The 57,671-nt window shown below is 38.7% G+C and carries 54 protein-coding genes and 1 pseudogene (2 of these 55 only partly in view); 25 read left to right on the top strand and 30 right to left on the bottom strand.

Annotated features, from left to right (window positions below; genetic code table 11):
* The 7 genes from B3H30_RS23860 to B3H30_RS23830 all read right to left on the bottom strand — a co-directional run.
* Positions 1-260, bottom strand: the 5' portion of a protein-coding gene (locus B3H30_RS23860; protein WP_070568793.1) for a nuclear transport factor 2 family protein. Its footprint begins 109 nt before the window's first position; 260 of the gene's 369 nt are visible here — the first part of the coding sequence; it begins with the start codon at positions 258-260; its stop codon lies beyond the left edge, outside the window.
* A gap of 210 nt (positions 261-470) precedes the next feature.
* Entirely contained in the window at positions 471-3,314 is a 2,844-nt protein-coding gene (locus B3H30_RS23855; protein ID WP_286834905.1) for a response regulator, read from the bottom strand.
* 271 nt (positions 3,315-3,585) lie between these two features.
* Positions 3,586-4,203, bottom strand: a complete 618-nt coding sequence (locus B3H30_RS23850) for an alpha-ketoglutarate-dependent dioxygenase AlkB family protein (protein WP_070568455.1) — start codon at positions 4,201-4,203, stop codon at positions 3,586-3,588.
* A 241-nt stretch (positions 4,204-4,444) separates the two neighbouring features.
* Positions 4,445-4,834, bottom strand: a complete 390-nt coding sequence (locus B3H30_RS23845) for a RidA family protein (RefSeq protein WP_070568460.1) — start codon at positions 4,832-4,834, stop codon at positions 4,445-4,447.
* 78 nt (positions 4,835-4,912) lie between these two features.
* Positions 4,913-5,485, bottom strand: a complete 573-nt coding sequence (locus tag B3H30_RS23840; RefSeq protein ID WP_070568463.1) for a Crp/Fnr family transcriptional regulator — start codon at positions 5,483-5,485, stop codon at positions 4,913-4,915.
* Positions 5,486-5,627: 142 nt separating this feature from the next.
* On the bottom strand, positions 5,628-6,578 hold the full coding sequence (locus B3H30_RS23835; RefSeq protein ID WP_070568466.1) for a helix-turn-helix domain-containing protein: 951 nt from the start codon (positions 6,576-6,578) through the stop codon (positions 5,628-5,630).
* 99 nt (positions 6,579-6,677) lie between these two features.
* Complete coding sequence (locus B3H30_RS23830; protein WP_070568468.1) at positions 6,678-7,514, bottom strand: SDR family NAD(P)-dependent oxidoreductase; 837 nt, start codon at positions 7,512-7,514, stop codon at positions 6,678-6,680.
* 639 nt (positions 7,515-8,153) lie between these two features.
* Here B3H30_RS23830 and B3H30_RS23825 point away from each other — a divergent pair.
* Positions 8,154-8,333, top strand: a pseudogene (locus B3H30_RS23825) (zinc-binding dehydrogenase); the annotation flags it as partial.
* A 73-nt stretch (positions 8,334-8,406) separates the two neighbouring features.
* On the opposite strand, the gene B3H30_RS23820 reads toward B3H30_RS23825, so the two are convergent.
* Both B3H30_RS23820 and ligD read right to left on the bottom strand, forming a co-directional pair.
* Positions 8,407-8,592 (bottom strand): hypothetical protein, encoded by a 186-nt coding sequence (locus B3H30_RS23820; RefSeq protein WP_046675983.1) that lies wholly within the window; start codon positions 8,590-8,592, stop codon positions 8,407-8,409.
* 39 nt (positions 8,593-8,631) lie between these two features.
* A complete protein-coding gene (gene ligD, locus B3H30_RS23815; protein ID WP_070568470.1) occupies positions 8,632-11,331 on the bottom strand; it encodes a DNA ligase D in 2,700 nt (899 codons plus the stop codon).
* Positions 11,332-11,659: 328 nt separating this feature from the next.
* On the opposite strand from ligD, the gene B3H30_RS23810 reads away from it, so the two are divergent.
* Both B3H30_RS23810 and B3H30_RS23805 read left to right on the top strand, forming a co-directional pair.
* Positions 11,660-12,448 carry a PhzF family phenazine biosynthesis protein gene (locus B3H30_RS23810; protein WP_070568473.1) on the top strand — a complete coding sequence of 263 codons (789 nt, stop codon included), beginning with the start codon at positions 11,660-11,662 and terminating at the stop codon, positions 12,446-12,448.
* 137 nt (positions 12,449-12,585) lie between these two features.
* On the top strand, positions 12,586-12,990 hold the full coding sequence (locus B3H30_RS23805; RefSeq protein WP_286834904.1) for an NUDIX hydrolase: 405 nt from the start codon (positions 12,586-12,588) through the stop codon (positions 12,988-12,990).
* Positions 12,991-13,298: 308 nt separating this feature from the next.
* Here the strand turns inward: B3H30_RS23805 and B3H30_RS23800 are convergent, their stop codons facing one another.
* A complete protein-coding gene (locus tag B3H30_RS23800) occupies positions 13,299-14,942 on the bottom strand; it encodes a hypothetical protein (RefSeq protein ID WP_286834903.1) in 1,644 nt (547 codons plus the stop codon).
* Between the two features lie 372 nt (positions 14,943-15,314).
* On the opposite strand from B3H30_RS23800, the gene B3H30_RS23795 reads away from it, so the two are divergent.
* The 5 genes from B3H30_RS23795 to B3H30_RS23775 all read left to right on the top strand — a co-directional run bounded on the left by B3H30_RS23795 (position 15,315) and on the right by B3H30_RS23775 (position 18,400).
* Positions 15,315-15,419: a chromate resistance protein ChrB domain-containing protein gene (locus B3H30_RS23795; protein WP_254667751.1), complete on the top strand. Its 105-nt coding sequence runs from the start codon at positions 15,315-15,317 to the stop codon at positions 15,417-15,419.
* On the top strand, positions 15,407-16,156 hold the full coding sequence (locus B3H30_RS23790) for a chromate resistance protein ChrB domain-containing protein (RefSeq protein WP_286834966.1): 750 nt from the start codon (positions 15,407-15,409) through the stop codon (positions 16,154-16,156). Before B3H30_RS23795 ends, B3H30_RS23790 begins: the two co-directional genes overlap by 13 nt.
* A 79-nt stretch (positions 16,157-16,235) precedes the next feature.
* The gene (locus tag B3H30_RS23785; protein WP_070568796.1) at positions 16,236-16,760 is read left to right on the top strand and encodes a hypothetical protein; all 525 of its coding nucleotides are present in this window, start codon (positions 16,236-16,238) and stop codon (positions 16,758-16,760) included.
* 115 nt (positions 16,761-16,875) lie between these two features.
* Positions 16,876-17,862, top strand: coding sequence for a DUF1259 domain-containing protein (locus B3H30_RS23780; protein WP_070568479.1), 987 nt, complete (start codon positions 16,876-16,878; stop codon positions 17,860-17,862).
* Positions 17,863-17,929: 67 nt separating this feature from the next.
* On the top strand, positions 17,930-18,400 hold the full coding sequence (locus B3H30_RS23775) for a DinB family protein (protein WP_070568482.1): 471 nt from the start codon (positions 17,930-17,932) through the stop codon (positions 18,398-18,400).
* 208 nt (positions 18,401-18,608) lie between these two features.
* Here the strand turns inward: B3H30_RS23775 and B3H30_RS23770 are convergent, their stop codons facing one another.
* The 4 genes from B3H30_RS23770 to B3H30_RS23755 are packed head-to-tail and all read right to left on the bottom strand — an operon-like array spanning position 18,609 to position 21,646.
* On the bottom strand, positions 18,609-19,298 hold the full coding sequence (locus B3H30_RS23770) for an MBL fold metallo-hydrolase (protein ID WP_070568485.1): 690 nt from the start codon (positions 19,296-19,298) through the stop codon (positions 18,609-18,611).
* A gap of 54 nt (positions 19,299-19,352) precedes the next feature.
* Complete coding sequence (locus B3H30_RS23765) at positions 19,353-20,063, bottom strand: biotin/lipoyl-binding protein (protein WP_286774918.1); 711 nt, start codon at positions 20,061-20,063, stop codon at positions 19,353-19,355.
* A gap of 10 nt (positions 20,064-20,073) precedes the next feature.
* Positions 20,074-21,408, bottom strand: a complete 1,335-nt coding sequence (locus B3H30_RS23760; RefSeq protein ID WP_286774919.1) for a TolC family protein — start codon at positions 21,406-21,408, stop codon at positions 20,074-20,076.
* The gene (locus tag B3H30_RS23755) at positions 21,395-21,646 is read right to left on the bottom strand and encodes a hypothetical protein (protein ID WP_070568493.1); all 252 of its coding nucleotides are present in this window, start codon (positions 21,644-21,646) and stop codon (positions 21,395-21,397) included. The genes B3H30_RS23760 and B3H30_RS23755 overlap by 14 nt, the downstream gene beginning before the upstream one ends.
* Before the next feature lie 91 nt (positions 21,647-21,737).
* Here B3H30_RS23755 and B3H30_RS23750 point away from each other — a divergent pair, with 91 nt between their 5' ends.
* Positions 21,738-22,517 (top strand): AraC family transcriptional regulator, encoded by a 780-nt coding sequence (locus B3H30_RS23750; protein ID WP_070568799.1) that lies wholly within the window; start codon positions 21,738-21,740, stop codon positions 22,515-22,517.
* Positions 22,518-22,763: 246 nt separating this feature from the next.
* The gene (locus B3H30_RS23745) at positions 22,764-23,747 is read left to right on the top strand and encodes a type I glyceraldehyde-3-phosphate dehydrogenase (RefSeq protein WP_070568495.1); all 984 of its coding nucleotides are present in this window, start codon (positions 22,764-22,766) and stop codon (positions 23,745-23,747) included.
* Between the two features lie 125 nt (positions 23,748-23,872).
* Here B3H30_RS23745 and B3H30_RS23740 read toward each other — a convergent pair whose 3' ends face one another.
* The 7 genes from B3H30_RS23740 to B3H30_RS23710 form a co-directional block, all read right to left on the bottom strand.
* Positions 23,873-24,247 carry a hypothetical protein gene (locus tag B3H30_RS23740; RefSeq protein WP_070568498.1) on the bottom strand — a complete coding sequence of 125 codons (375 nt, stop codon included), beginning with the start codon at positions 24,245-24,247 and terminating at the stop codon, positions 23,873-23,875.
* Positions 24,248-24,280: 33 nt separating this feature from the next.
* Positions 24,281-25,030 carry a LytR/AlgR family response regulator transcription factor gene (locus B3H30_RS23735; protein ID WP_070568500.1) on the bottom strand — a complete coding sequence of 250 codons (750 nt, stop codon included), beginning with the start codon at positions 25,028-25,030 and terminating at the stop codon, positions 24,281-24,283.
* On the bottom strand, positions 25,027-26,634 hold the full coding sequence (locus B3H30_RS23730; protein WP_286831428.1) for a sensor histidine kinase: 1,608 nt from the start codon (positions 26,632-26,634) through the stop codon (positions 25,027-25,029). Before B3H30_RS23730 ends, B3H30_RS23735 begins: the two co-directional genes overlap by 4 nt.
* Before the next feature lie 579 nt (positions 26,635-27,213).
* Positions 27,214-27,654 carry a hypothetical protein gene (locus B3H30_RS23725; protein WP_070568506.1) on the bottom strand — a complete coding sequence of 147 codons (441 nt, stop codon included), beginning with the start codon at positions 27,652-27,654 and terminating at the stop codon, positions 27,214-27,216.
* 195 nt (positions 27,655-27,849) lie between these two features.
* Entirely contained in the window at positions 27,850-29,400 is a 1,551-nt protein-coding gene (locus B3H30_RS23720) for a serine hydrolase (RefSeq protein ID WP_070568512.1), read from the bottom strand.
* A 153-nt stretch (positions 29,401-29,553) separates the two neighbouring features.
* Positions 29,554-30,213 (bottom strand): SanA/YdcF family protein, encoded by a 660-nt coding sequence (locus B3H30_RS23715; protein ID WP_201303515.1) that lies wholly within the window; start codon positions 30,211-30,213, stop codon positions 29,554-29,556.
* A gap of 154 nt (positions 30,214-30,367) precedes the next feature.
* A complete protein-coding gene (locus tag B3H30_RS23710; protein ID WP_070568522.1) occupies positions 30,368-31,408 on the bottom strand; it encodes an endonuclease/exonuclease/phosphatase family protein in 1,041 nt (346 codons plus the stop codon).
* 364 nt (positions 31,409-31,772) lie between these two features.
* On the opposite strand from B3H30_RS23710, the gene B3H30_RS23705 reads away from it, so the two are divergent.
* The 3 genes from B3H30_RS23705 (at position 31,773) to B3H30_RS23695 (ending at position 34,828) form a co-directional block, all read left to right on the top strand.
* Positions 31,773-32,699 carry a hypothetical protein gene (locus B3H30_RS23705; protein WP_070568525.1) on the top strand — a complete coding sequence of 309 codons (927 nt, stop codon included), beginning with the start codon at positions 31,773-31,775 and terminating at the stop codon, positions 32,697-32,699.
* Positions 32,700-32,702: 3 nt separating this feature from the next.
* Complete coding sequence (locus B3H30_RS23700; RefSeq protein ID WP_070568527.1) at positions 32,703-33,116, top strand: luciferase family protein; 414 nt, start codon at positions 32,703-32,705, stop codon at positions 33,114-33,116.
* Positions 33,117-33,286: 170 nt separating this feature from the next.
* Positions 33,287-34,828 carry a protein adenylyltransferase SelO gene (locus tag B3H30_RS23695; RefSeq protein WP_070568529.1) on the top strand — a complete coding sequence of 514 codons (1,542 nt, stop codon included), beginning with the start codon at positions 33,287-33,289 and terminating at the stop codon, positions 34,826-34,828.
* Positions 34,829-35,380: 552 nt separating this feature from the next.
* On the opposite strand, the gene B3H30_RS23690 is transcribed toward B3H30_RS23695, so the two are convergent.
* Positions 35,381-35,749: a MerR family DNA-binding protein gene (locus B3H30_RS23690; protein ID WP_070568534.1), complete on the bottom strand. Its 369-nt coding sequence runs from the start codon at positions 35,747-35,749 to the stop codon at positions 35,381-35,383.
* 123 nt (positions 35,750-35,872) lie between these two features.
* Between B3H30_RS23690 and B3H30_RS23685 the strand changes: the two genes are divergently transcribed.
* A complete protein-coding gene (locus B3H30_RS23685; protein WP_070568803.1) occupies positions 35,873-36,760 on the top strand; it encodes an alpha/beta fold hydrolase in 888 nt (295 codons plus the stop codon).
* 105 nt (positions 36,761-36,865) lie between these two features.
* Here B3H30_RS23685 and B3H30_RS23680 read toward each other — a convergent pair whose 3' ends face one another.
* From B3H30_RS23680 to B3H30_RS23670, 3 genes are all read right to left on the bottom strand, one after another.
* Positions 36,866-39,556, bottom strand: a complete 2,691-nt coding sequence (locus tag B3H30_RS23680; RefSeq protein ID WP_139145065.1) for a carboxypeptidase-like regulatory domain-containing protein — start codon at positions 39,554-39,556, stop codon at positions 36,866-36,868.
* A complete protein-coding gene (locus B3H30_RS23675) occupies positions 39,537-40,316 on the bottom strand; it encodes a GLPGLI family protein (RefSeq protein WP_070568541.1) in 780 nt (259 codons plus the stop codon). The genes B3H30_RS23680 and B3H30_RS23675 overlap by 20 nt, the downstream gene beginning before the upstream one ends.
* A gap of 66 nt (positions 40,317-40,382) precedes the next feature.
* Positions 40,383-40,697, bottom strand: coding sequence for a hypothetical protein (locus B3H30_RS23670; protein ID WP_139145066.1), 315 nt, complete (start codon positions 40,695-40,697; stop codon positions 40,383-40,385).
* A gap of 476 nt (positions 40,698-41,173) precedes the next feature.
* Between B3H30_RS23670 and B3H30_RS23665 the strand changes: the two genes are divergently transcribed.
* The 4 genes from B3H30_RS23665 to B3H30_RS23650 all read left to right on the top strand — a co-directional run bounded on the left by B3H30_RS23665 (position 41,174) and on the right by B3H30_RS23650 (position 48,000).
* Positions 41,174-41,686, top strand: coding sequence for a sigma-70 family RNA polymerase sigma factor (locus tag B3H30_RS23665; RefSeq protein WP_070568551.1), 513 nt, complete (start codon positions 41,174-41,176; stop codon positions 41,684-41,686).
* An 86-nt stretch (positions 41,687-41,772) separates the two neighbouring features.
* Positions 41,773-42,954, top strand: coding sequence for a FecR family protein (locus tag B3H30_RS23660; protein WP_070568559.1), 1,182 nt, complete (start codon positions 41,773-41,775; stop codon positions 42,952-42,954).
* A gap of 230 nt (positions 42,955-43,184) precedes the next feature.
* The gene (locus B3H30_RS23655) at positions 43,185-46,394 is read left to right on the top strand and encodes a SusC/RagA family TonB-linked outer membrane protein (RefSeq protein WP_115049525.1); all 3,210 of its coding nucleotides are present in this window, start codon (positions 43,185-43,187) and stop codon (positions 46,392-46,394) included.
* Positions 46,395-46,404: 10 nt separating this feature from the next.
* Positions 46,405-48,000, top strand: coding sequence for a RagB/SusD family nutrient uptake outer membrane protein (locus tag B3H30_RS23650; protein WP_286768023.1), 1,596 nt, complete (start codon positions 46,405-46,407; stop codon positions 47,998-48,000).
* 46 nt (positions 48,001-48,046) lie between these two features.
* On the opposite strand, the gene B3H30_RS23645 is transcribed toward B3H30_RS23650, so the two are convergent.
* The 3 genes from B3H30_RS23645 to B3H30_RS23635 form a co-directional block, all read right to left on the bottom strand.
* Positions 48,047-48,985 (bottom strand): SPFH domain-containing protein, encoded by a 939-nt coding sequence (locus B3H30_RS23645; RefSeq protein WP_070568567.1) that lies wholly within the window; start codon positions 48,983-48,985, stop codon positions 48,047-48,049.
* 262 nt (positions 48,986-49,247) lie between these two features.
* Positions 49,248-49,733: a cation transporter gene (locus B3H30_RS23640; RefSeq protein WP_254667752.1), complete on the bottom strand. Its 486-nt coding sequence runs from the start codon at positions 49,731-49,733 to the stop codon at positions 49,248-49,250.
* Positions 49,681-50,052, bottom strand: a complete 372-nt coding sequence (locus tag B3H30_RS23635) for a cation diffusion facilitator family transporter (protein ID WP_286834902.1) — start codon at positions 50,050-50,052, stop codon at positions 49,681-49,683. The genes B3H30_RS23640 and B3H30_RS23635 overlap by 53 nt, the downstream gene beginning before the upstream one ends.
* Before the next feature lie 229 nt (positions 50,053-50,281).
* Here B3H30_RS23635 and B3H30_RS23630 point away from each other — a divergent pair, with 229 nt between their 5' ends.
* Positions 50,282-52,144: a PAS domain S-box protein gene (locus tag B3H30_RS23630; RefSeq protein ID WP_286834901.1), complete on the top strand. Its 1,863-nt coding sequence runs from the start codon at positions 50,282-50,284 to the stop codon at positions 52,142-52,144.
* A gap of 59 nt (positions 52,145-52,203) precedes the next feature.
* On the opposite strand, the gene B3H30_RS23625 is transcribed toward B3H30_RS23630, so the two are convergent.
* Positions 52,204-53,004, bottom strand: a complete 801-nt coding sequence (locus tag B3H30_RS23625) for an inorganic diphosphatase (protein ID WP_172462366.1) — start codon at positions 53,002-53,004, stop codon at positions 52,204-52,206.
* A gap of 114 nt (positions 53,005-53,118) precedes the next feature.
* Entirely contained in the window at positions 53,119-53,490 is a 372-nt protein-coding gene (locus B3H30_RS23620) for a hypothetical protein (RefSeq protein ID WP_070568576.1), read from the bottom strand.
* A gap of 353 nt (positions 53,491-53,843) precedes the next feature.
* On the opposite strand from B3H30_RS23620, the gene B3H30_RS23615 reads away from it, so the two are divergent.
* The 6 genes from B3H30_RS23615 to B3H30_RS23590 all read left to right on the top strand — a co-directional run.
* The gene (locus B3H30_RS23615; protein WP_070568579.1) at positions 53,844-54,341 is read left to right on the top strand and encodes a DinB family protein; all 498 of its coding nucleotides are present in this window, start codon (positions 53,844-53,846) and stop codon (positions 54,339-54,341) included.
* Between the two features lie 88 nt (positions 54,342-54,429).
* Complete coding sequence (locus B3H30_RS23610) at positions 54,430-55,026, top strand: DUF4142 domain-containing protein (protein WP_070568583.1); 597 nt, start codon at positions 54,430-54,432, stop codon at positions 55,024-55,026.
* Between the two features lie 233 nt (positions 55,027-55,259).
* Positions 55,260-56,129 carry an alpha/beta fold hydrolase gene (locus B3H30_RS23605; RefSeq protein ID WP_070568807.1) on the top strand — a complete coding sequence of 290 codons (870 nt, stop codon included), beginning with the start codon at positions 55,260-55,262 and terminating at the stop codon, positions 56,127-56,129.
* A gap of 225 nt (positions 56,130-56,354) precedes the next feature.
* Entirely contained in the window at positions 56,355-56,954 is a 600-nt protein-coding gene (locus B3H30_RS23600; RefSeq protein ID WP_070568586.1) for a DNA-3-methyladenine glycosylase, read from the top strand.
* Positions 56,955-57,126: 172 nt separating this feature from the next.
* Entirely contained in the window at positions 57,127-57,417 is a 291-nt protein-coding gene (locus B3H30_RS23595) for an STAS/SEC14 domain-containing protein (RefSeq protein ID WP_070568589.1), read from the top strand.
* Positions 57,418-57,568: 151 nt separating this feature from the next.
* On the top strand, positions 57,569-57,671 hold the beginning of the coding sequence (locus B3H30_RS23590; RefSeq protein ID WP_070568592.1) for a hypothetical protein. 200 nt of this gene lie beyond the right edge of the window; only the first 103 of its 303 coding nucleotides appear in the window; its start codon is at positions 57,569-57,571; its stop codon lies beyond the right edge, outside the window.

Below are 57,671 nucleotides of genomic sequence, written 5' to 3'. Positions count from 1 at the left end.
TATTTTCCGGCCTTATTTCTCAACCGGATTTCTCCGGTCACCATAACAGAATCGCCTTCCTCAATAGATTTTTCCACATTAAAAACTGGTGGTTCCTGATAGAACTCTTTCATATAAGTACGGATTTCTTCTTTCCCATGGAGGATACGATCCCCTACAAAGACCCATTTCGTGTCTGCAGTACAATAAGCTAAGAAGCTTTCATAATCTCCCTTTGCTATAAATTCATTGGCCATCTGTAATATTCTTATATTTTTCATTTTCATCAATTTGTTTTGAATCATTAATTTTTGTCGGTCTACAAGCATTAGATCTTGTGATGGATCAGTATGATACCCCGTTAGTTTATAAAACCACACAGAGGAACATGTTGTTTTAAACGATGAAATAAGATATATTCAATGCTACGACGAACTGTAGAGATTAGGATTTAAGTAGGACATTCGATAATTGTGAAGTAGATTTATTCTTTACTCATTGTCGTCGTTTATCAACCATTTTCTCAAAAGCTCCAGCACCGTTTTCTTAACAAAAGGCTTCACTGCAAAATCGTCCATTCCACACGAAATGCATCGTTCTTTTTCTTCCTTAATATTGCTTGCAGTCAATGCTATAATTGGTGTATGCATCCTACCGTCCTCATTTTTCCTAATCAATTCAGTTAACTCATATCCATTCATTTCAGGCATCTGTATATCCATGAATACCAAATCAGGCCTATTGTCCTTAAACAATTCAAATCCCGCGAAACCATCGACAGCCTCTATGATTTCAGCATTGGGAAGAACATTCTGTACAATGGTTCTGGTGAGCAACATACTAAATTTATTATCTTCAATAATTAAAATCTTGTATTTGCCTTCCAAAAAGAGCGTTTCTTTTTCAGCATATTTGATAGATCCTTCATTCAGCTGTAGCGCAGCAACTAATGTTGAATACAGTTGATCTACTTTAACTGGTTTGTTAATACAATGAATAATATTGCTGCTTTCAGCAATAAGGGCTGGGTTGGTTTCAAGCACTGATAACATTAAAACTACGGGCTGTCCAACTCCTCTGTAAAGTAACTTTTCCCTGATTTTTTTTACAGTATCGATACCGTTCATAATAGGTAGATCATGGTCGATAATAATCGCATCATACCGTTCTCCTTTAGTCAACAATTGAAGAACTTCAAATCCGTTATCGGCCAACGAGACATTAACTTTCTTCATCTGCAACATCAATGCAATATTTGCTCGTTCGGCATCTCGCCGGGCGACTATCATAATATGTAAAGATTCTAAAAGTTTCCATTCATATACATCCCCTTTTAGAGATCTCAATGTTATTTCAAAATAAAATTTGCTACCTTTTCCGTGTTCACTTTCCAATTGTAATTTACTGTCCATCATTTTTAGCAATTGGTTGGAAATGCTAAGTCCTAGCCCTGTTCCTCCAAATCTTTTACTTATTGACGCGTCTTCTTGAGAAAATGCTTCAAATATCTTTTGCTGTTTATCCGGTTTAATACCGATTCCGCTGTCCGTAACACAGAAGCGAAGCGTCGTGGAATTTTCGTCCGAAGATAGTACATTAACATGTAGCGCAACACTTCCCTTTTCCGTAAATTTTATTGCATTACTTAAAAGATTCATGAGCACCTGTTTGAGACGAAGTGAGTCAACCCAAACATAATGTGGTAGTGATTCTGATAAATTTACCCGAAAATCTAATTTTTTGGCTTTCCACTGAAAATCAATCAAACTTGCCACCTGAGCAAACATCTCATACAGATCATTTTTTTCAATAGAAAGCTCCAATTTGCCAGCTTCAATTTTAGAGAAATCAAGTATATCGTTTATGATACTCAAAAGAAGATTAGCAGACTGATCAACAATGGAAAGATACTCTTTTTGTGTATCGTCTAGTTTTGTTCGACTCATCAAATCCGTAAACCCTATAATCCCATTAAGAGGTGTACGAATTTCATGACTCATATTGGCGAGAAACTCTGACTTCGCCACGCTACCTTGGTCAGCAAGCTTTTTAGCTTTCTCTAACTCTTCTCTTTGAAGTACAATCTTCGTGATGTCTGTGGCAATGCCAAGATAACCTATAATCTGACCAGAAATATCACGCATTGCAGTAACGGCAAGAGATACATAAAGTTGCGTAAAATCCTTTTTTATATAAATCCACTCTCTTTGCTCGTATCCGTAGCGCTCAGCTATTTCGACGAACACTCTAAATTCACTAATCGGATAGCCAAATTCAATTTCAAGTTCCTTCGCGCGATCTCTAACTTCTCTACTGCTATGAAATAATGTCGGCGTAATTTTACCGATCACTTCTTCACTTTTATACCCCAATAAATTTTCTGCGCCCCGGTTGAAAAGGGTTATCACCCCTTCTGCGTCAGTTGCTATGATAGCAACGGCAGTAGTGGCATTCAAAACATCTTCAAGCATTTTCTTAGAACGTATCGATTCCGCTTCAGAGCGTTTACGCTTATCGATATCCTGAAAAGTGCCATATAGTCGAACACATTTACCCTTTTTAAAAGCTGCTTTGCCTAATGCTCTAACCCACAACCTTGTACCCTGATAGGTATCAATCTCCAATTCAAGATCCCATGATGCTCCCGTAGATATTGCGCAATTTATAGCCTGAACAATTTTCATTTTATGTTGAGGATCCTTGTAAAACTCTATTGCTGTTTCAATAGATGGACGATAGTCCTTTGGGACCCCATGAATAATCTTGGTCATTTCAGACCAATCGATATAATCGTCAACTAAGTCATACTCCCAGCTCCCTACTCTGGCAACCTGACTGGTCATGTCTAGTGTAGACTTCACATATTCCAACTTACTAGTTAACTGGAGATGCTGGTTTTTATCTTGAAGTAAATTAAGAACTTCTATACACAATAATGAAAGAAGAGTCCGTTGACTATCCGTAAGCTTGTTGGGGCGTCTATCCATAACGCTTAAAAAACCAATTATTTTTCCGTCGTAACCGATTAACGGTGCCTCATAATAATACAGTATGCCAAAATTTTGGAAAATAACTGAATTGCGCTGCGATTGAGGCTCAGTGCTAACGTCTGGAATTTCTAGCGTGCCGTTGACATCAAACACATAGTCGAAAAATACCTTATCGATACTTACATTGCCATCGACATCATGAAAATAAGTCTGTACAAAATTTTGACTGTTATCAAATAAAGTCAACACTGCAATTTCCGTATTACATATTAATTTAGCTTTAAGGAGCACTCCAAAAAGATCTTTTTTAATCATATCAGCGACCAGCTTATAATTATTATCCATGATAAGAGGATGGCTGTTATCGTTTTTGGGGTATCTTTGATTGTGCATAAAGTTATAATATGCTATAGAAATTTAGTTTATAACAAAACAACAATTTTATTTGAATAGTTTTTTAATAAAAAAAGAATTAATTCAAATTAAAATATGTTAGATAAACAACCTTGAATCGAGAACTTAAGGTTGTTACTATCTGTTATTAACCTTATTTATGAAAAAGTATTGTTATAACAAGGGACGTTTCTCTTTCTTTTGATCTTTATACAAAAATTGTTTATTCATTCTCTAGTTCGTTGATCAGGCGAAATGTCAAGTTGATCCTTGCGCTCATCTTTTGCGTAGATTTTGCGATTCGATGTTCCCATGTCTCCTGCAGATTGCCTTTCATCAACAACAGAGCACCATGGTTCAGTAGCAACGAATACTTCTTATTATGATCGTCCACTTTCCTGAAATCAAAATAGCGTGCTTGTCCCAGACTCACCGACCCGATCACGGGTCTATTGCCCAATTCACTCTCGCGATCGCGGTGCCAAGCGACTGAATCGTTGTTGTCGCGATATAGATTGAGCAAGACGGAATTGAATGTACAATGAAACCGCTGTTCAATCCGCTCCTTCAACGCCTTTAATGGGATAAGCCATTCATTCACGGCTATCCTTTTTCCGGCCATTTGATAAGTCGCATTTTCGTCGCCATACCAGGCGGTCAAGCGAGGAGTCAATATCGTTCGGTCGTACATTTTTTTGGATGTCTGCTGCCAGGGTACTTCTTTCAGCAGGAAATCAAACAACTGATCAGCTTCCTCCTGCATAAGAAAGTCCGGCTCAAAGTTCAGGAGATCTTCCGGAAAAATATATCCTTCATGTTGAAATAAGCTAAGCTGATCCATGGAATAATGAGCTAAAATTTATACGATTTTCCGAAGCATCAAAAACCTATGCCTGCAAAGAAAGAACAATCCTCGCTGCAGAGCGTTTGCTATTTTTTAAGGGAAAGTCTTGCTGACTGTTTCCTTTTGTCGCTATTAGAATTGTCCTTTATGAGTTTCCAACCAAATGCGGTTTATGGACGTTATTCAACAATAAAAAAATGGCAAATAGTGAGCTATCGCCATTTTTTTAATCCTGACGTTATTTAACCAGTGTTGCTTCCAGTTCTACCTTCAAAGTTTCAAACAATGTCTTGACTTCCAAAACTGTACTTGTTTGCTTCACTTTATTTTTAGTAATCCAATCCTGAATTACATCAAAGTTTTCAAATAGCGCTGTAGAATCGGTCGTGTAGATATTGAGGCGAACGAGATGTCGAGCTTCATATCCACTTGATTGAATAACTTTTTCAAGATTTTCAATAGTATGAAAAATCTGGGTTCTCATATCAGCAGTGCTCGATACGCCATCATCACTAATAGCACATTGTCCCGACACATATAAGGTTGAATGGGCATGTTTAATTTCAACAGCCTGCACATAATTTCTGGCTTCCTGCCAGTTCCAAGGATTGATTATTTTCTTTTCCATTTCTGTAAAATTATTATGGAGCAAAGCTCAAAATATTTTTACATTCACCTGTGTGACAAACCTCACAATTAAATAAAATCAAGAAAATAGACGGCTTAATGTCTCCCTGGATACGCCTAGGTAAGAAGCAAGCAACAATTTTGGAATCCGTTGCAGCAAAGCGGGATTTCTTTTGATCAGCTGCTCATATCTTTCCTTTGCTCCCGAGGTTAAAAATGATAAGATCCGTTGCTGGGAACCGATATGCCCGGCAATTGATTTACGAAGGAAAAAGCGTTCCATCTTTTGAAGCCTATTGCACAACCTTTCAAAATTTTCCAGCGACAGACAAAGTAATTCTGTTCTCTCAAGACATTCCAAAGTAAATGAAGCATTTCCGCCCGTGTAAAAGGCTGAAACATCGGTTTCCCACCAGTCTTCCATTGCAAATGAAACAATATGTTGCTTAGCGTCATCGTCTGTATAATAAAATTTAAGAAGACCAGACAATACAAAGTAAATATAGTTTACGGTATCGCCCTCCCTAAAAATACATTCCGACTTTCTATACTGCCGTTGAATAAAACATGCTTTTACCAAGTCAAATTCATCTTCAGTAAGTACAACGACTTTCTCAATATGTTCTTTTAACAGATTATATTTATCTTCCATTAGATTGTAAGTACCATTTACTGCTGATTACAAGTGTTAAAACTTCCATTGTAAAATTGACTAAATGAAGTGTTTTCTCAAAAACGCTGATACAAATCCGCCGCGGAAAAAATAGTGCGGAGAGTTTAAGTATCCGTAAAAATTAATTGAATTGGGCTCTATATTGTTGTGGACTTTGTTTGGTTTTTAATTTAAACAATCTGCTAAAAGATTGCGGTTGTTCAAAACCTAATTCAAATGCAATTTCAGAAACACGGAGAGCTGTGGTAGATAACTTATTCTTTGCCCGATAAATCATTTTATCATGAATGATTTGCTGGGTGTTTTGACCGGTAAGGTTTCGCAACAGATCGCTTAAATAACTCGCTGACATATGCAGCTGATCAGCCAAATAATTCACGGTGGGAACTCCTCCACTCAGGACCTTATCGCTATTGAAATAATCCTCCAACAATTGATCAATACGCTCGGCAATACTTGGATAGTTTTGTTTTCGGGTCAGAAACTGCCTGTTATAAAATCGTTGGGCATAATTAAGCAACAGTTCAATCTGGGCGATGATCACATTGTGGCTCATCTCGTCTATACGGTTCTCAAGTTCTTCTTCTATATTTCTGAAAAGTGATAGAATGGTTTCTTTTTCTTTGTTCGAAAGGTGCAACGCTTCATTGGTAGCGTAGGAGAAAAAGTGATACTGATGGATCTTTTGGGCTAACGGATAGTGCAATAAAAAATCAGGATCTATGAGCAGCGTGATCTGTGGGCGAAGTATGCTTTGTTCTCCAGTTTCCTTCTGCTTATCCGTTTCTATAGCAGAGAGAATCTGCTGAGGAGCAACAAAAAACAGACCGCCCTGTTTAAAATCAAATTTGGTATGGCCATAGATTAGTTCCCCTCCGGCATCTGGTTTAAAAGCTATTTTATAATAGTTCAACACATGTGATTTAGGAGGAGCATGACCTTCAAGTGGCTTGTCTACCCCATTCAACAAAACAATTAAGGGATGCTGCGGCGGCGGAAAACCTGATGCCTGCATGACATCGGCCAGCGTATTAAATCTTTTTACGGAATGATTCGATTTTTTGGAAACCATATCATAAAAATTCTAGGTTACAAGTTAAACAATATTCGCTTTTCCTCACAAAAAAGAAAAGCGAATAGATCGCAAGATTGTTAACGACAACATAGATCACTAGCCTTGGGCTGCTTGAGAAATCGCTTTCCAGGTTTCCCATTCCTGGAGACGCTCTGAATAAATTTGACGGATATATGGCAGATCATTTTTACCCAAAAGGAATCGCAACGGTGGGTTTTCAGCATCTACAACAGCAAATAGCGCATCGGCAGTGGCACTAGGATTTCCCCGCTTCATCGTTTGTAAATTTTTCATCACCTGACTTTTCAAATCGTCATAATCCGGTAGCTTTTTGCTGGCTATTTTCAGTGATTCGGTGCTGCCAAATTCGGTATTGTAAGCCCCAGGTTCAATCAGCGTTACTTTGATGCCAAATGCCGCAACTTCTTTAGACAAACTATCGTAAATAGCTTCAAACGCAAATTTCGAAGAACAATAGTAGCCGATTAGGGGATTACTATAAATGCCGACAGCGCTGGATGTACCTAAAATATGGCCATGCCCTTGGGCTCGCAGTATGGGTAATGCTGCCTGAATCACATGGATAGGTCCGATAATATTTGTTTCATACATGGCTTTTACCTCATCAGTGCTACTCTCTTCAATGGTCCCCACTAAAGAATACCCTGCATTATTGAGCACAATATCCAATCTGCCAAAATACTGCTTGGCTTGGTGGATCGCATTTTGCACTTGGGAGCGATTGGTTACATCCATTTCAAGAACCAAAACCTGATCTCCATACGTTTCTTTTAACGCGGCAATACTATTTATATTACGTGCTGTAGCTGCCACCTTGTCGCCACGTTTCAAAGCGGCTTCTGTCCATATTTTTCCAAATCCTCTTGAAGATCCTGTAATGAACCAAACTTTTTCCTTTTGCCTATTTTCCATTTTTAACTAATATTAATATGAATGCAAAGTTGCCTCTAAAATTGATTTACTTACGTTGCCATAATGAGGATTATCCTAACCAAAATAAAGAACAACGGGCTACTGGAATTTAGTATCATGGTATTAGAAAATTTCTCAACATGTTTTCAAGGCTGTGAAACAGCCTTGGGATGATCTAGAAAAAACATTAGTCGTACAGCAAGATGAAGTAGCTAAGGCAATATCTGCAAAAGGCAACCCGACATATACAATAAATATCCCAGGTTCAAGATTTGCTACCATATAGTAAAAAAGGCCGGAATAGTCCGGCCCTGATATATAGTTATGATCCCAATAATGGGATAGTCGGTTTCAAAAAATGCTGGCTTGACAAAGTGTAAATCAAGCCAGCAAAAGCAATCGTCTCATTTTTCGTATTAGGAACAACCAGAATGCAGTATTCGTTTGATCTTTTATAAAAAAGCCGAGCATCTGACTTAAGCCTCTTCCCTGTTACCCAAGAGCGCACTGGTACGAAACCCTTTTAAAATCATACCCTTATGTCTTTTGAAGAACTTGTTGATATGGCTTTCGTCTGTAAATCCAAATTCATAAGCCAGCAAAGCGGATGAGCTTCAGGCTCAAAAAAAACAGTTACATGCCTGTTATTTCATGTCAGTCTATTCAAGTGGTCGCGATATGCAGAAAATAGCATCCTTATTGGAAAATGGTATTTTAAAACCGCACATTTCGCATGTTTTCGGTTTCGACGAGATGGCAAAAGCTCATCTACAAATCGAAACCGGCCGTACCGTCGGAAAGGTAGTGGTTACCTTATAAAACGGTCAGCGATGCAAAAAATCGAGATCACCATATACTATAATCCCTGCTGGTCTTTAACTGGTGGCTAATGCTAAGACTCGTCTTTGGTATTTTTCACCAGACCGATACCGGCAAAAAAGAAAATCAAAGCTAATACGCCCACTACCCCTAAATTGGTGTACGCAGTGCTTTTATTGATGAGTTCATAGCCTGTATAAATTAAACCGACAATACCAAGAATAGTCAGTATTGTTCCGAAAAAGCGTTTTACGTTCATAAATACTCGTTTAAAGTTATTGATTTTTAAAAATGAAATTTATTTATAATATTTATCCACTATACTTTTTAGGTTAATCCCTTTTCCCAATACAGGTTTAAAAATATCTCCTTCGCTCTGCATTCTTTCAATCGCGTTTAAAATATGAAAATCGCTTATTTTTAACCCTTTTTTCACTTCGTCCCAATGGAGTGGCATAGACACTGTCGCTCCTGGCTTGGGGCGGACAGAATATGCGGCTGCAATGGTCGCATGTGGCCTGTTCTGCAAAAAATCAAGATACATTTTACCTTTGCGGTCTTTTATGGACCGCTCTAGACTGGTGAATTTAGGAAGCTCATGATGGACTAGCGTGACAATTACCCGGGCAAACTCTTTAGATTGTTCGTAGGTATATTTGCCACCGAGTGGTATATAGATATGAAGCCCTGTAGAGCCACTGGTTTTGCAATAGCTAGTCGCCCCCATATCATCCAATATGCTCTTTGTGACCTGAGCAGCTTCAACAACCTGATCAAACGAATTTTTGTCCGGATCAAGGTCAATTATACAAAACGACGGATTTTCAGGCTTTTTAACCGTACTGCTCCAGGGGTTCATTTCAATGCAGCCGAGATTCGCCATATAGAGCAATGTGGCTTCGTCCTTGCCCACAAGATAATGACGGTCCTTTTCATCTGTTTCACTGTGGTAGAGATAGGTCTCTGCCCATTCCGGCGCCGTATCAGTCACGTTCTTAAAATAAAAACCTTCGCCTTCAATGCCATTTGGAAAACGGTTCATGCTCTGCGGCCTATCCTTAAGATAAGGCAATATAAATGGAGCAGCCTGATAGTAATAATTAATGAGGTCTCTTTTGGTTATTCCCTCTTTCGGCCAAAACACCTTATCTAAATTGGTAAACTTTAGTTCATGTCCATTTATCTTTTTGACCTGGGTTTTATCCGTCGGATTTAATAGCGTTTTCCGCGGCCCTTTTACTCTGGGTGTAACAATTTTATCTTCCATATCGTCTACCATTTTTTCTGTAGGAGTTTCCTCCTCAAGAATTACTTTCTTGGCACTTTTATCTTCGCGCATTCCGTCAAACGAAGGATGCCGCATAATACCGTCGCTGGTTAATTCCGCAAAGCTCACCTCACAGACAAGCTCCGGTTTAAGCCATGTCACGGTAGCATGTGGCGGATTTGGTCTGAAACGCGAGGGCTTATTGACATCAGGTTCTTCAGAAAAAGGTGCTTTGTTGATAACAAGCGGTTTAAATAGCTTCATCATTTCTTTTTGAAGCTTATCATTAAAGCCAGTACCGACTTTTCCGGTGTAGATCAATTTTTTTCCTTCATAGACGCCTACAAGAAGGCTACTAAACTGCTTACTTGAATCATCATTCAGTGTATACCCGCCTATGACCACTTCCTGTCTTTTGTTTGCTTTAATTTTAAGCCAGTCCTTAGAACGATTATGGATATGATAGGTGCTATCTTTACGCTTCGCCATAATCCCTTCCAAGCCAAGCCTTTTAGCCTCCTCCAGAAAATGTATTCCGGAAGTTTCAAAATGTTCACTGACCAGGATACTGTTGCCTTTGGGAATGATTTCTTTTAAAATTGCCTTACGCTCGAGCAATGTCAGGTCTTTCAGGTCCTGTCCCTGATACCAAAGGATATCGAAAACGTAATAAACCAGATCGCCATCCGCTTCACTCCGCCAATTTTGGAGCGAGCCAAAATTGGCCGTGCCGTTTCCACCTAAAACGACAACTTCCCCATCCAAGATGGCATCTAATTTCAGCTCCTTCAATTGATCATAGATGGGATAGAATTTTTCATTAAAGCTCTTGTCATTACGGGATTTTAGTTCCAACTCACCTTTATTCATAAAAGCTACTGCGCGATATCCATCCCACTTGACTTCATAGATCCAGCCCTCATCATCAAAGGGTTTATCGACCAAGGTAGCGAGCATAGGCTCGATATGGGAATAGAATCTTTGTTTTGGCGCATTTTTTAAAAGTGCCTGAATATTCGTTTTCTTTTTGGAAGTCGCCGTAGGAACAGCTTCAAGCTGATCATTGATTAGCTCAGATGCTTTGTTTTTTGTTGAACGCTTATCTTTTACCGTACTGTCTTTTTTGATAATATGTTTACCATAAACCTGATCGGGTGATTTTTCCATCTGTGGAATTGTCTTGCCTGAGATCACTGATTTATCTTTTGTTGTAATATCTTTCTCACTGGCATATTTATCGTCTAGTTTCATGAGCAGCCACCCGTTATCTCCACGTCCGTGGGCTTTAACAAGAGCGAACTCTCCTTTTAGCTTTTGACCATTGAGCTTAAATTTAAGCTTGCCGGAATAGAGCTGATGCAACAGGTCTTTTTCTTGTTTAGCTACTTCCTTAAGGCCACTTTCAGCTGGCTCATACGTCCCTTCATCCCAGACGATCACGGTACCGCCACCGTATTGACCTTTGGGGATCACCCCTTCAAAGTCTCGGTAATCATAGGGATGATCTTCTACCATCATAGCGAGGCGCTTAATACTAGGATCCATAGAAGGCCCTTTTGGTACTGCCCAACTTTTCAGAACACCATCCATCTCAAGACGAAAGTCGTAATGTAAATGAGAGGCATCATGTTTCTGCACAACAAAGCGTAGTTCAGTCCCACTTGGCTGTCCCCCAAACGGTTCCGGGGTTTTCTCTTCAGAACGCTTTTCACGATATTTCGATAGTCCCATAGCTATTTATTTACTTTACCCCATTTTCTCTATAACACAATAGTAGCATGAAAAAGGTTTAAAATATTTCCCTCAAAATGTTGTTCAACTGTTTATTACTATTCATCATTTTGCTTCACAATAACATCTGCTGTATTTCTACCTAATTACAGTTAGGAAAAATTTGAGCGAAAAAGAACATAATAATCTTTGGATTTGACAGCCCGGGACCTGTTCAAAGGGATTGTACAGCATCGGTTAATATAGCGTTTACTGTCAAATTCTGTAAACAATGAAGCTAATCTTCATGAATTGAATTAACTTTACAAACGACAGCAATTTATCCATCATGAAGTTAGAACTATATCAAATAGATTCCTTTACAGAAGAAATTTTCCGGGGAAACCCAGCCTGCGTGGTACCGTTAAAAGAGTGGTTACCCGATGAGACACTGTTTAAAATTACACGTGAAAATGCTGTGGCGGAAACGGCCTTTTTCATAGATAACGGTGATACAATCCATTTAAGATGGTTTACACCTGAAATTGAAATGGACCTATGTGGCCATGCAACCTTAGCGACCGTCCATTGCCTGGTTAAGCACCTAGACTATCAAAAAAGCAAAATTGTTTTTGAAACGCAAGTAGGTGAATTAACTGTTGATATAAAAGACGAAGTTTATTATATGAATTTTCCATCCAGAATGCCACAGCCTTCCGCACTGCCCGACGTTATTAAAAACTCGCTTAACATCCAACCCAAAGAGACTTATAAATCAAGAGATTATGTTTTACTATACGAATCTGAGGAAGAGGTCAGAAACATCCACATTAACAGATCCATTTTTGATCTGATTAATCTTGATCCCGGAGGTGTGGTCGTTACAGCAACAGGAAACGACAGTGATTTTGTATCTAGATACTTTACACCGCAATCAACGATCCTCGAAGATCCCGTTACTGGGTCTGCCTATTGTTCCCTTATTCCGTTTTGGGCATCAAGATTGGGCAAGGATACTCTTTTTTCCCGTCAGCTGTCTGAAAGAGAGGGGCAACTTTATTGCGAAAACAAAAACGATAGAGTGATCGTGGCCGGTAAGGCCCGTACCTATTCTCAGGGTTTCATTTGGATCGATTAACGATCATTGCTTTAGAAGTACATCGTTAAAATGCTGTAATAAGAATAAAAAAAAACAACTTTAATCCAAACAGGAAAAAGCGAAGTGATCATAGCTTGTTAACCGATTACATCATTTTAATTCACTAAATTTGTAATATGGACAATAAGGTTATAGATAAGGTCGCATTGATCAGCATTTCGGATAAAAAAGTGTTGACGGCACTTTCCAAATCAAAGTCAAAGCTCTATTTGCCAGGAGGCAAAAGAGAACCTAATGAATCTGACATAGAATGTCTGAAGCGAGAAATTAAGGAAGAACTCAACGTTGAGGTCCAAGAAGATTCGATCCGTTATTTTGAGACCTTCCAAGCCCCAGCCGATGGCAAAGAGGCTGATGTAATCGTGAAGATGACCTGCTATTTTGCGGATTATTCGGGCACACTACAGGCAGCAAGTGAAATCGATTCATTTGAATGGATAACCCTCAGTGATGTTGGCAGAACCTCTGCCGTCGTCCGACTTATATTGGGAAAATTTAAAGAACTAGACCTGATCAACTAGTGCCTACCGGAGCTGCTGCGACTTTAATGGGCTTAGGATAAATACCAAGTTGTTTGAAAGTTTGTGCATAGCTCAGTAAAACAGTGAGATAAAGACAAAAAACCTTGAGGGGGGATCTCAAGGTTTTTACTACCTGTTATTAACCTAATTTATGAAAAGTATTCTTATAACAACGGTTGATTTGCTTTCGTTTTATTTTTTGTAAAAAAAGGCGTAGTTAGCTTCTCGAACATGGTTTTACCTTCACCCCCCATGTCCCTTTAACAACGAAAAATAACATAAGCGAAAATTATATCCTGCGCGATGTTTTAATCATTCTCCGCAATAGTTTCTTGATGAATTATAGCCCCATAATGATCTCGCTTGACATATCTATATACTCCTTTCGGAAGGTCTACCTGTAGCGAATCCTTTTTAGAAAGTGACAAGTAAACTGGAATAGCTGTTTTATCCAATTGATATTCCTTTTCATGATAAATGTAAATGGCCGATGTGCCTGATTTGGTCGAATCAGTATTCGGTATACTATAGCTGCGGTTTAAATCTTTTGCTCCAATTACTATTTTATCGCTATTCAGATTATTTGATAAATACAAGTCATAACCATTCAATATCTTGCTCTCGATAACATATACCAAATCATTAACATCGTTAATAGATAAAAACTTAACTTGATTAATTGTGTAAGGGTCAATTTTGCTTAGTTTCTTAAAATATTGAGCCATACTTTTGATTTCTCCGATATCTCCTTCTTCAATATGTCCTCCGCCAGCTAATACGATAAGTTTAACTTGATTTTTTGTAACGATTTCACTTTTTCTAATCAGATTTTTAGCTTGCTGTAGATCTCTATTGATTGTGTTTTCAAAATCTTCATAGCCTATTACTTTTAAGCCGTAAATTCTTGCTGTTCTGATGAGATTCGCCATATTAGGATCCCTGGTGTAAAATCCGCTCTCAACGTTTGGAAATCCCAGCTTATTAATTCGGTCATCATCCTCGGATAGACCTTCTAAAGCAAGGACATTAAAGCCTTCTTTGTAAAGTTTTGGCAGTAAAAGATTGATTAACAAACGACAACGTGTTTGTAAATGATTCTCATTAAACATAACCACTCGATGTTCCTTAATTTTCTCTACCAGTTGGTCAATGGTAATAGCAGTTTTTTCGACTGACTGTTGTTCTTGTTTAGTTTCGTTATCATATTGAACACTTTCACCAAGAAACGAACGATATGATTTTAATAGCTCGTTGGCAAATTGGCTATCTTCATTTTGCAGAACAAGTTTTTCCAGCGTATCTCTTGTAGACAAATAATTCGCATATCCATTATCTTTAAAAATTGATTCAGCTATATTATAATAATCTGGTTCTTGAACGGGCTTCTGCTCGACAAATTTCTCTCCGTAAGCCAAGGAATTGTAGGACGTTTTTATGCCATTTAAAACATCTTTAACACTTTCTTGCATATCGGTGATTTCCGTCCTAACTTCACTGACCAAAAGAAATGAATCTCTGTGGTATGGGATCGCTACACGACTTATTATATTATCTCTATTTTTCTGGATACTACGATAATAAACACATTTATACATAGACGTATCTGCAGTGAACTTTGAGACATCTAAAGAAGTTTCCAAACTGCCGACAAAATACATTGGATTTCTTGTCACATCATATGTACCCCAAAAAACAATATTTTTTGATGGAAATTTTATCTTTCTTTTTCGAAAAATAGACCTGACATCTTTTAAATCTAGATACTTAGATCCAAAGTTTGCGTTCCCATAGAAGTCAATCTTTAGTCCTAAAGAATCATTTGTCAATTGATTCATTGCCCCTGGAGAAACCTTATTTAAGTTAGCTATTGGTATATTTACTGTTGTGCAGCTCGAAAGAAAAAAAAAGAATACCAAAATCTTACAGTGTATACTAAGCTTGGTATGGATCATAATGATAAGATTTTGGTTTAAATATCTATTAGCTATGTTTTGAATGAAGCATTACCTCCCTCTTAATCTTTCAAAGCGTTTCACTCTAATATAATAAAACACACTAATAAAGAAAGTATTTTTTTAAAACAGAATAAAAAGACAATGTATTGCTATTATAATAAATGTATTAAAAAAATCTATAAAAATCTGGACGATCGTTTAACCTCTATTTTGTTAAGCGATCGCCATACCATACTTTTTTTTGGAAAGCTATCGAACGATTGAAATTAAATTTTAAACAAGTAATTCAAAATTTAAATTAAATACTTCCCTTTGTTTTTACACAATAATTATTGATCTTAATCATAATATTTTGACGGAAAAAAAGATATGGATTGGATTACACGTGAAAGACCAAAGATCGATAGGATTGCTTGTCCATGGCTGATAAAGCGTTTTATAAATCCGGACGCAAAAATAATATATGCCCCCTAGATACGGTCTTTGAAATTGCTAAACAAACGAACGCCATTCCGTTTGATATTCCTGGTGTAGAATACAGTCATTATGCAGACGAGTGTACATTTGACTATTTCCTTAAAAAACATGAATTAAACGATCCGGCATTAAAACGAATTGCTGCAATTGTTCGTAGTGCGGACACGGATAGACATGATTTAATGCCACAATCTTCAGGTCTCGAGGCGATTTTTTCAGGTCTAGCTTACAATATCAAGGACGACAATCAGCTTTTGGAGATCGGAATGGTCATTTATGACGGCCTTTATAGCTGGGCTCAACACCTCTACCGACTGAAACATAGCAATGAAGGGCCAACTGAGGTTTTGCTCCTTAAAATCTATCATGAACATTTAAATGATAAGCAAAAAGAAAAATCTCCGGAATGGACTGCATTATTGCGGGAAATGATACAGGATCAAATCGATACAAATACAACATTAAGCTTAAATCAACTTTCCGAAGAACTGGATATTAGTTCAAGCTATTTGTCACGCGAATTCTCAAAATATTTTGAAAACTTAAATTATGGTGAGTACATCCGTAAAAAAAGAATAGAAAAAGCCATTGAACTTATGTCTGACCGCTCAATTTCCCTTACTGACATTGCCTATCTCACAGGTTTTTCTGATCAAAGTCATTTCACGCGCATTTTTAAAAAATTTACAGGAAGTAATCCTTCAGAATATAGGAGGAAATCTTTTAAAAAGTAAGGAATATACAAAATAGTAAAATTTATTCTATTTTGAGATGTTACGTATTAGTTATACTTGCTTTTATAAAGCAGATATTATGAAACTAAACCGATACCACTCCTCTTACCATAAAACTTTTTGTGCAGCGATCATTATTATACTCTTATCATCATTACATTTAAGAGCCCAACAACCGAGCAAACTAGTTGCTTATGTTGGTATAGTAAACCCCATTGTTTCCCTATCATCTGGTACGATAACGCCAAATTTTAAAGATAGCTATCAGGTAGGTATGCCGACAGGTATTAATATACTTAGAGAAGGACACTTGGGATTTTCACTGGAAATGGTTCCCTACATTAAAATAGCATCCGGGAACAGCAAAATGAGCAATTTCTTGTTCCATCCGGGCGTATTATTTCCCATCGGAAAGGAATTCACATTTATCGCTAGGGCTGCATTTGAAACTTCCGGACGATATGGGCTTACACCGGTATTAAGCAAGGTCATAACACATGGTCAGGCTGGAAAACTTTTTCTAGCAACTCCCTTCCCAGTCCGATTTGGCAATGAACAAAAAATTTCTATTGCTGCTGCTTTTCAATTCGGATATATATTCTAAATCGAATCGTGATCGATTAAAATTCCCAAATGAACAACAATAGTGGTGTTCATTTGTTGCAAGGGATAGTTTATTGTTTATACGTAGTAATATTTTCAAAATATAATAGATCAGGATGAAAAATTTTAGAAACTTAACGTCACGCAGAACGCTATTGAAAATGGGATTGCTCCTAACAGGCAGCGGACTAGTTGGTCTTAAAACAGTTCGTGCGTTTTCTACGACCACGTCGAATACGCCTGATCTCACCGAGGCTGAAATCCAAGGAATTGAAAAAGCTTTAGGAAAGAAAGGAAAATATAACGCAAAAGAAGTTACACATAATACCAGTTTTCCCCGTAATGATCTAGCTGTGACCGTCAAAGGTAAGGATGTTTCTATATCTTTTGGCTTTGGAGGATGGGCTGCGATAAAGAGGACCATGGATGGAAAGAGTGCTGTGCTTATGAGTGATTGTGTTCTACTTCAGGAAGAAGTAAATCCCCTTATTACTGCTGCCCTTGAATCAGGTCTGGAAGTTGGGGCAATCCATAATCATTTCTTTTATGAAGAACCCCGAATCTTTTATATGCACATCCACGGTATGGGGGAACCAGTCGAATTGGCTCAGAAATACGCAACAGCTATCTCAAACACTAAAATAGCTGTTGGAAATCAACCAGCACCACTGAATCAAAAACAAGATCCAGGGGATAAGATATTTAATGTTACCGAATTAAATAACATTATCGGTCATGAGGCCGCGATAAACGGCTCAACAATCAAATATACCGTAGGACGATCCGATTTAAAAATTATGGCAATGGGAGCCGAAATGACATCATCGATCGGTTTAAACAGTTGGGCGTCATTTACCGGATCCGAAAACGAAGCCTATATTGCTGGTGACATCGCAATGTTAGACCATGAGGTCAATCAAGTTATCAGTACTTTAAGGAAACACCATATCGAAATTGTAGCAATCCACAACCATATGCTTGGAGATGATCCACACATGATCTTTCTTCATTACTTTGGAGTCGGTCCTTCTAGGGAGCTGGCACTAGCTTTCAGAGATGCACTTCTTGTACTCGGCAAAAAATCGCATTGGCATAATCATTAATCGAATTAATTGATCTATTCGCTCCAATAAGACTTTATTAAACTGATCTAGAATCTTAACCAATACGATGACAACTGAATTATTTGAATTTGAAATTTTAAAGGCTAGCAGAATCAGGTTATTACAAGTAATGGAAACAGTTGATAATACCATATTATTTAAAATTCCAGAGACCTTTAACAATAATATCGTCTGGCAAATTGGCCACTGTATCACTTCTCAGCAGCGGCATATGTACATGCGTAGTGGACTACCAATGCATATATCGCAGGAATTTATGGAAGCATTCAAAATTGGAACGGCACCACATACGTGGAAAAATACGCCAGACATTGATGAAATAAAACATCTATTGCTTTATACAGTAAACCAACTTAGTAAAGATTTAACATCAGGTATATTTGTTGAATACCAATCGTTCAGCTTACCAATTGGCTTCTCCATCAATAATCATATCCAAGCGCTTCAAGCCGCTAACTTTCACGAAGCCGAGCACAGCGGAATAATATTAAGTTACTTAAAACTTCTAAGGCAATAAGATTTTTCCAGTCTTTCTTTGGGACAGTTATGACAGTGGATACGATATCTTGATATGGCTTCAAGGCCAATCGATATTGAATCTACGAAGATATCCATTTTCAGGATGTTAATCTTTAGATAATCATCGCAAAAACTGGATTTCAAAAAAGAGTTTTATACTGTCTATTCATTTGTAATTCCCTACTTGACGAGTCTGTACTGGAAGTTTACGAATTAAACCACGATACACATTTGGCCGCAAATTGCTCAAACTTTCGATCCGTATTTCGCATGACCGGGCCATGACCAAAGCATATCATAGAAGGATTTAATCCTGCTAACTTTTGGAGCGATCTGATGTTTTGCTGTTGATCCGACGTGAATATTTTTGGAGGGAGCCCTAGGCCAGGCACTGTAGTGAGCAGGTTCATATTTGTAGCAGCATCCCCGATTATCAATACACCATCCCGCTCACGGAATAAAGAAATATGACCGGCTGAATGGCCTGGAGTTTCTATGACCCGAAAGTTTCCAATGCTATCATTTTCAACGAGTGTACCATCGACTTTGTGGCCCTGCCCCGCCCAGTATTTTTGTTGAAGTTTTGCTAACCAATGTTTGGGATTTGGATAGTCATTAGTTACCATACCTGTTTCAGTCCTAAAAATTTCATTTTCATGGCAAAGTAAAGGTATTTCAAATTCATCACATAGTTGATCACTACAGCCCTGATGGTCTGCATGGGCATGCGTAAGCACATGTTGATGGACGGGTATTTTCTGAAGGGCTCCCTTCACCGTATTATATGAACTGCGTATCCCACAATCAACCAACACACCCTCTACTATATAGCAGTTGATACTATTTCGTGGCATCAATGGTACATGAAAAACTTCTTGGGCAATTTGATGTAACATAGCTTTTTTTTGCAAAACTATGGCACTCTATAGAAATAAATAAGGACATTTGTCCTATAATACTTTGGCGCGATGTATTTGTCCCTTCGCTCTTGTAAGAGATCGCTGCGTGATGCCCAGATATGAGGCGAGGTCTTGTGTCGCTATGCGCTGAATGAGCTTTGGTTCATTCGAAAGGACATGATGATATTTATCGAGCGCTGACTTATTATTGTAATTCAGGAGGTATTGTTCCTTTTGGATATATTCCCGTTCCATCACAGCTTGTATAACCTTGTTCCAAGAAGTCACTCGACCAAGCAGATATTGATAGTCAGCATAGTTTATCCGATGAATTATACTATCTTCTACAGCCCTGATACTCCTTCTGGATTTTTCCTGAGCGACAAACTCTGGGTTAATGACGGCAATGCTTTTAACCTGCGTTTCCTCGCTTGCTGCCAAGACCGGTAATTTGGCCTGCGCGCTCATGAGTTCTGCTGACGCAGCATCTCTCTTTAACCCGTACTCGTCCTGTTCGATCACTACAAGGGTATCGCCTTTTTTTACCTGCTGATTGTCCTTATAATATATTTTACGGATATAACCCCCTACTTTTACGTTTATCGGGGAAAGATAGGCATCAATCTGAGCGTCGTTGGTCTGTTCATAGCGATATCCTTCGAAGAAATAAACAGCTGCCCAAATAATAATTCCCACGAATAATGTGATACCGAGCCATTTGGTTAGGTCTACAACAATTTTATCTGTTTTATTTTTGTTCATGATATTTGTATTAAAGAATTCCGATAATTGCCAATAGCCTGATATGCTTAAGTTTAACGTTTGTTTGTGCTGTTGTCAGATTAAATTTAGCTTCCAACAAAGCATTTTCGGCTTCCAGAAGATCGGTCAGAAGGGATTCCTGGTTTAAGTAGCTACTTCTGATAACACGAGCAGTTTCGGCGGTTTTAATGATATTTTGCTCTGCTGTTTCCATGCTTTCCAAGGCCTGTTTTTGCTGTAAATAAGCCTCTTTTACCTCAAGGTAGATCTCCTCTTTTTTAATATTTGCTTTTTCTCTTGCCTCATTACTGATCACTTGAGCATGAGCGATGGAATGCTTGCTTTTGTATAGATTATCAATAGGAAACTGGACTTTGATCCCGGTCTGACCAAATCCCCATAAATCATTCGAATATGGATAAAATGAAATCTGCGGATAGGTGTAATTGTAAGTTGAATACAAGGAGATTTTGGGTAACAGCGTCGCTTTTACCTGCTTGATGATCATTTCACTCAATTTGACAGCGCCATAGGCTATCTTGTATTCCGGCGATTTGTTAAATGCGATGTCTAGATAATCCTCATAACCACCTTGAGTGATAACCTTTAACTCGATTGTATCTTGGTATTTTATTGCAAGCTCAGCATCATTTTCTTTCCCCATCAGGATATTGAGCCGTTGTTTAGCGATTTCAATCTTCTTCGCGATATCAGAAAGGCTGAGTTCCAGTTGCGCTAATTTCACGGAGGTTCTTAATACATCGCTCTTTAGCACGGTGCCATTTTTATGCAAGCTTGCTACCAGTGTCAATTGTTTTTTTTCGGCTTCAATTTCTGCCGCAAGAAAATCCTGAAAATGCAGAAACTTATACAGATCAAAGTAAACAGCTGCAACATTGTATTTTATGTTGTGTTTTTGCAGATCGACTTCATATTGTGTACGTATCGCTTCTTCCTTTTTCATGGCGATGTTTCTTTTGTCCTTACCACCATTGTAAAGATTGACGTTCAGGTTGTAACCCACGCTGTAACCATAACCTTTTACCGGCACATCCTGTGGAGAAGAGAATAATCCATTGTCATAAATCAGGAATTTGGAATTGAGTTTTGCATCTCCGCCAACAAAAAGCTCAGGCAACAAACGATCTTTCGCTTCCAATATTTCCAAATTGCTCTGCTGAAGATGTAGATCGGATAGTTTCAGTTGACGGTTATTTGTTTCGGCTACTTTCCAAATTTCTTCCAAGCTTAATACCAGCTCATTAGCTATATTTTGGGCATAGAGTGATTGTACAAATAGGGTTAACAATAAGCTCAAAATCGGGACTATTTTATATTGTTTCATCGGTTTTGTTTATATATTTCTTTCTTTTTACTAGCCATGGTTTTACAATCTTTTTCAATTCATCAAAAGCAAAAGTTAAATCTACCATTGCCATAAAAGCATGGTTATACCCATAAGCAAACCAGAAAATATGTGCACTGTCAATTCCTTCATCTGAATGATGTAATTTATTAGCAGACTTTTGGTCTTGTGTTTCAAGTTGAAGATCTTTGCGCGATGTTATGATTTTATGTTTCATAATGACTTTACTATTATTACATAGCAAAAGTATCCAGCATGGCGAAGTATCATTTTATATAATTAGCCTAATATTTGTTAAATTTGGCCATATGGAAATTCTGAGCCAAATCATACATATTGTTGATCAAAATCCTGATTCTATCCTGGTGATGCGACAGCAGACGGAACAACGTTTGCCTGCCCACCAGCACAAGAAAGCTCAGTTGTTATTGGTTTATGGCGGGATTGCTTACCTGCAGACTGACGAAAAGGATTTCTATATTCCCTCAAATCATTATATCTGGATACCAAAAAATTATCGGCACAACCTGATGTTCAACACCCAGGACCTGTCTATTATCAATATTTATTTTCCGGAGGAAAGTGTTGGTAATTTTTATGAGGAGTTGGGGATTTATCCGGTGAGTAAGCTGCTGGCAGAGATGCTTTCTTTTAGTGAGAAGTGGCAAGGTAATTATTACAAAGGTTCGTGGGAGTTTGAATTTTTAATCACGCTTAAAGGTGTATTATCAAAAGAAAATCTCAAAAAATTCTCCATACAACTTCCTACAACTGACGATCAAAGGCTAAATACCATAATTGAGAGTTTTAGAAATCGACTAAATGAAAATCTAAGCTTAGCTTTTATTGCTCAGCAATCGGGAATGAGTGTTCGTAGTTTGACCAGATTATTCCAAACCAAACTGCACATTACATTTGTTCAGTATTTAAAAATGCTACGGATTATTAAGGCAATGGAATTAATCAACGATACAGATTTGAATATGACCGAGATTGCGTATGATATTGGCTATTCAAATATAGCGGCTTTTAGCAATAACTTTTATCTGCTTACAAACATGAGACCTACGGAGTTTAAAATGAAGTAAGGAATAAAACTTTACAGTCCGCCTGTACTCGCTTTGATCTGCGCATTATGGTCAGAACTCTGTCATAGTTCAATACCGATAGGCCCATATCAACTGCATTCGCCCCCTAATCCCTGAAAACTAATGGAGTAACTTTAGTTAAGCGAAATTCTTGATCCATGTCAATCTTTTTTTTCGAAAAATAAAAGAACTTAGTCTATATATAAAAACAAAAGAAATAATATAAACAGATTTAAAAGGAATAGGATGAAAAAGATAGCAATTAATGGATTTGGTCGCATCGGACGCGCTGCCTTAAAAATAATAACAGAAACTGCCGATCTTGAGGTCGTTGGAATTAATGATCTGATGAGTATTGAAAACGCCGCATATCTGCTTAAATACGATAGTAACTATGGGAAATATGAAAAAGATGTGCGTATCGAAGGAGATACAATTGTGGTCGATGGAAAGGTGGTTAAATATACAAGTATCAGGGAGATTGAAAAGTTACCTTGGAAAGATATCCAAGCGGATATCGTTATAGAGAGTACGGGTATTTTCACAAACAAACCGGACGCTGAAAAACACTTGACTTCTGGAGCAAAATTTGTCGTCATTTCTGGTCCTACTAAAGATACGCCGACAGTGGTCCATGGAGTAAATACCGAAGATGGCAGGGTGTCTGTTTTTTCATGCGCAAGTTGTACCACCAACAATATAAGTCCAGTAATCGAAATATTAGGCAGGAGACTGGGAATAAAAAAGGCCATACTAAATACCACACACGGTTATACAGCTTCACAGGCATTGGTCGACGCTCCATCAAAAAAAGAACCGCGTATGGGACGGGCTGCAGGCATTAACCTTGCCCCCGCGGCCACGGGGGCTGCAATAGCGACGACAAAAGCACTTCCGCAATACGCCGGAAAGTTTGACGGTATAGCTGTTAGGGTACCTGTTCCAGTAGGATCCATCTCCGATATTACGTTTATTGCAGAAAGGTCCACCACAATCGAAGAGATCAACCAAATTTTGATCGAAGAGTCAAAAACTGATCGCTATAAAAAGGTGCTAACGGTAACCGACGAGCCCTTGGTATCTACCGATATTATCAAAAGTCCATTTGCAGCGACAGTAGATCTAGAAATGACTCGAGTTGTCGATGGCGACCTGGTGAAAGTGATGGCTTGGTATGACAATGAATGGGGATTTACCAACCAAATGATCAGACAAATTCAATCGATTTAGTGCGGTAGCAACGAAGAACTTAACGTGCGAGGGGTTATCTAAAGGTTAGATAGCCCCTTCTTAATACAATTTTATACTTCTTGCAGCCCAGTCAAATAAAGTAAGCAGCATGAGTATTCAAATATTCAACTTTTAAACAAATCTTTCATTTTGTTAAAGTCCTGCTTAGGTTTTTTACAGCGATAGATCGTTTGCAGCACCCAATCTTCGCTACTTGCATAGGGACTATATAATTTTCGCACAGGAACAACTTTTTCGAAAAAAGGACAGAAGAAATTGTCACCGGTATCGTTATAACAAATGGCAATCACCGTTTGGGGCATCCGGCCTGTCGGTGCCCAGTTATAGAAGCTACCGTGATAACAAAAGGCGTTCGGAAGCCCATATGTACTCTTCATCAGTTCGACTGCACCCTCCTGCGAGTAATGTTTGCCCCAAATAAGACAACTTGCTTTTTCATTCGGGGGTAAACTGTCGTATACTGAGCGTAATTCATGCATACCCGTTTCCCATTTTTGCAGGTCCAAGTTGTTTTACAATTGTGCCAAAGCGTTTTTTACGCGCTCACGGTTTGGTTTAGATACTGGTATTTTCTCACGGTTTGCCAATAGTAAAGTCCCGCCGTCTTCCTTAAGCCAACTTTGGATATAAAAAGGGTTTATAAGGTGACTTTGGTGTGTTCGAATAAAGTTGTGTGGAATTAGTATTTCGCTGTATTCTCTTAACGGTTTTGAAGAAATTATTTTCTCTTCATTTAGTAAGTGAAAAACGGTATATGTATCGTCTGCTTCGCAACGTATTATATCGCTAATGAGTAAGTATCGAGTTTCGTTTTGAAAAGCAAGAGCTATCTTCTGAGGCACCCTCTGTTTCGATGTCAACTGCTGAATCAGAAATTCTACCCCGGGATTCTGCACTATTGTACTTACTTTTTTGCAAGCCTTTTCAACGGCCAATTTGAGCTCGTCTATATCAATGGGTTTTAGAAGATAATCTAATGCCGCATGTTTTATGGCTTGTATACCATATTGGTTGTATGCTGTAACAAAAATGACCTGAAAGTCTATTGTTTCAAAATCCTTAAGCAGGTCAAAACCTGTCTGACTCCCCATTTCTATATCAAGAAATACCAAATTGGGTCTATTATTTTTAATTAAGCTCGCTGCTTCAGTAATCGTATTTGCGATTGCCACAACTTCAACATGTGGACAATACTTAGCCAATAGCGCCTTTAAATTTTTGGTATTTGAAATTTCATCGTCCACTAAAATAGCACGTATCATAATAACCAGTTTTTAAAAATTAAAGATACGCATGTCCCCGTACTTTTAGATTCTGTATCTATGAAAATATTTGTCTCTGGATGCAATTCATTCCAAAGCTGTATACGCTCATTGGTTAACCTGATTCCTAATCCGAATGGTGTATGTGCTATATCATACCCTCGACCATTATCAAATATAGTTATTACCATATCACTCTCCTTCCTCTCAAAATATAAGCTAACCTTTCCACGTTCCTTCAATTCTGATATCCCATGTTTTATGGCATTTTCAACCAATGGTTGTAGGAGCATTGTTGGTATTTCGATGTTATTAGGATCAAGATCGCTAACATCAATCGCATATTCAAAACCAAATCGTAGCTGTTCCATCTGAAGATAATCGGTTAAAAGATTTCGCTCATCCGTGAGTGTATTTACCGATTCACTATCCAGCACATTTCGGGTGAGACGGGCAAATTTGCTTAAATACCTATTTGCATTGTCCACATCATTGTTATTTATAAAACTCTGAATGCTAGCGAGCGAATTGAAAAGAAAATGAGGATTGAGTTGCGCCTGAATCGAGATCAGTTTAGTTTCCGATATTTTTTTATTTAAACTCTCTTCTCGGATTTTTTTTCTATTTCTTCTACGCAGTACATAAATTAGAAGAAAGCTTATAATGCTAAAGATAATAATTAATGATAGAGACCACATGATCATATCTTGCATAGAGAAAGTTCTATCAATTTGTATTTTGACATTTTGTCTAAAACTAGACGATTCCATCTCTTGCTCCGTCATATTCTCTAATTGTGGTCGAATAATGATTTCATATTCTCCAGAATTTTTGAAATTCTCCCGACCTATTGAAATATTCGGTTGCTCTATTCCATCTACAGTGTAAAAACTGTAATTCCAAGAATTACTTTTAAATACAATGTTGCCAGTTTCCTTTTCTTTTACCAATAACGAGTAAATGGAACTGTAATCATTTTTTCTAACTGCAACCTTCAGACCTGTAACATCATTGTCCAAGATAATTTTCGACGCATCTGTTTTCATTTCAACCGCAGATCGATTTGATCTATCAATTAGCTCCCTTCCAAGAAAGATAATATCAGTTTTTGGGATCGCTGTGTTATATATAATCACGCTTCCCTGTTCTGAAGGATCTTTTTCGTTATATAAGGTTACAGAAATGGTCTTATTTCGGATCTCCGTTATTGGCAATTCTGCTATATAACCAAATAAGCCGTGTTTGTTAAAGGTCAGGTCCTCTAAGCGTCCGGATAACAACGTATTTTTTAAATCATCGACAACAGCAAAGCGATAGTTCTTTATGCCTGAAAGTAGTTTAGTACGAATTTTGAATTGTACCCTATTTCCATTATTGATATAAGTCAGCGCTTGGTTGCTTATGTTGGGAAACCTGTTTGCATAGCTCCTAATTTTACTTAGGCTATCGAAGGAGGCACCGATGCTTATTCCTGCAATATCTATACTCCCTAAATAATATTCTACCTTTTTGTCTATTGAATATTGTTCGCCTTTGCTGCTAACCTGAGCAACAATGGGTATCCAAAAGAATATAGCGATTAGTAAAAACGTGTTTTTTTTCATGATCTGCCGTTTATACTTACAAAACTCTATAATTATTAATTTTAAAAAAATGCAAAAACAGTATTGCTCTCCGCTCACTTGGTAAACTATACGCCAGGATCAGGATTTAATCATTTGAGCGCTCATCACAATTACGCTCTTATATAGAAAGGTATAAACACAAAGTCGACATAGCCGGACTCTATCTTATTGTATCCGACCGCATTCGCTTTCGAGAGTCGCTTTGCGATTACGTTGATCCTTATTCGCGCCATAAATGAACCTATTAGTTGAAGCTCAGACGTACCTGTCTTGATTCGTAGTACCCATAACTTGACGAAAGCAATCCTGCTAGATTTTGCGAGTATTTAACTCGGTTACCTTTATATTCGGAGCGCCTATGCTGTTCTGGACATAATCATAAAGACCTCCCCTCCATAAGAAGAATTTTCCAATCAATAAGAGCTTCGGTAAAGAAGTCATTTAGGTTACAATAAGATCTGATTTTTTCACTTGGGTTACTGAGATATCACGGAGATAAGCGCCTTATACAAGTAATAAAAATAGGTATAAAAGCTTAAATATTCAAAGGGGGGGAAACTACTCAGTATCAAATTGAAGGATCCCCTTCCCCTCGCGAATTGATTTATAAATACTATCCCGCAGTTTTGGATCTATGTTTTTTTGTTTAATGTATTTTAAAAAACCTGTAATGGTGTCATTATGATGATATATTCTTTCAGCACTACTCTTTTTCAATAATAATCTGTGATTACCAAGCAGATCCATTTCAGTTAATTCAATAGTTGAATGTATAGGTATTGGATCAGATAAGTTCACCTTGAAAGTTGGAACCTTTGATTTTAATAATACCCGATCCACCGTTCCTATTTTTTGATCGTTGAAATAAATATCATTGGGCATGGATTCTATTGTCTTTTCTTCTCTGAATTCCAGAAAATACTGTTTTTCCCTATCGAAATTACACCCCATCAAAAGTACGACCTCAATTAGTATTATTTTTACAGGTGAATATCTCATAATGCGTCTATAAATTATCAGGGATTAAATCTCAAATACTTAAGATTCATTAAAGTCCCCATTTTTAAATTCTCCCAATCTTCTGCTTTCGTATGTTCAAATACAATTTGACAGCTAATCTTTTCTGTGGCAGCTGGCTTAGGAGTGCCGTCGGGGCACCTCCTTTTCATGTTATTGCTCCATACGATTGGTCGGTTACTGGGATGCAGTAACAGGACTGGGTTTACGATCAAACATAACCGGTTTTTCACTACCGTCCAACAGAATTCCTATACCTTGAATCTGACCGTCCACATCGCTAAAGAAGTTAAAGAGAAGATTACTTGGTTCAGGATCCGCTGCGCCATCTTTATCGACAGACCGTGGGTCAAAAACATCATAATGTCGGTGGATAAGGACAACCTTCTCATAACCGAGTTCACTGTATAGCTTGTTATCCTTAAGCCTTACCTCAATAATTCCATATGCAGGATTCTCAAAAGAACCAGTGTACTGTTTTAAGGAATGGGAAGGGTTCGTCGCTGGAATGGGCAACTTTTCTTCTTCTTTTTTAACATGACGCAGCGAATCGATTTCAGCCTTTTTTTCACCATTCCAGTCGATTGGATTCAAACCAAGAAGTATATCCGCTATAGAATTTCTGACCACCGTAGGAACTTTAGATACGTTTTGATTGGTTAATACGACAATTCCGAGTGTATCTGTTGGAAAAAATGCCACATTCGCAGAAAATCCGTTAATATTTCCACCATGTTCTACTTGATAATGTCCTCTATAGGAGCCAATCATCCAGCCTAATCCATAATTGGAAAGGAAAACATCTTTGTGTTTGTCCGGTAAAGCGGCATCCATCACCATTTGGGAGCTCGCAGCCTCCTTTATGTAATTTGCAGGGAGTATTTCTTTCCCATTGAAATAACCTCGGTTGAGCCAAACCTTGAGCCAATTAGACATGTCATTAGCACTGCTATTTATGCTTCCTGCCGGCCCCATGCCACTAATATTATAATAATCAATTAGTTTTATCGTGTTATCTTTGGAAAGTGTATAAGGCAAAGATGCATCGCTATCCCGTTGGAAGGCTAAGAGATTGGTGTTAGAACGGGTCATTTGTAGAGGGGTAAAAAACTTTTCCTGTATATTTTGTTCCCATGTCTTACCACTCAATCGCTCCACAATCATTCCTTGAGCAAGGTACATAAAGTTATTATAGAACCATTTCATGCGCAGGCCTGAACTGGGTTTCATAAATCTGACCCGTGAAATCAGACTATCTCTATTTTTGCTATTGAACAGAAACCAAGATAAATCATAGCGGGACAAGCCTGTCCTATGCGCCATTAGGTCTTTAACCACGATTTGATTATCCATCTCATCATTGTAAAACCGTAACGCAGGCAGTAAAGATACCACTCTGTCCTCGAATGTCAGTTTGCCATCCGCTCTCAACAAACCTAACAATGAAGCGGTAAAAGCTTTGGAGCTCGAACCGATTGCAAAAAGCGTATTCGGTGTAACAGGTTTTTTATTCGCGAAATCACGATAGCCAAATCCCTTATTATAAATTATTTTATCGCCTTTTACAACAGCAACGGCAAAACCCGCCACATGATGATCTTTTAAAACTTGGCCGAGAACAGAATCAATTGCTTTAAATTGATCTTTCTGCCCACCTACTTTCCCAACCTGAGAAAATAGTGAAAAAGAAAACCAGGAACAAAAAATAAAGGTTAAAAGGAATTTCATATCAAATTGGAATATATACGAAAATACTTATTCAACATGATTCCCGCAAACTACTGGAGACATTGCCTTTAATTTTTTTATTCCTGGTTGTTCTTAGGAGGTTGCTGAATTTTACGATAATAACTGGTCTATCAATCCGTAAAATCTCCTAAATTATTCTTTCGTATAATTCGACTTTCCGTTTACATCCACCTGCTTACCTAAATACTTTGGTTTTCTATTTCTCATTACATCCAAAACCGCTTTCGTTACCGATAGTTTTTCTCTAAATGCATAATATTTATATCCAGGGTAAACTCCTCGATCGGCACTATAACCGAATGATTTTATGCCTAATTTATCACCCAGATAAACACATCTATTTAGATGATATTTTTGAGATACCAAAATTGCCGTATCAACATTAAATATATATTTTGCCCGGTACATGGTCGAGTAGCTATCGAACCCAGCATAGTCAATGTAAATTTTAGCGGTATCGATGCCATTTTTCTGACAGTACAACTTCATTACGCTAAGCTCATCGTACTCGTCTCTTCCATTGTCTCCTGACAACAATATTTTATCCACTTTGTGGTTTTTGTACAACGAAATCCCGGCATCGAGTCTATCTTTCAAATACCTACTTGGCTGATCACCATTGATGCCAGCGCCAAAAATGATGGCTACCTTGGTTCTTGGCACATCCTTAAGTTCAGTGAAAATCACCGAATCTGTTTTAGCCGTTACATTGCTATTGGTTATCACCACAACAACCAGGGCTACTACGCATAGAACGACAACCACTAAAACGAACCTTTTAATCTTTTTCATTAGCTTGATTTGTTCATGATAAACTTATCATTTTAAACACAAATTTAATAGTACAACCTATTGAAAATCGAACCAATTATAATTCGCTGCAGATAAATTATCATTCGTAGCCACTTACAGTCTTTTCGGTATATTTCATTTGGCTATTAATGCTCTAGAATTTAAACATAACCAACATCGCTTTATGATCGGTTGGCCACACGCCTTCGGGCAGCAGGAAGTTATATTCACTATCTTTTTCCTGCTTCTGTCCATACTTTACGGTTTCTACAGGACCGACAATGTTAGCTTTTACTGGTTTCAACGGTTTTTTGCTGCGGTAATAAACATAATCGATCCGATCTCGATCATCCGCTGTGGGTGCCCATGCCAATTTCCCAATGGGAACATCCTTGTTAAAAGCAGGATAGGTAAAACCAGGATGACTGACCGGGTTGGGATATAATTGACGGAAACTATCTATAAATCCGGCTTTTTCTAATAAAACCGAACAGTCCCAAGGAACCACTGCCCCACGATGGTCGAAAAGATCTTTTGTAGCCAATGTCCAATCCAAATGTGAAGGCTCATTAAAATCACCTGCAATAATAAACGATTGTGATTGATCCTCTTTTTCTACGTCGCTCAGGATATCTTGGATAGCTTCATCACGTTTGCTTTTCCGATTAGCCTCAATAATGGTACCTACATCTGAAACAGGACGATCTAACTTCTCCCAGGTCAAACCATCGTAACCACGCGGCAAGTAGCATGCATAATTTGTGTAGTCCAAATGTAAAGAATAGCATACAAAAGAACGCTTCCCAATCTTGATCTTACTTTTTAAAACACCGCCCATGGTACTATCTTTTTCATAAAGCGCATGCTGTGATTCGATCGGATATTTGGAAATAAAACCGACATCCAGTTTTGCATCACTGGACTGGCCAAAATAGATAGCCCCTTTAGATTTGAGTTCCATTAGTATACGCTGAATAAAATCTGTTCCCTTGTAATTGCGGACTTCACTAAAGAGAACGACATCTGCATGCTTGGCAATAATTTCGTCTGCAATCGCAGGAAACCCATTGGGCACAACAGTCCCCTCCTGCCAAATGTTGATCTGCAGTACTTTTACCTCATTTTTTGCCTGAGCGAAGAGTGTATGCCCCAAAAGGGCTATCACTAAAAGCAATATCATCTTTCTTAATTTCATTGGAGTTGTCTATTTCTACTGGAAAGTGTTACCGCAACGTTCTTGCCGAGAGCGGTTTCTACCATTATCATATGAGCGAGTTTCTTACTTATTTCTGTAATAACCAAATAATTTTATCCACATTATCAACTCCAACACATTGTCGTTGACTTGCTTCATCAACTTTTTCGCGATTTGTATCGAATTCAGCAGTAGGATACATCCAACGCAACGGCATTTTTGTATTTGTAACATTTTGATCAGCTTCAATTGAATAGCATCATATTAATCAGCATTCCACGATTTATTAAATAGCGAATTATTTAATACCTTAGCCACACAAAGTTTTAGCACAACCGGTTTATGAACATAAAAATCAAGTATCATGAGTTTGAAACAAACGTTTTATAAAGTACGAAGTTCTAAAACAGTTCAGGGAATTCTAATCGCCAACATTTTTGCATTTCTAATTATTGGTATGCAATCTTCATTGCTGCCCAAGGATGCAGGGGTACTTGTTTTTTCTGAGTTTGTGATTATTCCACTGTTGATGGGTATTATCATGGCTTGGTGTTGGAAAGATACTGACATGAGAGGTAAACAAATAACCGCATGTTCTATCTTGGGTGGCCTTATGGCTATCTTACTCAGCTTTATATTCCTAGGTGAGGGCATTATTTGCCTCTTAATTGTTTCACCTCTTATCTTTGGCTTTGTTATCGCAGGTGCCTTTATTGGAAGGTCAATGTTTAAAAAGAGTAATCAAAAATTGAATATAAGCATTGTTAGCCTCTTACTTGGAATTTTTATTGTCGACTCCCTGACTGATCACCATCATGAAAATATGGTCTCCGATGAGATCTTAATTCATGCGAGTCCAACGCAAGTATGGCAACACGTGGTCGCCTTCGATCCCATATCTCAGAAGGAAAACTATTGGCTTTTTAGTATAGGAATGCCGAGCCCCATGGCTACAACGGTAAGTGAACATAAACTGGGCGCAAACCGAAAATGTATTTTTAGCAACGGGTATGTTTTCGATGAGAAGATTGTAAAATTTGACGTCAATGAAAACTTAATTTTTGATATCATTGATCAACCCAAAGACCCTGAAATCATGGGACATATCGATATCAAAAGAGGTCAATTTATATTGAAAGACAATGGAAATGGTACCACTACCCTTATTGGGAACAGTTGGTATAATCTCCATGTTTTCCCGACTTGGTACTATGACCTTTGGGCAGAAAGTATCACTAGGAATGTCCATTTCCGAGTCATGGAGCATATTAAACTTTTAAGCGAGCGATAAACTATGTTTTCTTTTGTGGTAAAAAGAGTTGGCTTTTTAAAGGATATCCCCTTATTAGCCATTCTATTTGATAGTCTCATGAGATTTTGGATGTTCATTGCCAAGCCTGAACTGCTAAATTGGATCGATGACCTGGAAGAAAATGTAAAAGGAATGCCCGGGACGACGATTGGGATACATAAATATGGTGGGACTGCGTTCAATTATTTAGGAAAGGAATTTGCACATGTCCATAGCAATGGTTTAGTGGACATTTTATTAAATAAAGAGCTAAAAAAATCATTGATGATGGAGGGAAAAATTAAGGACCACCATGTGTTTAAAAATTCAGGCTGGATCAGTTTTTATCTTCACAATAAGCAAGATGTTGCCTATGCCTGTTATCTCTTGAAAAAGGCTTACGATCGTGCTAGATAAAAACAGCATGCTATATTCTTTTAGACAGGCTTTGTCTTCATAAAATGTTCATTCACTGCAATAATTAGCTATCGGCTCTTTATTTTGGCTATCTATGTACTCATTATGAAGACACCATCTAGGTATAAAAAAGGAAGGTCTTTATCTTTTAGATTTAATATCTTTGCTGTATGAATATTGAACAGATCAAACAACCTTTCCTCAAAAAATTCCCTGGAGATTTTTCCAATAACCCTACACAGCGAGGCACGCCAAAAGTGCTATTTGCTACGATTGAACCTGCAGGGTTTGAACAGCCTCAACGGATTGCTTTTAACGAAGCTCTTGCTGAGGAAATAGGGCTGGGTAAATTTGAAGAAAAGGATCTTAACTTTCTGGTAGGCTCTCACCTACCCGACAATATTCAGACCTACGCTACAGCTTATGCCGGACATCAATTTGGTAATTGGGCCGGGCAACTGGGCGACGGCAGGGCCATTCTGGCGGGAGAAATTACTAATGCTGCTGGTAAGAAGACCGAAATACAATGGAAAGGAGCCGGTGCAACACCCTATTCAAGGCGTGCAGACGGAAGAGCCGTATTGCGGTCTTCTGTACGTGAATACCTTATGAGTGAAGCCATGTATCACTTAGGCATACCTACCACCAGGGCCTTAAGCCTGGCCTTTACAGGAGAAGATGTTCTTCGGGATATCATGTATAACGGCAATCCACAATACGAAAAAGGAGCCGTAGTGATCAGAACTGCCGAAAGCTTCCTTCGCTTTGGGCATTTTGAACTGATGTTTGCTCAGGGTGAACATACGTTATTACAGGATCTGCTTGATTTTACAATTGAAAATTACTTCCCTGAAATTGTTTCATCCGATCAGCAGAAATACAAAGATTTTTTTGAGAATGTATGTATCCGCACAGCAGACTTAATGGTAGAATGGTTCAGAGTAGGTTTTGTACATGGGGTAATGAATACAGACAACATGTCCATCTTAGGCCTAACGATCGATTATGGTCCCTATTCAATGCTGGATGAATATAATTTAAATTTCACCCCGAATACTACGGATCTACCGGGAAGAAGATATGCATTTGGAAAGCAGGCACAGATTGCCCAATGGAATCTATGGAAACTCGCAAATACCCTCCAGCCCATCATCAACGATGAAAAGTTTCTTGAAAACACCCTAAATAATTTTGGCGTTTATTTTTGGGAAACTCATGACAGAATGCTCTGCAAAAAATTCGGATTTGATGAACTAAAAGAAGAGGATGAGGTGTTTTTTAATAACTGGCAGAGCTTAATGCAGGACCTCGCATTGGATCATACCTTATTCTTCAATCAACTGGAGAAAACAACACCAGAAACTGATTTACAGGAACATTTCAGCCCGGTAGCTTACGGCGCTTTAAATGAAGAAAAGCTCAGCAGACTGAAAGACTTCATGGAAAACTATCGATCCCGTCTGAATTCAAATGCTATTTCAAAAGCTGAGTCCGTGGAATTAATGAAAAAAACAAACCCCAAATTTATATTGCGGAACTATCTTCTTTACCAATGTATTGAAGAAATTAGTGCCGGAAAAACAGCACTGTTAATGAAGCTAACGCAAGCATTAGAAAATCCTTACCAGGAATTATTTCCGGAATTTTCCGTCAAGCGTCCTTCAAGCTATGACGACACCGCAGGATGTTCTACACTTTCATGCAGTTCGTAGTATGAAATGCCCCGTTCGTTAAACATTCAGGGTGGGTTTAAAAGCTAAAGTTTAGGATATGTAGATTTTCTAAAAATAATCATACACAAGTAAACCTGCCAAGAGATAAGACTCCAGGTGCATATCCTGAAAACTAACACTAGGTATATCACTATCCGAAGAAAACTCGGCCCTTTTTAATAGGTCACGTATCTGAGCAACTTTAAATTTTAAATAAATCACGCGTATTCCACAAAATATAGATCCTGACGTACAGATCAATAGTATAGTAAACAATTGATTTCTTACCGAAGATATTTTACAATAATTTTTGACTGACAGATACAGAAAAGGAAGAATCCCAAAAGAGAAAATAAAAATCAGTGCAGGCAAAACCTGACCGGGTAGGCGCCAACTATTATTAAGCAAAGGGCTTTCACCTATTATTTCGGTGGTAAAAAACACCAAAAACCGATCTCTAATAAAAAAGGCAATTAGACACAATACGATTGACAGTCCAATAGCAATGCTGTATTCCTTCATCATTTTCTTTTTCGCAAAGTTTTTTATAGGTTATCGACTTAAACCATTTTCGATATTGCTTTTACATCGTACAATTTGTTTTTTCATTAGCTTAAGTTCCTTTATCTTAGTGTCTATCTGTTGCAATTTAAGATCAAGCACTTCCATTTTACTTGCCTGAGTCAGCTCTTTTTGATACCATGCATCAATAACCTGTTTAATTTCAGCTAAGGTAAAGCCTACAGCTTTCGCCATCTTTATGAACCTCAGTTTTTCGGTTACTTCATCGTCATAATACACGTACTTGTTGGAAGTTACATCCTTTTTTGTCATGCCAGAAATGAGTCCGCTCTTTTCATAAAAGCGTATAGTTCCAATAGGCATGTTCGCTTCCTTCGCTAGTTGACTAATTAATTTCACTTGATAATCAATAGTTTAAAAAAATAATAAAAGTATATAGTATACTTCATACTTGTGGGTTGTAAAAATACAGTTTAAATTTGTCTATTGAAAATCAATGGTAACTATCAATTATCTTTTATCATGAAAATAGGATATTCCGACAAAGAACTTATTAAACTTGTACCCGGCTTCACAAACAATTTTATTGTAATAAATGGCCTATCAATCCATTATGTTCAAGGGGGCAAAGGAGACCCCATAATTCTTATTCCGGGTTATCCAGAAACATGGTGGGCTTACCATCATGTCATGCCAATATTAGCAGAAGACAACCAAGTATTTGTTGTTGAAATTAGAGGGATGGGTAGCTCGGATAAACCGGAAAATGGTTACGATAAAAAGAACATGGCCAAGGATATCTACGAATTAGTCAAGCATTTAGGCTTCGACAGCGTTTGTATTGCAGGTCATGATATCGGTGCACATGTCGCTTTTAGTTTTGCTTGTAATTATCCACAAGCAACAAGCAAATTGATACTGCTGGATACACCACATCCAGACCCAAGCATGTATCAGCTTCCGATGTTACCTATTTTAGGGAGCAGTTATTTATATCCGTGGTGGCTAGCTTTCAACCAAGTCAAAGAATTGCCAGAAAAGTTGCTTGAGGGACGCATGTCAATCGTCATCTCTTGGTTATTCGACAACCTGCTGATTAATAAAGATAGCATAAGCCAATTTGATATATCGGTGTATAGTAAAGCGTATGACAACCAGGATGCCATTCGTAGTTCCAATGCATGGTATCAGGCCTTTCCACAAGATATTAAAGATTACGGGAGCTATGATAAATTAGAAATGCCAGTCCTAGCGATTGGTGCGAGTGGTTATGACCTATTGCATCATTCTTTACCGGAAATCACCTGTAATCTAACACTTAAAAAAATTGAAAACTGTGGCCATTTTATTCTTGCCGAAAAACCTATCGAAACTGCCGAATTGATCAAAGAGTTTTTATTGACGATCTAATTTCAGACGAAATCAACTTGTAATCAACCAGCAACGATTGTGTTGGCTATCCGCGTAGGATTTTCAGCTTTGGGGATAGTAGTGTCCTAGTTTCAAAATAAAAACTTAAAAGCTATAATCTACCCCAAAACTGATATAACCAGGCAAAAGCTTATATTCGGTGCTGGTATTATAAAGGTCTGTCAATTCAGCATTTCTGAAAAAGCGAGTATTGAAAATATTTTTTGCTGTCATGGTAAATCTTGTCCTATGCTGCCGCAGTTCATAAGCTAAGGAGAAATCCGAGAAATAATAGGTCTTAGAATCCTGGCCAAGGAAACTGCCAAAGCGATAGGATTCATTCTTTAGATTACACTGTATGTTTTTTCCCATATTCAAAAATACATTCAGAAACCCGCGGCTATTATGTAGTGTAGTTTTGCTATCTGAGCGATAAGTGACCGACTGCAGGGCGTAACCTGTGTAAATATTCAACCTGGATTTCCATGCACTTCTAAACGATAGTCCATAATCGTATGTCTCTGTATGGATGCGACGATTGCCCACGCCCATCACCAATGTTTCGTAATCTGCTGTATTTGCACCTAAGTCCAAACGAAAATTTCCTCCTACAGCCTTCAGGTAGTAATTAAGATCCGCCTTATAATTGCTGCTCTTTTTGTTTTTGAGCAATACCTGTTGCACAAGGCTAAAATTGGGGTCTAAACTGCTTTCTGTACCCATATAATCAAACAAAATCTGATGTCCGACCGAGAGGTTCGCAAAAAAACGATCTGTCATACTGCCATAGGTATACATCAGCGTGCCACCAGAACTGCTTAGCGTCGCTAGCTTATCCATTCCTCGAATAAAGTTTCGAACTCCTGTCGTATAATAATGGGGAATGAGCTCGGTAAGCGAGGTATTCTGTTGCTGAAAATAGAGGTCGGTTTCCAGGCGCCCTTTTGGGTGGATAACCCATTTCCCCGATAATCCAGGCGAAAGCAAGAGGTTATTTTTAGGCATGGTTTTCCCAAAATCTGTTAACCTATTCTGTACGAGACCTACCTGCAAACGAGGTGTTAATTCCCATTTATTTCGTTTAAAAGTGTACTTGGAAGTAAAGTTTGTCTGGAATACGTTTAAGTCCATCGCATTAGAAAATCCCGAGGGAGAGACTGCTTTTCCCCCTAACTCATCTGGATTTGACAGCAAATCTAATTCGGTATTAAGCTGTTGCTGCTGATAGGCCATATTGAAAGCCAACTCAAAGAAGTCACCATTTTTTTTCCGGCTTACATAATGCGTAGTGGCACCCAAATACTGTAGATTATTTTCAATATGTTGTTTTACCGCACGGATATCTTCCCCCCCAAACAAGTCTTTATAATAATATTGATCGATACTGTAATCTACTGGCGATTGCTGGTTTAGCCAACGTAGTGAGCTGACCAGTACATCCCGCTCCGAAAATTTGTAGCTATAACTCAGATTGTGGTTGGTCAAATACCCCTTGCTTTTGGTCAGTTCCTCACTTTGTACACCATTGAACAATAATGCGCCCAAATCATTTTTCCTCAAAGAACCTAGTGTACCTGAATAGCTCAACAATGTACGCTTATTGGGCTCCAACTGCAGCTCCAATTTCGTGAAGTAGTTATCGATGTTTCTGGTAAACTGATAATCTTCGGTGTTGGTAAATTGGATATCCTCCAAATGATAGTTCTGCACGGTATTTCGGTAAAATGATTTTTTAGTAGGATTTGCAAAACCCAGCCATTTGATTTTTAACTGTGGGGTCGGATTTAAAATGGTATTCAATGACAACAACTTGTCGTTATTGAAATTGGTTCTTTTATAATCAAAACCAGGCAGATTTGGTGTATTATCTATCAAAGTGGGTGTTGTTACCCCCACACCAATCTGACCTGGTTCATCTGGAGAACCAGACTGAATGAGGTGGTTGATGCTGCTTACGGCATCCACTCCGTTATTGTTAGCAGCACCCAAGAGATAATATTTGTTCTTCTTCCCAAAATTCATCAGGTTAGCACTCGCCTGAGAATATTTGGGGCCTATGGGAACCACCTGCGCATCAACAGAGCCAAGCCACTGTGCCCTACTTTCCTCCTTAAGTTGCAGATTTAGTGCAATCTTGTCCGAATTTTCGATACCTTTCAGCTGCTTATTATTGGAATACCGCTGCAATATCTGAATTTTTTCCAAGGGACGAACAGACATGCTTTGCGTCAGCAAGCGGTAGCCCTTTTCGAAAAAATCATCCCCTTCCACCATCACTTTTTCCACTTCTTTATTACCTATTTTGATACTGCCGTCGGTACCCACCTGAATACCTGGGATCTTTCGAAGTAGATCTTCTACCGTACGCTCGTCGCCCTGCAAAAAGGATTTCACAGCAAGCTCAATGGTATCTCTGCCCCGACGATAAGCCCCTTTGGAGTGGACAATCACTTCCTGCAATTGTTCCACTCCCCCAGCTGATAACTGCACATCAATTAGCGTATCGACCTGCATTGGTGTGATGGAAAGGGAAACAGACTTAAAGCTCAGCGCCTTGAATAGCAACGTAAATGATCCACTTTGGGCCGTTTGCACATGATATTTCCCCTGACCGTCGCTAAACGTATAAGCCAGCATTTTGTTATCGCCATCACGCCGTAAATCAATACGCACCCCTCCTAAAGGTTTTCCTTCAGTACTGACGCTTCCATGAATAGCAACTTGTCCATATACGGCCATACACAACAGACAAAAGCTGAGTAAGACCGCTATCCGCTTATTGATGTTCCCATTCATACACTTGCTCTACACTGCCCCTAACTTTTTGCTTCTCAACGCTTACGCCTTCCATCATTGGCATTTTGCTGTACATAATGCGCATTTGCTCTTCATTGAATTGGTCGTCTTTCTTGACAAACTCTTCCAGGCTCAATTTGGGTAAAGACTGAATATATTTATCATTTACGGGAATATCGCCAGTATAGGGATAATTTACCTCCTTCAAGTACCAATAGTTCGGATTAGCACTTTCGTTATAGAGCATCACGATAAGGCCTGGCAAGCCGCCAAATTTTGATGGTCCAACAGGCACGGGAATATCATTCGTATAATAAGCTACCAACGTAGTCCCTCGATAAGAGGCCGTTGCCTTATGGCATACATGTTTGCCCAATGTATCCACATCGGTGTAATCCGTATTCCAGACCAGCGCCGGAAATTTGTCCGTCACCAAATAGTTAACACCTTGAATGGAACGGGTTTCTAACTGTTGGTCAGTCTTATTTTGATGGATCACGACCCTGTTATACCTCTTGCCAGAACCGATTGTTATCGAAAATGAAGATGCTACTTCTTCATCGTCGGCATCTTTGTTAAGCTCTTGCTTACGAATTGGCATCGAATCACGAACAGCAATCTTCACTGTTCCATCATAATAGACCGCTTCTTTAAAAGTAGCCATTGCCGATGGAATGTATTCATATGCGGCATGAAGCCGCTGTGCAGAAGATAATCTGGAAAGGAACAGAAATAAAAAGAATATATAATATTTACACATGATAATTTAGTTTAGAAAGACGGGGTCAAAGCCCCGCTTTTGTTTTTTGTGATAATGAATAAAAAGTTAGTTGTTTGCAACCCAGTCATGCATTGCAGCAAAGAAACCCGCACAACCGCCAGCTGAAGAAGCATAATCTGTATAGACTGCGCTGCCTAGCAAAACGCCGTCGCTGCTATATATGCTTACCTTAAAATTACAGCGTACAAAGGCTGCATTCGTTTCCGTGGTTTCCTCGGTTACCCGGAGCGTATTGTTGGCCAGGCGCTGGGAAGTTGTTTTCATAGATGCATTTCCGTTGACCGGTGTTGTCGCTGTCTTAGCCGAAGCAACAGATGATAGCATAACCACTGCTACCAAACTCATCATTAATCTTTTCATTGTTTTTAAATTTACTTGTTAAACCATGGTATGATTTGATGGCATACCCTTGTATATGACGGTAAAAATAAAGACACATTTAATTATTTAAATGATGATTAAATATTTGTAAATGGTCACTTAGAATACGTAGCTGATCCGTTACTATTCGCAATGGGCTTGTTCACTGAATAACTAAAATTATGGGGAAAATCGCTATGAGATAAAAACGTACAAAGCCTTACTGTAAAGTAGCCTATCTGAAAAAAAATCGATAGAAACAACATATGAAAGATTCCGAAAAACCAAGATGTTCACACAGAAAACCTTCTGTTATATCATATTTATATTAAATTACAGTAAACTATCACTAAAAACAGCATTTAATAGTAGCTTTATAAAGCTTCAAAATTTTAAGACGTTTTACCTACATAAAATCTCTAATATTTTTCTTTATTTCACTTTTGAAATTTATATTTTAAAAAAAAGCAAACGAAATGTTATCCACAGAATATTATTTTAACAAATATTTTCTGCAACTCAGTGTATTTGCATTTCCATGGGTTGGTTCCGAAGAAATTGCAAAAGACATCGTGCAGGACGCATTTATCGTTCTAATGGGTAGACAGGACTTACTGCAAAAGGGAGAGCCCGTCATTAAGAGCTTCCTTTATAGCGCTGTAAAAAATATAGCGATGAATATCAAACGGAGAAATGTGGTATTTGATCGTGTACGGAGCCAATTTAACCCTGACCAACCGGATGACAATGATATCCTGGATAATTTAATAAACGCCGAACTGATTGGAGCTCTACATCGGGAACTCAATGAATTGCCCGAAGGTTGTCAACGAATCTGCCGTTTAATCTATCTGGACGGAATGAAGTATGACGAGGTCGCACAGGAACTCAATGTTTCAGTAAACACGGTTAAAACACAACGGATGCGTGCCATAAACCTGCTTAAAAGAAAATTTCTAAGCCTACTTCTTACATTTTTTACACTCTAACAATCAGCACCTTATAACTAAACCTCCACTTATTTCCATAAACGGATCACCCATTTCAACCGTTCAAGTTATTTAGCTTCTGAATTATGATAGAAACCGACAAAATACTATTAGCAGAACTGATTGCTCTTCTTTTGAAGGATGGTGAGTTACCATCCGACAAAGAAAACCAATTAAAAAATCTCTTACAAAAATATCCAAGCGCAAGGGATAGCTTATCTCGTCGGTTATCACAGACCGACATATATGTTCCTTTTGATCTTCGCAGTACTGATGTAAAACAAGAATGGCTCATCACACAACGTAAATTTACGGCGAAGGAAACGATTTTACAATCAAGAAAGAAGTATCTCTTCTTAAATAAACCATGGTACAAGGCTATTGGGATTGCTGCCGCCCTATTACTTGTCCTAACGCTGTTATGGCAAAGACAACAGCCAGAAAACCCTATAAACTATTTAATTCCGGACAAGATATACGGACATAAAAATGATGTTCTTCCAGGAGGAGCAGGTGCCGTTTTAAAAATTGAGGGCAAAGAAGAAATACGATTAACCGAAAAAAAGGCAATCCAATATTTTGCGCAAGGTATCGAATTAAAAGAAGGACGGCTTATATACCCCGCTAGCTTAGCAGAAAACCTAAAAAATACTTTAATAGTTCCTAAACGATCTACCATGGTATTAACCCTTAGCGATGGGACTAAAGTGTGGGTAAATGCTGCCTCTGAGCTCAGCTATAAAGCAAATTTTGATAAAAAAGAGCGAAGAGTGACACTAAAAGGTGAAGCCTATTTTGAAGTTGCAAAAGATGCACATAGGCCCTTTATTGTTGAAACAAATCATATCAATATACAGGCGATCGGAACAGCTTTCAATGTAAATTCCTATCATGCAAATACGAGAGTATCATTGACAGAAGGAAAACTTAAAGTTAGCAACTATGAAAACGAAATCTATATGAATGCTGGCAGCGAAACGGAGATTGTCGATAAAAAGCTAAAGACTTTTCCATTAGCCAGTAAGGCTGAAGCCACAGCCTTCAAAGACGGATATTTCTATTTTAAAAATAAAGATATGCAACAGATACTTGATGAATTAAGCCGTTGGTACGGAATTCAGGTCGATTGTAAGATCCCATTAAATAATGAACGGTATGAAGGTAGCATGAAAAGAGATGTAACGCTGGCGGAACTTTGTAATGTACTAAAAGATTTGACAGGTTATAAATTGACCATTGACAATGATAAACTAATTGTAAACAGATAAACTAATTATAAACAGATAAACTTATTGAGGAGGACTTTGTATGTAAAAAAGCTAAAAACCTAAATTAAGATGATAAAAATGCAGAAGTACGGCAAATACTCCTGCATCAAAATTGAATTAACACTGATCATAAACCATTAATTCTATACCAATTTATGAATAATTTATTTTATTCAAAAGGGACCTTATGTCCCGTTGACAAAGGGAAAACTCTGAACCATTTATTAAAAATGAAACTGACAGGAATCTTATTGGCGACATCCATGATGGGCGCCTACGCTTCAAGCTCCGCTCAGATAACTTTACATGCCCAAAATACCAAGATTGAGACTGTCCTGGAAAGCATTACCAAACAGACTGGTATACATTTTATCTTTAAAGAAGGATTACTAAAAAACGAAAAAGCAACGGTTGAAATCACAGATGTATCACTCGATAAGGCTTTAGATAAAATTTTCAAAAGCAGCGCTTTCTATTACATGTTACATCGTGGTACTGTTGTTATCAAGCGTAAAAATGAAGATATTTCTTTGCCAGAACAAAGTACCTCCGGCATATCCAATCTGCAGCAACAAGTCATAAAAGGAAAAGTACATGATACCAAGGGAAATCTATTGTCTGCTGTCAGCATCCTGCTAAAAGGTTCCAATACAGGAACTTCGTCAAATACGAAAGGAGAGTTCCAACTGACACTGCCCGATGGCAAAAAAGGAACCCTGATTTTTAGTGCAGTCGGATTCAAACAGCTTGAAATCCCGATTAACAATAAATCGGAGCTAAATGTTATTATGGATGCAGATGAAGTGGGGCTTGATGAAGTGGTGGTCGTCGGCTTCTCCGAAGTAGACAAAAAGCACGTTGCATCTTCCGTATCACAAATGGATATGGAGAAAATAAAAAATCGTCCAATTTTTAAAATGCAGGATGCTTTTTCAGGAACGATTCCAGGAGTCACAATGATGCGCGGAAACAGTATGCCAGGAAGTGTTCCGGGCACCATCTCTATTCGCGGAATCAGTACCTTACAAAATGCAGATCCTTTGGTCATCGTAGACGGTATGGAACAGAGCATACATGATATTGACCCGAATCAGGTTAAAAGCATTACCGTCTTAAAAGATGCCGCCTCCGCTTCTATGTATGGTTCCCGTGGCGCAAATGGCGTTATCATCATCGAAACAGAACGCGGACAGACAGGACAGTTTAAAGTCGTTACCAACAACTGGTTTGCAGTCAATAAACCCATTGATCTTCCAAAATTTGTCGGAGCCGTTGATTTTATGAAATTGCGGAACGAAACCTTAATCCAACAGGGACAATCTGCGATCTACCCCGAAGAAACAATCAACAAATATGCTTCCGGAGAATTAAAAGAAGTCAATTGGCTCGATCAAGTCATGGAACGAACGTCGACAGCAATGAATAATAACGCAAGTATATCTGGCGGTGGTGGGGTTGGTACTTTTAATTTAATGCTTGGCCATATAAAAGAAAATGGCCTCAATAAGATTGAAGGTACTCAAAAGTTTTCGGCACGTTTCAATACAAATATCAACATTGCCGATAAATTTGTATTAATGGCCGATTTCTATGCGCACCGTCTACAGGTAGATCGTCTTTTGGCAAACGATGATGGGCACGGCCTTTATAAACAGGCCTGGCGCCTGAACCCAACGCAACAAATTTTTTATGATTCTGACCTCCCCGAACACTATATCCTGCATAATAACATCAACCCAATTGCTTCAATAAAACACGGTGGCACAAAAAACAATATGTACGATCGTAGTACCATCAACTTACGTCCCAAATATAACATCAACAGCAATTTCAATATTGAGGGAAATGTCTCCTACATGATTAACAAATCGGCCAATAAACAAAAAAGGTTGACCTATAAGTTCTTTGATGAAAATGGTGCTCCGGCAGCAATTTGGGGAAATGATGTCAATGCCTCGCAAGGTGTTAGTGAAAGCCAGCTCACCGCTCGGATGCTGATTAACTTTAACAAAGAGCTCCGCCAGCACAAAGACAAGATCTATCTAACCGCAGGTTCAGAAGTCATGAATTACACCTTCACCGATTTTAGAGAAATCAGCAAAGCTTCTTTTTTCGGTAAATTAAATTATTCCTTTAACAACCGCTATATTTTAGAGTTGACTGGACGTTCAGACGGGAGTAGCAAGTTTGCCCCCGGTCATCGCTGGGGATTTTTTCCCTCGGGAGCTTTCGCCTGGAACTTACATAACGAACATTTTTTTAAACCTATTCTCGAATCGGGAACAGTTAATAATATTAAGATACGAGCTTCCTATGGACTTATCGGAAACGAAAATGTAGCGCCATACCTCTGGCAGGAATCTGTTAATACCTGGGGCTGGACAATACGTGTTCCCAATCCAAATTTCTCCTGGGAGAAACAGAAGCAATGGAATCTGGGCCTAGACGTCAATGCATTTAAAAATAGACTATCCTTTACGGCAGAGCTTTATCATAAAAATTCATACGATCTTATTTATGACCAATTTGCCGTCCCTCCGCTCACGGGATCAAATAGTCTGGAATCTGCGGTCAACATCGGTGCCGTGGAAAATAACGGTTGGGAGCTGTCAGCAAGCTGGTCCGACAAAAAGGACGATTTTTCGTATACGATTGGTGGAATGATTTTTGATAACCGCAACCGAATGCTCAAAGCGGGCTACAATGAAAACGATAGATTGATCTTTAAAGGCGATAATAACCGAATCTGGTACAAAGGTGTCCCAATCAACAATTATTATGGCTTCCAGTCTGATGGCTATTTCCAAACGCAGGCGGAAGTTGACGCAACGCCCGCTAAAATGCCAAATTCAAAACCTGGCGACATCCGCTACGTGGATAAAAATCAGGATGGTATAATCAACGATGAGGACCGCAGCTATCTGGCAGACCCTCTTCCCCATTATAACTATGCTATAAATCTGGACTTTCGCTATAAAGGCTGGGATTTCTCAGCATTGGGTCAGGGGATCGGAAAGCGCACGGGCCGCTTGATCGGACAAGAGGCCTATCCGGTGTATGTTGATGGAAACAGTAACGATCTCGGCGCACCGCGTGTCGAATATGTAGCAAACCATTGGAGCCCCGACAATCCGAATAGCCGTTTTCCACGTCTTTGGACGGGGCCAAGCCCCAATACCCTACTTAGTGATGTTTGGCTTAGCAATGCTGCCTTTTTCCGTATCAAGTCTCTTCAGCTTGGTTATACATTTCCTAAAATCGGCAAAAGCATCAAAAATTTTAGAATATATGTTAATGCGCAGGATGTATTCACGTTCACGAAATGGGAAGGTCTTGACCCCGAACGTATTGATGTCGATAGTCCTGGAACAAATGATGGGAACGGAAATTATCCACGTATGGCAACCTACAGTGTTGGACTGAGTGCGAGTATTTTTTAAAACTATGCTAATGAAAAAGAAAATTTTAACCTTGATAATTGCGCTAGCAACGTTAAGTAGCTGCGAAAAATTTCTTGATAAACGAGATCCTACCGCAACATCCTTCGACGAGTTCTTCAATACCGAAGAAGATTTACGTCGGGTAGTCTACAGTAGTTATTTGGATGTTTTTATGGGACCAGGAGAACGTCGCCTGCTCTTCTATATGTTAGATGGTCGTAGCGATAACGCCTATGCTAGAATAGAGACAGACCACCATATGATCATTGCCAATGGCAATATGACAAGCAACGCACGTTTGGCTGAGTACTATTGGACATTATATAATAAACACGTGGGGCGGATCAATACTTACCTCGCGAATATTGACATTCCCTATGTGGAAAATGAGTCGATAAGACAAAAATATAAAGCAATCTTAGAAGCACTACGTATCTGGCATTATTTCAGGATCACTGAAGTTTGGGGTGACGTACCTTTTGTCCTAGTCCCGGTTACACTTGAAGAAGCAATACCTCCAGTAACGCCGAAAGCTGAAATACTGAACAAACTATTTGAAATGAGCCAAGATGTGGCAAACAGGCTCCCTGAAAATGAAGGTACCACAAACGCCTATATGTTCAACAAATACTCCTTCAAAACGTTGGTCATGCGATATGCTCTTTACAATGGACGCTATGAGCTTGCCGCAACCCTTGCGAAGGAAATAATGGACAGTGGCAAATATCAACTTCACCCCCAATATGCTAGCCTATTCAATTATCAAGCTGACAAGACCAATAAGGAGTTTATCATCAAATTTGACATGGAAAGCCACAATAATTCTGCTACAAATTCCTTTCAGCATCTTGCCCCACAATATAAGACCGGAAATGGGCAATCTTATGTCGTTCCTTTGAAGTCTTTGGTTGATAGTTATTGGACACTACAAGGACGTTCGATTGACAAATGCCCCTTACACAGCAAGCAGGAATATGAGCTCAACCCCAAATTAAATCGCGATCCACGTTACACAGCAAGTATTTTTGGGCAGGGCGACCTATTCAACAAAGAAAAAATAGATATTTATGATTCAAAGAGTCTATTCTATTATCAAAACTTACGAAGCAGCCGATCGGGCTATTGGTTTAAGAAATTTGTCGATGAAGCTGATGCATTTCGGACGGGAGGTAATATGTACTTTGCTTTGGCACGCTACGCAGAAGTGTTATTGACCTATGCCGAAGCCAAAATTATGTTGAATAACGTAGATGAATTAGCGAAAAGCTGTATCAATCAGATTCGACAACGTGCAGGACTCGATATGAATGTAGCAGATGTCAATCTTACGGTGAGATCTCAACAAGAATGGATTGACTTAATTCGCAATGAACGAAGAGTCGAATTTGCCGGTGAGGGGCTGCGCTATAGTGATATTCTTCGATGGAAAACAGCAGAAGTAGTTCTTAATCAACCTGCATTGGGTCATATGCGACAAAGTGCGGACGGGAAATCTGAGGTGCTTAAAATTGAAGATAGAAAATTTTTGAAACATCAATACCTCTGGCCTTTCCACGAAAGTAGCTTTCAAGTCGAACCCAATCTGATCCAAAACCCGGGATACTAATGAAACAATAAAACAAGGGTAGCGCTTATACCACGCTACCTTTGTTTTATTCCTGCCGACTGCTATCTTTAGGAATTTCAGGCAATTGCGCACTAGTATGCCCATCAATTTTTTGTGCTGCAGCCATTGAAACTACCAAATCATTCAGCATAGTGCTTGCTGCTGTTGGCGAATTTGGAAGCAAGACCAAATTGCTTCTGCTATTGGCTCCAATGGCATTCAGCGTATCATAATGTTGCGTCACTACAATTAAGGCAGAAGCTTCCTGTGCATTGATATTGGCCGCATTCAGCATTTTTACCGATTCTTCCAATCCCTTCGCAATCTCTCTTCGCTGGTCTGCAATCCCCTGCCCCTGTAATTTTTTAGATTCTGCTTCAGCTTTTGCAACGGCAACAATTCGTATTCTTTGCGCCTCAGACTCATATTCTGCGGCAGTTTTTTCGCGTTCAGCAGCGTTGATCCTGTTCATAGCATGTTTCACCTGTTCATCAGGATCAATATCTGTCACCAATGCTTTGATAATATCGTAACCGTAGCTTTGCATCGCATCCTGCAATTCACTTTTTACAGCAATGGCTATATCGTCTTTTCTTACAAAAACATCATCTAATTTTGTTTTTGGAACTTCAGCACGCACAACATCAAAAACATACGATGTAATCTGATTTTCGGGATTCTCCAGACGATAATACGCGTCTTTTACATTATCTCTGATTACCTGATACTGAACAGAAACTTTCATCTTAATGAAAACATTATCCAATGTTTTGGTATCAATTATGACATCCAATTGCTTTATCCTAAGATTCAGCCGCTTAGCGATCTGATCCAAAAATGGAATTTTTAAATGCAAACCTGCATGACTTACTTTTAAAAATTTACCCAGCCTTTCTATCACGGCTGCAGACTCTTGCTTTACCGTATAAAATGAAGCAAATAATGTAATAAGTCCAAAAAAGACCAAAATTCCTAAATATAGCATAACCTTAAATTTAATATTGGTGATCTACAAACTTACACGTTTACATTCTCATTCTTCTACTTCTTACATAATTTTTCGATAAAGTTCCGAAACTCGGTTATCCATCCTAAAGATAGGCCAACGCTACATTTTACTGTGCTAGCCAACGCTGTGTTCTTTGCAATCTTGGCATAAGTCCCCCGCGATGTCCTTGCAAAAGCTCACTTTCAAAACGAAGCAGCTGCTATTAAAATAGCTATCAAGGTTAATTGGCGGTTAATATTTATTCTGGTTGGATAATGACATAATGGATAAATTGAAATTCGGTTTTAATGCGTGTACGGATGCGGGCAATTGCTTCGGTAATATCTTCTGTATCAAGATCATCCTTAAAATCAATGATAAGCATCAATATAACGTCTTCAGGAGGCTGATAGGTAGACAGCAAGCTCCGACTTTCCCTGGCGAGAATAAACGAAACAAAAACCAACAGCACCCCAACAATTACAGAAGCTAATCCATCCAATTCGGGAATCTGCAGGGAATGGCTTAGCGACATGAGGATCATGACAATCAATAGTCCCGCCACTGCTGCTCCATCCTCAAAAACAACAAGAAAACTGGAGGGGTCTTTGCTTTTAATGATCGCATCCCACCAGCCAACCCCCTTTCGGGTTTTGTTGAATGCTTTTACAGCAATAATAAAAGAAGTACCCTCAAAAATAAGCGAGAGAATCAAGACGATATAATTCCAGAAAGGATCTTTCATCAATTCGGGCTCCAGTATATGCATCAATCCCTGATAGATGGACAGCGCTCCCCCCCAAACCGAATATGAGAATAGAAACGACAAAGGACCAAAAATAAAGCTCTTTTCCATAACCAAAGGGATGAGACTGGTCGGGCGCCTTTTTACTACGTTTCAATCCATATAATATCAACAGCTGATTAGCCGTATCAACTGTGGAATGAATTCCTTCAGAAATCATAGAAGAACTGTTGGTAAAAGATCCGGCGATAAATTTGGTCAGCGCTATCAGAAGATTGGCAGCAAGGGCACTGTAAATTGATGTTTTATTATTGTCCATGATATAATAGCCTCTATTTTTTGCTGTCCGCCATGAAATATTATACTTAAAATTATTCGATATTATTACTTTCAAACTGCCGTCACCCAATTTTTGTTTACTTTAAATACCTTCAAACATAGTTCAGTGCGATTTTTGTTATTTATCATTAAGATGACCCGTACTTTTACCTTTTTTAAAGTAGTTTTATATCCATATAATTGTCTTTATAACACCATACGACATCTTTATGAACAGCTCCGAACAAAGAGAACAATTACGAATTGAAAATCTCGAGCTCAACAACCGGATTACTGAACTAACTGACTTTATCGACAGTGCATCTCTAGCACTACATTGGGTTAACCGGGAAGGGGTTATTATTTGGGCCAATCAAGCTGAACTTGACCTTCTTGGTTATCGTAAGGAAGAATATATTGGTTTCCCCATTGCAGACTTTCACACAGATCAGGATACCATTTCGAAAATCCTACACATGCTTTTAAATAATCAACGTGTGGAGGATTATCCAGCAAGTCTGAGGTGCAAAAATGGAGATATAAAGCATGTTGTTATAAATTCCAGTGCTTTGATGAAGGATGACGAATTTGTCCATTCGATGTGTTTTACCAAAGATGTTACGGAAGCCGTACTTGCAGAAAAAAGAAGAGATAAACTCACAGCAATCCTACAGGAGAAGGAAGAGCGACTTCGCCTTGCCATCGCCTCTACCGGACTAGGGACCTGGGATTGGGACGCTGCGAAAGGAATAGTTCAACTTTCCCCACAGGCTCAAGAAATTTTGGAACTTTCTGCCCCAATCCAAAAGAAAGAAGCGATGATAACGCTCATCCATCCGGAAGATCAACCCGCTATTTTCCAGCAAATGAAAGGGCTGAGCGAAAATAAAATGGACGGCCATTTTGAGTTTACCTGCCGCATTATAAGACCTATCACACATGGGATTGCCTTTGTAAAAATCACGGGATCGGCTTTCTTTAGCGGCAGCAAAGAATCGCGCAGGATTATCGGAGCGCTTATGGATGTGACAGATCAGAAAAAAGCGACAGAAAAAAGTGCCGAACTCGCAGCCATTGTTAACTCATCCTACGATGCGATTATCGGAAAGACACTAGACGGTATTATAACCAGCTGGAACGACGCTGCGACGAATCTTTTTGGCTATTCAAATGCGGAAATGATCGGTCAGTCCATCCTAAAATTAATTCCACGAGATAGGCATTCTGAAGAAGATTATATCCTGGGGCGAATGCGCATGGGACATTCCATCAAGCATTTTGAAACTGTTCGGCAGACAAAATCAGGCAAATTGGTCGATTTGTCGCTGACGATATCCCCCATAAAAAACGATCTCGGCGAGATCATTGGTGTATCAAAAATTGCAAGGGATATCAGCGAAAAAAAGCAGGAAGAGAAGCGAAAAAATACGTTTATATCCGTAGCAAGCCTCGAACTCAAAACACCGCTCACCACAGTCTTGATGAGTGCGCAGATGATGCAACAGCATGCAACTATATTTGGTGAAAAAAGTGCCCAGATAGGAACTAAGATCGAATCCCAAGTAAGAAAAATGATGCTCATGATTGCGGATTTTCTAAGTATAACGGAGGTAGACGAAGGAAAATTGCAACTTCACCAAACCATTTTTCAGCTTGACAAATTAATGCGAGACTGTATTAATGATTTGGAAACGAATCGGCACAGCATTGAACTGCGTTGCGATCCTACCGTTCATATTTTAGCTGACTGGCCCAAAATGGATCAGGTTTTTGCCAACTTACTTAACAATGCCATAAAATACTCTCCCCACGGCGGAACGATTATTATTGGCACGCAGATAATAGGCGAAAAAGTACGTATATATGTTCAGGATGAAGGGATTGGAATCGAGCCCAAACATCAAAAAAATATTTTTAAATCATTCTATCGGGTGGATAACCTAAATACTTCTAACATATCTGGATTTGGCATCGGCCTATATTTGGTCGCAGAAATCCTGCGAAAACATGGTTCACAGATACACGTTCAAAGCGCCAAGGATAAGGGATCTATTTTCTATTTTGATTTTCCGTTCACCTACGCTTCAAACTAAATAAATCTATAAGCCTACTAGATCTACATTCCAGCAGATCTACAGTATTAATATACCGACTAGAGCAGCCCGACCTCACTTTGTCTAATAACTAACTCTTTCTGGGCAAATTGTATTTCAAGTTTTTTCTTGAATTGTTTCCAGTAGGCATGGTCGATTTCAGCAACCATGATTTCATAAACCACATTCTCGTCTTTAATTGGCTGTTTTTTAGGATCGATCCATATACCAATGGCAGGGGCACGCGTATAAGCTGTTATCCCGCCAAAGTCTTTAATGAGCTGCTTACCAATATCCTGAAATAGTTGAGCGGAGAAGGGTGTTCCCGACGCATCGTAGAGTGGAAGAAAAAGTTCAATTTTTTTGATGGGCTGACTGTTACTTTTTGCTTTTTCTATTGCCTTACATGCATCTTTAGCACTTAGAATTTTCAAAGGCTGGAAATTTTTGCCTTCCTGTTTATTATAATTTATGAAGAACTGTTGCAGTTCATCGAGCACGGTTTCAGGCAATTGGGCGACACGATGAATGTGACCAAAGACGGCTGAAGCCTCTGGCACAACCAAAAACCGGTCATTTTCTACAGTGTCGCCATCTTTATTTTGCTGTATCGCCTTTATTGCACCAATTATTCTGCATTTCAATATACAGCCAGGAAACGTCCCTTGTTCCGAAATAACGATAATATCCAAAGGGTCACCATCCTCTCCTACCGTGCCCGGGATAAAACCGAAATCATAGGGGAAAACTGAGCCCAAAGGAAGGTATTTTGCTAGAACAAATCCGCCACATTTTGGCTCATAGTTGTATTTAGCATTTGAATTTTTGGGTGTTTCAACCGTGCAGAATATGTATTTCATCGTCATTTCTAAAATGGGTTTCGGCTCAATATCGACTTATTAAAACTAATGAGTTTTATAGTGAACAGTAGCATCTACAATTTCGTTTACGATTTTATAACAAATTTAAAGCGTCTAGGTCTTTACACCTTTTGCCTTTTTGATAGATTGCTCTATCCTTCCCAAACGCTTTCTCCAGGCCATGACTTGCGGTTCTTCATATCTTGGAAGGCCATCCTCCTGCATTAATCCCAGTACTTTGGCCAAACGCTGACTTAAGTCCGCTGACCCACCGTTCAGCTTCTTCCATTTGCGCTGATCTTTCAACAGATCATTTTCATAGGCAGCGAGCGCCTTCTTTATGGTACTTAGCTCTTTCTTGTACATTTTCTGCCTATGATATACAATCATGAGCCGATTATATGCAGCGGTATACAGCTTATCCTTTGCGATAACTGTATGATAGTTTTTGACAGCATCCTCCAATTTGCCTTCGGATTCTAACAATTTAGCCTATTTCATTAATTCGTTGATAGACAGACGTGCTGTGGATCTTTGATCAGCCATTTCAATACGATTGTTCGAGACCATAAAACGCGGGTATGAGCCCGGATCATAAAGCGATTGCCTTTCCTAGGGAATCTCGATAGAAGGACAAGATTCAGCAAATAATAGTTTGTCTACTGATTACATCCTCCATAGAACCTTTTCACTCCGCAACTATTCCAGCGTTGCTAGCTGGAATTCTTCAGTACGATGTTAGCATTTTAAACGAATACACAATTGGTTAAAACTAATTCCTGTATAGTTCGGTTTACTTTCTAAAATCTCAAACTTAATCATTTTAAAACTAAGTCATTATGAGCACTATTCTGATAAAAGATATCATTCAGCAATTAAAGGATGTGGAGCACGCCGATCTATGGATCGATGAAAATTTTGAAAAAAAATTAGCTACGGTGACCGAATCATCTGTTTATGAGCGTCCTATCCCAGAAATGCACAGTGTAGCGGAACTGATGTCGCATCTCATTGAATGGCGTAAGGAGGTTCTAAGCCGATTGAAGGGAAATCCACGGGGACTCGAAATGAACGAAGCTAGGAATTGGCGAACGAATGACGAACTGAAGACAACAGGCTGGAAAAAGCTGTTGGAAGATTTCTGGGATAGTCAGCGACACGTTATTCACTTTCTCAACCGCAAAGACGATTCCTTCCTCGAACAACCCTATAAACATGCGAATCCTGATTTCCCGCATAACCTTAAATATCTCCTGACAGGCCTTATCCATCACGATTTTTACCACCTGGGTCAGCTGGGTATCACTATTAAATTTTTGAAGCTAAAAAACACGTGAATGTAATATGAGATAGTTGCGTTGGTCATTTTTTTGAAACGATACTGTTTTGACCACTGTTTATCTAGAAATCAAAACTCATAAGATCATGAAAAGAATATTTTTGACCCTAGCAATTGCATTTTCTATTGTTGCTGTCCAAAGTTGCGGCAATGCAAATAACGACAGCAAAAAAACAGCGGACAGTATCAACGAAACAAAAGCACCAGAAAACATAGACGATAATAATACGGCAACGACGCCTGTTGCTGTCAGTGAAGACGATGCAAAATTCGTTACTGAAGCAGCGAACGGTGGCATGGCTGAGGTAGAACTTGGAAAACTGGCAAAGGAAAAAGGCCAGCATCTGGATGTAAAAGCCTTCGGCGAAATGATGATTAGAGATCATTCCAAAGCAAATGATGAACTTGCAACGCTTGCACAAGCAAAAAATATCACGCTACCAGCCACCTTGGGTACAGATGAGCAAAATTTGAAGGATGAATTGTCCAAAAAGTCGCCCGGAGACTTCGATAAATCGTATATCGAAGATATGGTTAAAGACCATGAAAAGGATATCAAGCTGTTTGAGGACGCTAGTAAAAATCTTAAAGATACCGAGCTGAAAGCGTTTGTAGATAAGACTCTACCAACACTTAGAAACCACTTAGATCATGCTAAAAGTGTAAAAGATAAGTTGAAATAATAGCAAAACACAGGGGCTGGTATAGGATATTGGTCCCTGTCTTTTTTAATTACACCTCAACTGCCCCAGCGATACGAAATCCTCTCCTCGGGTATTATCGCGCTCCGATCTTTTTTTACCGAACTGTCTGCTTGCGTTTCTGACGCAATCGCCCCTATATTTGTCGTATTTCCACAGTATTTTCCTGGGAAATCGTAATGATATTTGTCATGTACATTTTAAATAAATTCGTTATGAACACACGTATCAAAACCAATACTATTTTTAAATCATTACTTTATATCATTATGATGATTACTATTATGCAATCTTATGCCCAAATTAAACCCTCGGCTCAAGGTTTAGTACACCTTAAGGACAGCAAGGTATATTATGAAATTTATGGTACTGGAAAACCGATTGTATTATTACACGGCGCTTTTATGACCATCAGCACAAACTGGAGTCAGCTCATACCCGAACTGTCAAAAAACAGGAAAGTCATCGCCATTGAGTTGCAGGGCCATGGCCATTCACCCTATTCTGATAGAAAATTTGACCACGCCATACTTGCAGCTGATGTTGCCAAAGTGATGGATTATCTGAAAATTGAACATGCTGCAGTGCTTGGCTACAGCTTTGGAGGGGCAGTAGCCTACCAATTTGCCATTCAGTATCCGAAGCGCTTAGATGAATTAGTCATTATTTCTGCTACCTATAAAAGTAAGGGATGGATGCCGGAAATTAACAAAGCCTTCCAGAACATGAAACCAGCATTATTTGAAAATAGTCCGATGCAGCAAGCCTATGAAACCGTTGCTCCCGACAAAACAAAGTGGACAAAATTTTTGGAACAGATGATCTCATTGGCACAGCAACCATATGATCTGGGAGACGCAAATATTGCCAAAATATCTTCACCTGTACTCTTGATTGCTGGAGACAACGACGGTCTAGACAAGATCGAGCTGGTAAAAACATATCAATTATTGGGCGGTGAAGTAGTTGGTGACTTTGGACAAATGCCGAAATCCCAATTAGCTATTATCCCAGGACAAAGCCACGTCAGCCTGATAGGCCAAACTGGTAGCATTTTAGGTTATCTGAATAGCTTTTTAAAATAATCCACACAGCATACACTGTACTTATTGTTTGTCAAACTGTGCCGTCTTACCAATAACATCTGCTAAGGAAACACGAAAATTAAGATAAACAGGCTTTTCATCTGCTCCTGAATATAAGCCCTGAAATCATTTGATTGGCTAATGAATAGCGAATCAAATGATTTTCTCTATATTTAATCACCGTCATGCGACGAACATAATCGTTGACAGTTAGAAGGATAAAAAATGGTTAAACTACCTCAATCTTATTACACTAATACAAATACCATATTCCTGGCGGAAGATCTGTTAGGAAAAGTTCTCTATACGCAAAAAGATGGCCTGGTAACAGCGGGTAGAATTGTCGAGACCGAAGCTTACTTTGGCATTATGGATAAAGCATCCCATGCATTTAACGGAAAGAGAACATCGAGAACCGAGCCGATGTACAAGGAAGGTGGCGTCGCCTATGTATACCTCTGTTATGGTATTCACCATCTGTTGAATATTGTGACTTCTGGAGCAGACGATCCCCAATGCGTTCTAATTAGAGGGATTGAACCGTTGGTTGGCATTGACGTAATGGCATTGCGGAGACCTGTGCGACCCGAAAAACCCTCCTTCTCCAACGGACCGGGATCTACAGCTAAAGCTTTGGGAATTGACGCCTCATTTAATAGCGCATTATTGACCGGTGATAGCATATGGATTGAAGATCAGGGAATAAAATACAGTTCAGCACAAATCGGAAAAGCAGCACGAATCGGTATCGCTTATGCTCAGGAGCACGCAGTCCTACCCCTGCGTTTTTTTGTAAAGGACAGTAGATACGCCAGGAAGGGATAACCCAGTTGCATGCTATAATCTGTTAACTTCGCTACCGATAGTTACATAAAAATAAAAAACCAATATGATCAATCAAATAAAAAAATTAAAGGGAAATGCGCTTGCCTTGGAAATACTCGGATCATTTACAGAACCTGATGCGCTGTTGATATAGCAGCTTTTCAAAGAAAAATTGAATGAAGGTTATGTGCATGTTAACATCTTGATTAAAGTTACAGGTATGGCTGTGATTAAAGACATGAAATTAAAAGCATTTTTTGAAGGTGAATTATGGGGAATTAAACATTTCGGAAAAATCGGCCGCTGTGCCGTTGTATCTCATTCAGATTTCATGAAGTCAATAATCCATATTGAAAACAAGATACTCCATCTATTTAACTCGGCTTTAGAAGAGCGTTATTTTGATGAAAATCAGTTAGAAGAAGCATTAGCATTTATTGAAAATAACCATACAACAAACTGATGATATGTTAGTTAAGCCTACTTGATTAGTAGTAGAATTCTCCTGATTCAACTCCGATTTAATGATAAAAAGTTGATTCTTTATTCTTCTATTTTTCGCATATTAGCGCTGAATAAATTAACCCATTTTAAACAAGTAAAAACTTACTACCATGGAAAGACCTTATGATGGTATAGCAATCATTGAGCAAACGCCAAACGGATATCAGATTACCATTCCGGCAAAAAAACATGTGCCTGTCATGATGTTCCTGA

Source organism: Sphingobacterium sp. UBA7038, from assembly GCF_002494055.1.
In the GTDB taxonomy this organism is placed as follows: Bacteria; Bacteroidota; Bacteroidia; order Sphingobacteriales; family Sphingobacteriaceae; genus Sphingobacterium; species Sphingobacterium multivorum.
Note: the sequence above shows the minus strand (reverse complement) of the source record. Positions and strands in the feature narration are given on the sequence as shown.

Bases quoted from the DNA above. Each gene is read 5' to 3' on its own strand.
- B3H30_RS23855 (WP_286834905.1), bottom strand. From the start codon at position 3,314: ATGGATAATAATTATAAGCTGGTCGCTGATATGATTAAAAAAGATCTT.
- B3H30_RS23850 (WP_070568455.1), bottom strand. From the start codon at position 4,203: ATGGATCAGCTTAGCTTATTTCAACATGAAGGATATATTTTTCCGGAA.
- B3H30_RS23845 (WP_070568460.1), bottom strand. From the start codon at position 4,834: ATGGAAAAGAAAATAATCAATCCTTGGAACTGGCAGGAAGCCAGAAAT.
- B3H30_RS23840 (WP_070568463.1), bottom strand. From the start codon at position 5,485: ATGGAAGATAAATATAATCTGTTAAAAGAACATATTGAGAAAGTCGTT.
- B3H30_RS23835 (WP_070568466.1), bottom strand. From the start codon at position 6,578: ATGGTTTCCAAAAAATCGAATCATTCCGTAAAAAGATTTAATACGCTG.
- B3H30_RS23830 (WP_070568468.1), bottom strand. From the start codon at position 7,514: ATGGAAAATAGGCAAAAGGAAAAAGTTTGGTTCATTACAGGATCTTCA.
- B3H30_RS23820 (WP_046675983.1), bottom strand. From the start codon at position 8,592: ATGAACGTAAAACGCTTTTTCGGAACAATACTGACTATTCTTGGTATT.
- ligD (WP_070568470.1), bottom strand. From the start codon at position 11,331: ATGGGACTATCGAAATATCGTGAAAAGCGTTCTGAAGAGAAAACCCCG.
- B3H30_RS23810 (WP_070568473.1), top strand. From the start codon at position 11,660: ATGAAGTTAGAACTATATCAAATAGATTCCTTTACAGAAGAAATTTTC.
- B3H30_RS23805 (WP_286834904.1), top strand. From the start codon at position 12,586: ATGGACAATAAGGTTATAGATAAGGTCGCATTGATCAGCATTTCGGAT.
- B3H30_RS23800 (WP_286834903.1), bottom strand. From the start codon at position 14,942: ATGATCCATACCAAGCTTAGTATACACTGTAAGATTTTGGTATTCTTT.
- B3H30_RS23795 (WP_254667751.1), top strand. From the start codon at position 15,315: ATGGATTGGATTACACGTGAAAGACCAAAGATCGATAGGATTGCTTGT.
- B3H30_RS23785 (WP_070568796.1), top strand. From the start codon at position 16,236: ATGAAACTAAACCGATACCACTCCTCTTACCATAAAACTTTTTGTGCA.
- B3H30_RS23780 (WP_070568479.1), top strand. From the start codon at position 16,876: ATGAAAAATTTTAGAAACTTAACGTCACGCAGAACGCTATTGAAAATG.
- B3H30_RS23775 (WP_070568482.1), top strand. From the start codon at position 17,930: ATGACAACTGAATTATTTGAATTTGAAATTTTAAAGGCTAGCAGAATC.
- B3H30_RS23770 (WP_070568485.1), bottom strand. From the start codon at position 19,298: ATGTTACATCAAATTGCCCAAGAAGTTTTTCATGTACCATTGATGCCA.
- B3H30_RS23765 (WP_286774918.1), bottom strand. From the start codon at position 20,063: ATGAACAAAAATAAAACAGATAAAATTGTTGTAGACCTAACCAAATGG.
- B3H30_RS23760 (WP_286774919.1), bottom strand. From the start codon at position 21,408: ATGAAACAATATAAAATAGTCCCGATTTTGAGCTTATTGTTAACCCTA.
- B3H30_RS23755 (WP_070568493.1), bottom strand. From the start codon at position 21,646: ATGAAACATAAAATCATAACATCGCGCAAAGATCTTCAACTTGAAACA.
- B3H30_RS23750 (WP_070568799.1), top strand. From the start codon at position 21,738: ATGGAAATTCTGAGCCAAATCATACATATTGTTGATCAAAATCCTGAT.
- B3H30_RS23745 (WP_070568495.1), top strand. From the start codon at position 22,764: ATGAAAAAGATAGCAATTAATGGATTTGGTCGCATCGGACGCGCTGCC.
- B3H30_RS23740 (WP_070568498.1), bottom strand. From the start codon at position 24,247: ATGCATGAATTACGCTCAGTATACGACAGTTTACCCCCGAATGAAAAA.
- B3H30_RS23735 (WP_070568500.1), bottom strand. From the start codon at position 25,030: ATGATACGTGCTATTTTAGTGGACGATGAAATTTCAAATACCAAAAAT.
- B3H30_RS23730 (WP_286831428.1), bottom strand. From the start codon at position 26,634: ATGAAAAAAAACACGTTTTTACTAATCGCTATATTCTTTTGGATACCC.
- B3H30_RS23725 (WP_070568506.1), bottom strand. From the start codon at position 27,654: ATGAGATATTCACCTGTAAAAATAATACTAATTGAGGTCGTACTTTTG.
- B3H30_RS23720 (WP_070568512.1), bottom strand. From the start codon at position 29,400: ATGAAATTCCTTTTAACCTTTATTTTTTGTTCCTGGTTTTCTTTTTCA.
- B3H30_RS23715 (WP_201303515.1), bottom strand. From the start codon at position 30,213: ATGAAAAAGATTAAAAGGTTCGTTTTAGTGGTTGTCGTTCTATGCGTA.
- B3H30_RS23710 (WP_070568522.1), bottom strand. From the start codon at position 31,408: ATGAAATTAAGAAAGATGATATTGCTTTTAGTGATAGCCCTTTTGGGG.
- B3H30_RS23705 (WP_070568525.1), top strand. From the start codon at position 31,773: ATGAGTTTGAAACAAACGTTTTATAAAGTACGAAGTTCTAAAACAGTT.
- B3H30_RS23700 (WP_070568527.1), top strand. From the start codon at position 32,703: ATGTTTTCTTTTGTGGTAAAAAGAGTTGGCTTTTTAAAGGATATCCCC.
- B3H30_RS23695 (WP_070568529.1), top strand. From the start codon at position 33,287: ATGAATATTGAACAGATCAAACAACCTTTCCTCAAAAAATTCCCTGGA.
- B3H30_RS23685 (WP_070568803.1), top strand. From the start codon at position 35,873: ATGAAAATAGGATATTCCGACAAAGAACTTATTAAACTTGTACCCGGC.
- B3H30_RS23680 (WP_139145065.1), bottom strand. From the start codon at position 39,556: ATGAATGGGAACATCAATAAGCGGATAGCGGTCTTACTCAGCTTTTGT.
- B3H30_RS23675 (WP_070568541.1), bottom strand. From the start codon at position 40,316: ATGTGTAAATATTATATATTCTTTTTATTTCTGTTCCTTTCCAGATTA.
- B3H30_RS23670 (WP_139145066.1), bottom strand. From the start codon at position 40,697: ATGAAAAGATTAATGATGAGTTTGGTAGCAGTGGTTATGCTATCATCT.
- B3H30_RS23665 (WP_070568551.1), top strand. From the start codon at position 41,174: ATGTTATCCACAGAATATTATTTTAACAAATATTTTCTGCAACTCAGT.
- B3H30_RS23660 (WP_070568559.1), top strand. From the start codon at position 41,773: ATGATAGAAACCGACAAAATACTATTAGCAGAACTGATTGCTCTTCTT.
- B3H30_RS23655 (WP_115049525.1), top strand. From the start codon at position 43,185: ATGAAACTGACAGGAATCTTATTGGCGACATCCATGATGGGCGCCTAC.
- B3H30_RS23650 (WP_286768023.1), top strand. From the start codon at position 46,405: ATGAAAAAGAAAATTTTAACCTTGATAATTGCGCTAGCAACGTTAAGT.
- B3H30_RS23645 (WP_070568567.1), bottom strand. From the start codon at position 48,985: ATGCTATATTTAGGAATTTTGGTCTTTTTTGGACTTATTACATTATTT.
- B3H30_RS23640 (WP_254667752.1), bottom strand. From the start codon at position 49,733: ATGAAAGATCCTTTCTGGAATTATATCGTCTTGATTCTCTCGCTTATT.
- B3H30_RS23635 (WP_286834902.1), bottom strand. From the start codon at position 50,052: ATGGACAATAATAAAACATCAATTTACAGTGCCCTTGCTGCCAATCTT.
- B3H30_RS23630 (WP_286834901.1), top strand. From the start codon at position 50,282: ATGAACAGCTCCGAACAAAGAGAACAATTACGAATTGAAAATCTCGAG.
- B3H30_RS23625 (WP_172462366.1), bottom strand. From the start codon at position 53,004: ATGAAATACATATTCTGCACGGTTGAAACACCCAAAAATTCAAATGCT.
- B3H30_RS23615 (WP_070568579.1), top strand. From the start codon at position 53,844: ATGAGCACTATTCTGATAAAAGATATCATTCAGCAATTAAAGGATGTG.
- B3H30_RS23610 (WP_070568583.1), top strand. From the start codon at position 54,430: ATGAAAAGAATATTTTTGACCCTAGCAATTGCATTTTCTATTGTTGCT.
- B3H30_RS23605 (WP_070568807.1), top strand. From the start codon at position 55,260: ATGAACACACGTATCAAAACCAATACTATTTTTAAATCATTACTTTAT.
- B3H30_RS23600 (WP_070568586.1), top strand. From the start codon at position 56,355: ATGGTTAAACTACCTCAATCTTATTACACTAATACAAATACCATATTC.